This is a genomic window from Streptomyces sp. NPDC026673 (genome assembly GCF_040638135.1).
Taxonomy (GTDB): domain Bacteria; phylum Actinomycetota; class Actinomycetes; order Streptomycetales; family Streptomycetaceae; genus Actinacidiphila.
This window is the reverse complement of the sequence record NZ_JBEZXR010000066.1, coordinates 1-48,799: the sequence shown is the minus strand read 5'-3', so window position 1 is coordinate 48,799 and position 48,799 is coordinate 1. Positions and strand designations below refer to the sequence as shown.

Annotated in this window: 43 protein-coding genes; 15 read left to right on the top strand and 28 right to left on the bottom strand. The window is 72.7% G+C overall.

Features of this window, described 5'->3' with window-relative positions; all coding sequences use genetic code 11:
* Positions 1-544 precede the first annotated feature (544 nt).
* Positions 545-940, bottom strand: a complete 396-nt coding sequence (gene sodN / locus AB0F62_RS32855) for a superoxide dismutase, Ni (RefSeq protein ID WP_361807747.1) — start codon at positions 938-940, stop codon at positions 545-547.
* 139 nt (positions 941-1,079) lie between these two features.
* Here sodN and sodX point away from each other — a divergent pair, with 139 nt between their 5' ends.
* On the top strand, positions 1,080-1,514 hold the full coding sequence (sodX, locus tag AB0F62_RS32850) for a nickel-type superoxide dismutase maturation protease (protein WP_361807744.1): 435 nt from the start codon (positions 1,080-1,082) through the stop codon (positions 1,512-1,514).
* On the opposite strand, the gene AB0F62_RS32845 is transcribed toward sodX, so the two are convergent.
* Complete coding sequence (locus AB0F62_RS32845; RefSeq protein WP_361807741.1) at positions 1,418-2,047, bottom strand: CGNR zinc finger domain-containing protein; 630 nt, start codon at positions 2,045-2,047, stop codon at positions 1,418-1,420. The genes sodX and AB0F62_RS32845 overlap by 97 nt on opposite strands.
* 79 nt (positions 2,048-2,126) lie before the next feature.
* On the opposite strand from AB0F62_RS32845, the gene AB0F62_RS32840 reads away from it, so the two are divergent.
* The gene (locus AB0F62_RS32840; RefSeq protein WP_361807738.1) at positions 2,127-2,891 is read left to right on the top strand and encodes a class I SAM-dependent methyltransferase; all 765 of its coding nucleotides are present in this window, start codon (positions 2,127-2,129) and stop codon (positions 2,889-2,891) included.
* Positions 2,892-2,960: 69 nt separating this feature from the next.
* Here AB0F62_RS32840 and AB0F62_RS32835 read toward each other — a convergent pair whose 3' ends face one another.
* From AB0F62_RS32835 to AB0F62_RS32825, 3 genes are read right to left on the bottom strand one after another with little or no spacing between them, the layout of a single operon-like run.
* Complete coding sequence (locus tag AB0F62_RS32835; protein ID WP_361807735.1) at positions 2,961-3,749, bottom strand: amino acid ABC transporter ATP-binding protein; 789 nt, start codon at positions 3,747-3,749, stop codon at positions 2,961-2,963.
* A complete protein-coding gene (locus tag AB0F62_RS32830; protein WP_361807732.1) occupies positions 3,746-4,696 on the bottom strand; it encodes an amino acid ABC transporter permease in 951 nt (316 codons plus the stop codon). Before AB0F62_RS32830 ends, AB0F62_RS32835 begins: the two co-directional genes overlap by 4 nt.
* 26 nt (positions 4,697-4,722) lie before the next feature.
* Positions 4,723-5,664: an ABC transporter substrate-binding protein gene (locus AB0F62_RS32825; RefSeq protein ID WP_361807729.1), complete on the bottom strand. Its 942-nt coding sequence runs from the start codon at positions 5,662-5,664 to the stop codon at positions 4,723-4,725.
* Positions 5,665-6,163: 499 nt separating this feature from the next.
* Here AB0F62_RS32825 and AB0F62_RS32820 point away from each other — a divergent pair, with 499 nt between their 5' ends.
* Together AB0F62_RS32820 and AB0F62_RS32815 are read left to right on the top strand one after the other, a co-directional pair.
* Positions 6,164-7,402 (top strand): NADP-dependent malic enzyme, encoded by a 1,239-nt coding sequence (locus AB0F62_RS32820; RefSeq protein WP_361807726.1) that lies wholly within the window; start codon positions 6,164-6,166, stop codon positions 7,400-7,402.
* Positions 7,403-7,535: 133 nt separating this feature from the next.
* Positions 7,536-8,498 carry a zinc-binding dehydrogenase gene (locus AB0F62_RS32815; RefSeq protein ID WP_361807723.1) on the top strand — a complete coding sequence of 321 codons (963 nt, stop codon included), beginning with the start codon at positions 7,536-7,538 and terminating at the stop codon, positions 8,496-8,498.
* A 41-nt stretch (positions 8,499-8,539) separates the two neighbouring features.
* Here AB0F62_RS32815 and AB0F62_RS32810 read toward each other — a convergent pair whose 3' ends face one another.
* The 13 genes from AB0F62_RS32810 to AB0F62_RS32750 form a co-directional block, all read right to left on the bottom strand.
* Positions 8,540-8,818 (bottom strand): hypothetical protein, encoded by a 279-nt coding sequence (locus tag AB0F62_RS32810; RefSeq protein WP_361807720.1) that lies wholly within the window; start codon positions 8,816-8,818, stop codon positions 8,540-8,542.
* A gap of 690 nt (positions 8,819-9,508) precedes the next feature.
* Positions 9,509-10,411 (bottom strand): helix-turn-helix transcriptional regulator, encoded by a 903-nt coding sequence (locus AB0F62_RS32805; RefSeq protein ID WP_361807717.1) that lies wholly within the window; start codon positions 10,409-10,411, stop codon positions 9,509-9,511.
* A gap of 1 nt (position 10,412) precedes the next feature.
* A complete protein-coding gene (locus tag AB0F62_RS32800; protein ID WP_361807714.1) occupies positions 10,413-11,282 on the bottom strand; it encodes a DUF4097 family beta strand repeat-containing protein in 870 nt (289 codons plus the stop codon).
* 964 nt (positions 11,283-12,246) lie between these two features.
* On the bottom strand, positions 12,247-12,426 hold the full coding sequence (locus tag AB0F62_RS32795; RefSeq protein ID WP_361807711.1) for a DUF6104 family protein: 180 nt from the start codon (positions 12,424-12,426) through the stop codon (positions 12,247-12,249).
* A 161-nt stretch (positions 12,427-12,587) separates the two neighbouring features.
* The gene (locus AB0F62_RS32790) at positions 12,588-16,421 is read right to left on the bottom strand and encodes a multifunctional oxoglutarate decarboxylase/oxoglutarate dehydrogenase thiamine pyrophosphate-binding subunit/dihydrolipoyllysine-residue succinyltransferase subunit (RefSeq protein WP_361807708.1); all 3,834 of its coding nucleotides are present in this window, start codon (positions 16,419-16,421) and stop codon (positions 12,588-12,590) included.
* 204 nt (positions 16,422-16,625) lie between these two features.
* A complete protein-coding gene (locus tag AB0F62_RS32785) occupies positions 16,626-17,723 on the bottom strand; it encodes a HAMP domain-containing sensor histidine kinase (protein WP_361807705.1) in 1,098 nt (365 codons plus the stop codon).
* Positions 17,720-18,466 (bottom strand): response regulator transcription factor, encoded by a 747-nt coding sequence (locus AB0F62_RS32780; protein WP_361807702.1) that lies wholly within the window; start codon positions 18,464-18,466, stop codon positions 17,720-17,722. Before AB0F62_RS32780 ends, AB0F62_RS32785 begins: the two co-directional genes overlap by 4 nt.
* Positions 18,467-18,527: 61 nt before the next feature.
* On the bottom strand, positions 18,528-19,211 hold the full coding sequence (locus AB0F62_RS32775; RefSeq protein ID WP_361807699.1) for a spermidine synthase: 684 nt from the start codon (positions 19,209-19,211) through the stop codon (positions 18,528-18,530).
* A 43-nt stretch (positions 19,212-19,254) separates the two neighbouring features.
* Positions 19,255-19,866, bottom strand: coding sequence for a hypothetical protein (locus AB0F62_RS32770; protein WP_361807696.1), 612 nt, complete (start codon positions 19,864-19,866; stop codon positions 19,255-19,257).
* Between the two features lie 31 nt (positions 19,867-19,897).
* Complete coding sequence (locus AB0F62_RS32765) at positions 19,898-21,223, bottom strand: hypothetical protein (protein WP_361807693.1); 1,326 nt, start codon at positions 21,221-21,223, stop codon at positions 19,898-19,900.
* The gene (locus tag AB0F62_RS32760; protein ID WP_361807690.1) at positions 21,220-22,005 is read right to left on the bottom strand and encodes an ABC transporter ATP-binding protein; all 786 of its coding nucleotides are present in this window, start codon (positions 22,003-22,005) and stop codon (positions 21,220-21,222) included. The genes AB0F62_RS32765 and AB0F62_RS32760 overlap by 4 nt, the downstream gene beginning before the upstream one ends.
* Positions 22,002-22,931: a zf-HC2 domain-containing protein gene (locus AB0F62_RS32755; RefSeq protein ID WP_361807687.1), complete on the bottom strand. Its 930-nt coding sequence runs from the start codon at positions 22,929-22,931 to the stop codon at positions 22,002-22,004. Before AB0F62_RS32755 ends, AB0F62_RS32760 begins: the two co-directional genes overlap by 4 nt.
* Entirely contained in the window at positions 22,925-23,491 is a 567-nt protein-coding gene (locus tag AB0F62_RS32750; RefSeq protein ID WP_361807684.1) for an RNA polymerase sigma factor, read from the bottom strand. Before AB0F62_RS32750 ends, AB0F62_RS32755 begins: the two co-directional genes overlap by 7 nt.
* A 395-nt stretch (positions 23,492-23,886) precedes the next feature.
* On the opposite strand from AB0F62_RS32750, the gene lon reads away from it, so the two are divergent.
* The gene (lon, locus tag AB0F62_RS32745; RefSeq protein WP_361807681.1) at positions 23,887-26,355 is read left to right on the top strand and encodes an endopeptidase La; all 2,469 of its coding nucleotides are present in this window, start codon (positions 23,887-23,889) and stop codon (positions 26,353-26,355) included.
* Positions 26,356-26,696: 341 nt separating this feature from the next.
* Positions 26,697-27,125 (top strand): MarR family transcriptional regulator, encoded by a 429-nt coding sequence (locus tag AB0F62_RS32740; protein ID WP_361807750.1) that lies wholly within the window; start codon positions 26,697-26,699, stop codon positions 27,123-27,125.
* A 99-nt stretch (positions 27,126-27,224) separates the two neighbouring features.
* On the opposite strand, the gene AB0F62_RS32735 is transcribed toward AB0F62_RS32740, so the two are convergent.
* Complete coding sequence (locus AB0F62_RS32735; RefSeq protein ID WP_361807678.1) at positions 27,225-28,070, bottom strand: hypothetical protein; 846 nt, start codon at positions 28,068-28,070, stop codon at positions 27,225-27,227.
* A gap of 357 nt (positions 28,071-28,427) precedes the next feature.
* On the opposite strand from AB0F62_RS32735, the gene AB0F62_RS32730 reads away from it, so the two are divergent.
* The 6 genes from AB0F62_RS32730 (at position 28,428) to AB0F62_RS32705 (ending at position 35,601) form a co-directional block, all read left to right on the top strand.
* Positions 28,428-31,055 carry a nitrate- and nitrite sensing domain-containing protein gene (locus AB0F62_RS32730; RefSeq protein WP_361807675.1) on the top strand — a complete coding sequence of 876 codons (2,628 nt, stop codon included), beginning with the start codon at positions 28,428-28,430 and terminating at the stop codon, positions 31,053-31,055.
* Positions 31,055-31,573: a roadblock/LC7 domain-containing protein gene (locus tag AB0F62_RS32725; protein ID WP_361807672.1), complete on the top strand. Its 519-nt coding sequence runs from the start codon at positions 31,055-31,057 to the stop codon at positions 31,571-31,573. Before AB0F62_RS32730 ends, AB0F62_RS32725 begins: the two co-directional genes overlap by 1 nt.
* The gene (locus tag AB0F62_RS32720) at positions 31,573-31,998 is read left to right on the top strand and encodes a DUF742 domain-containing protein (RefSeq protein WP_361807669.1); all 426 of its coding nucleotides are present in this window, start codon (positions 31,573-31,575) and stop codon (positions 31,996-31,998) included. Before AB0F62_RS32725 ends, AB0F62_RS32720 begins: the two co-directional genes overlap by 1 nt.
* Position 31,999: 1 nt before the next feature.
* The gene (locus AB0F62_RS32715) at positions 32,000-32,602 is read left to right on the top strand and encodes an ATP/GTP-binding protein (RefSeq protein ID WP_361807666.1); all 603 of its coding nucleotides are present in this window, start codon (positions 32,000-32,002) and stop codon (positions 32,600-32,602) included.
* Between the two features lie 73 nt (positions 32,603-32,675).
* Positions 32,676-33,911 carry a styrene monooxygenase/indole monooxygenase family protein gene (locus tag AB0F62_RS32710; protein ID WP_361807663.1) on the top strand — a complete coding sequence of 412 codons (1,236 nt, stop codon included), beginning with the start codon at positions 32,676-32,678 and terminating at the stop codon, positions 33,909-33,911.
* Positions 33,912-34,167: 256 nt separating this feature from the next.
* Complete coding sequence (locus AB0F62_RS32705; protein WP_361807660.1) at positions 34,168-35,601, top strand: selenium-binding protein SBP56-related protein; 1,434 nt, start codon at positions 34,168-34,170, stop codon at positions 35,599-35,601.
* Positions 35,602-36,316: 715 nt separating this feature from the next.
* On the opposite strand, the gene AB0F62_RS32700 is transcribed toward AB0F62_RS32705, so the two are convergent.
* The 7 genes from AB0F62_RS32700 to AB0F62_RS32670 all read right to left on the bottom strand — a co-directional run bounded on the left by AB0F62_RS32700 (position 36,317) and on the right by AB0F62_RS32670 (position 43,122).
* Positions 36,317-37,321, bottom strand: a complete 1,005-nt coding sequence (locus tag AB0F62_RS32700) for a zinc-dependent alcohol dehydrogenase family protein (RefSeq protein WP_361807656.1) — start codon at positions 37,319-37,321, stop codon at positions 36,317-36,319.
* Between the two features lie 102 nt (positions 37,322-37,423).
* On the bottom strand, positions 37,424-38,008 hold the full coding sequence (locus AB0F62_RS32695) for a TetR/AcrR family transcriptional regulator (protein ID WP_361807653.1): 585 nt from the start codon (positions 38,006-38,008) through the stop codon (positions 37,424-37,426).
* A 131-nt stretch (positions 38,009-38,139) separates the two neighbouring features.
* The gene (locus tag AB0F62_RS32690; RefSeq protein WP_361807650.1) at positions 38,140-39,288 is read right to left on the bottom strand and encodes an NlpC/P60 family protein; all 1,149 of its coding nucleotides are present in this window, start codon (positions 39,286-39,288) and stop codon (positions 38,140-38,142) included.
* Positions 39,289-39,415: 127 nt separating this feature from the next.
* Positions 39,416-40,993: a glycosyl hydrolase family 18 protein gene (locus AB0F62_RS32685; RefSeq protein WP_361807647.1), complete on the bottom strand. Its 1,578-nt coding sequence runs from the start codon at positions 40,991-40,993 to the stop codon at positions 39,416-39,418.
* A gap of 142 nt (positions 40,994-41,135) precedes the next feature.
* Complete coding sequence (locus tag AB0F62_RS32680) at positions 41,136-41,402, bottom strand: hypothetical protein (RefSeq protein WP_361807644.1); 267 nt, start codon at positions 41,400-41,402, stop codon at positions 41,136-41,138.
* Between the two features lie 34 nt (positions 41,403-41,436).
* Entirely contained in the window at positions 41,437-42,189 is a 753-nt protein-coding gene (locus AB0F62_RS32675; protein WP_361807641.1) for a TetR/AcrR family transcriptional regulator, read from the bottom strand.
* Between the two features lie 30 nt (positions 42,190-42,219).
* Complete coding sequence (locus AB0F62_RS32670; RefSeq protein ID WP_361807638.1) at positions 42,220-43,122, bottom strand: diiron oxygenase; 903 nt, start codon at positions 43,120-43,122, stop codon at positions 42,220-42,222.
* Positions 43,123-43,174: 52 nt separating this feature from the next.
* Here AB0F62_RS32670 and AB0F62_RS32665 point away from each other — a divergent pair, with 52 nt between their 5' ends.
* The gene (locus AB0F62_RS32665) at positions 43,175-44,257 is read left to right on the top strand and encodes a ferritin-like domain-containing protein (protein WP_361807635.1); all 1,083 of its coding nucleotides are present in this window, start codon (positions 43,175-43,177) and stop codon (positions 44,255-44,257) included.
* A 12-nt stretch (positions 44,258-44,269) separates the two neighbouring features.
* On the opposite strand, the gene AB0F62_RS32660 is transcribed toward AB0F62_RS32665, so the two are convergent.
* Together AB0F62_RS32660 and AB0F62_RS32655 are read right to left on the bottom strand one after the other, a co-directional pair.
* Positions 44,270-45,733 carry a penicillin-binding transpeptidase domain-containing protein gene (locus AB0F62_RS32660; RefSeq protein ID WP_361807632.1) on the bottom strand — a complete coding sequence of 488 codons (1,464 nt, stop codon included), beginning with the start codon at positions 45,731-45,733 and terminating at the stop codon, positions 44,270-44,272.
* The gene (locus AB0F62_RS32655) at positions 45,730-47,208 is read right to left on the bottom strand and encodes an FtsW/RodA/SpoVE family cell cycle protein (RefSeq protein WP_361807629.1); all 1,479 of its coding nucleotides are present in this window, start codon (positions 47,206-47,208) and stop codon (positions 45,730-45,732) included. Before AB0F62_RS32655 ends, AB0F62_RS32660 begins: the two co-directional genes overlap by 4 nt.
* A gap of 142 nt (positions 47,209-47,350) precedes the next feature.
* On the opposite strand from AB0F62_RS32655, the gene AB0F62_RS32650 reads away from it, so the two are divergent.
* Both AB0F62_RS32650 and AB0F62_RS32645 read left to right on the top strand, forming a co-directional pair.
* The gene (locus AB0F62_RS32650) at positions 47,351-48,043 is read left to right on the top strand and encodes a pentapeptide repeat-containing protein (RefSeq protein WP_361807626.1); all 693 of its coding nucleotides are present in this window, start codon (positions 47,351-47,353) and stop codon (positions 48,041-48,043) included.
* Positions 48,044-48,100: 57 nt separating this feature from the next.
* Positions 48,101-48,688 carry a pyridoxamine 5'-phosphate oxidase family protein gene (locus tag AB0F62_RS32645; protein WP_361807623.1) on the top strand — a complete coding sequence of 196 codons (588 nt, stop codon included), beginning with the start codon at positions 48,101-48,103 and terminating at the stop codon, positions 48,686-48,688.
* Positions 48,689-48,799: the final 111 nt, after the last annotated feature.

The following is a 48,799-nucleotide window of genomic DNA, read 5'->3' as shown; positions in this document are numbered from 1 at the left end:
GACACCACCCCGCCGCGCCACCTCACCGTACGACCAGCCCCGCTGCTCCAGCCGGCGCTTGATCAGTTCCTGCAGTGCGTTCACCACGGGATGGACTCTCCTGCCGGCACGTCGGTTGACCCGTCCGAGTGAGATCGAGTCTACAACGGCCCCACCCGCCCGACCCGGACCCACACCTCCTCACCTGCACCTTCACGCCGTCCCCTGGACGCCGCTCCACCACGGGGGCGAGTCCATCAAAGACGGGGCTCCCCGCACAGGGGATTCGGCGGTTTGCCCCGGTCCTCCCGGAGCGCGCGCGTGGGTGCGCGCGGGAGCGCGAGTGACGGCTCGGGCGGACGCGCCGGTGCCCCGCGGAACCGCCCCCCGGGCCGTCACCTGCCTCCGGCCCGGGGGGTCCGCCCGCCCGGGGCGAAGACGAGGCCGGACCCGCTCGGCGCGTTTCCGCCGGTGGTCGTTGGCGCCGTGGGCACCAACGACCGCGCCCGGTCCGCGCGGACCCTCGTGGGGCCGCACGGACCGGGCGCGGATCGCCGACGACCGGTCAGGCCTTCTTCGTCTCCTGGAAGATGGCGTCGATCTGGTCGATCAGCTCGAGCAGCTTCTGGCCGGTGGCCGGGTCGGTCGAGGCCTTGGCGGCGCTGCCCGCCTTCAGGGCGTCGTTGAAGAGCTGGTGCAGCTGCGGGTACTTCTCGAAGTGCGGGGCCTTGAAGTAGTCGCTCCACAGCACCGACAGGTGGTGCTTGACGAGCTCCGCGCGCTGCTCCTTGATGACGATGGCGCGTGCACGGAAGTGCGGGTCCTCGTTGGCCTGGTACTTCTCCTGGACCGCCTTGACGGACTGCGCCTCGATGCGGGCCTGGGCCGGGTCGTAGACACCGCAGGGCAGGTCGCAGTGAGCGCTGACCTTGACCTTGGGCGCGAACAGGCGAGCGAGCATGACTGTCCTTCCTCGTGATCGTCTTTCCACCAGGGAGATTACTCCCCTGTCGAGTGGTTTTCTCGGGCGCCCCTTGGTGCTTAGGACAAAAGTCTGGTGTCAGGCTGGGCCTGGTGGAGCATGGAGGAGGAGGTTGAGCATGTGGGAGCCCGGGGTTGGGCAGAGGAGGAGAGTGCCGTACCAGGTGGTCGAGGTGACGGGTCCGTCGATGGTGCCGACACTGCGGCACGGCGACTGGCTGCTGGTGCAGTACGTCAGGAACGCCGAAGGCGTCCGTGAGGGTGACGTCGTGGTGCTGCGGCATCCGCTCCAGCAGGACCTGTTGATCGTGAAACGCGCCGTGGAGCGGCGCGAGGGCGGCTGGTGGGTGCTGGGCGACAACACCTTCGTGGAGAACGACAGCAGGGAGTTCGGCACCGTCCCGGACGAACTGCTGCTCGCCCGGGGGCTGGGGCGTTTCCGGCCGCCGCGCGAGGTTCAGCGGTCGGTGGCGGGTGTGGCGGGCTGGCTGGTGTCCTGCGTCAGGCCGCTGAGGGCGGACCGCTCGTTCTCCAGGCGTTTGCGGGCGCGGTAGGCCGCGACGTTGGCGCGGGTGGCGCAGCGGTCGGAGCAGTAGCGGCGCGACCGGTTGGTCGAGGTGTCGATGTAGGCGTTGCGGCACGTGGTGGCCTGGCAGATGCCGAGCCGGTCCACCCCGAGGTCGGTGAGCTGGAAGGCCAGGCCCATGCAGGCGGTCGCGGCGTAGGAGGCGGTCGCCGTGGCCGCGTGCTCCGCGAGGTGCATGTGCCAGTTCGGCCGGCCGGTGTCGTCCAGGTACTCGTGGCCGGAGACCTGCGGGCTGACCGGGAACTCCAGCAGCAGCGCGTTGAGCAGGTCGACCGCGCGCACCTCGTCGTTCTCGGAGGCGGCCTCGAAGACCCCCCGCAGCCGGGTGCGCACGGTGCGCAGCCGCTGGACGTCGGCGTCGCCGGCGCGGCCCGCCGCCTGGCTGGCCGGACCGAAGAGCTCGCGCACGGCGTCGACCGAGGTGAGGTGGTCGATGCCGCGCTCGGGCTCCTCGCTGTTCACCAGGCGCACGGCGTAATCCGAGTAATAGGCCAGTTCCACTTGTAGTCCTTACGCGTGCGCTCTAAGGTCGGTAATGACCGCTCTTGCTCTAAGGGTATTACGACTGGAGGGGAATCGTATGTCCGACACCACCGCGGCGGCGACCGACTGGCAGGCCTGGCAGGACAGCTGGGACCGGCAACAGGAGTGGTACCTGCCGGACCGCGAGGAGCGGTTCCGCGTCATGCTCGACCTCGTGGAGGCGCTGGCCGGCCCCGAGCCCCGGGTGCTCGACCTGGCCTGCGGCACCGGGAGCATCTCCGACCGGCTGCTGCGGCGCTTCCCGGGCGCCGTGTCGACCGGGGTGGACCTCGATCCGGCGCTGCTGACGATCGCGCGCGGCCATTTCGCCGGCGACCGCAGGATCGAGTTCGTCACCGCCGACCTGCGCGACCCGCTCTGGCCGCGGGCGCTGCCGTACGACTCGTACGACGCCGTACTCACCGCGACGGCCCTGCACTGGCTGAAGCCCGAGCCGCTCAAGGCCCTCTACGGGACGCTGGCGGGCCTGCTGCGGGACGGCGGGGTCTTCCTCAACGCCGACCACATGCCCGACGCCTCGACCCCCCGGCTCAACGCGGCCGTCCGCGAACGGGACCGCGCCCGCCGCGAGCGGCAGCGGGCGGAGGGCGTGCAGGACTGGGAGGAGTGGTGGGCGGCCGCCAAGGCGGATCCGGTGCTGGCCGGGCCCACCGAGGAGCGGTACGCGATCTACGGTTCGCACGCCGACGGGGACGAGCTGCCGCCCGCGTGGCACGCCGCGGCCCTGCGGGAGGCGGGCTTCGGCGAGGCGCGGGAGGTCTGGCGTTCGGTGTCGGATGCGATCGTCCTCGGGCTGAAGTGACCCGGACCCGGGTCCGGGGAAACGCGTGAGGGGCGGCGCCGTGCGGCGCCGCCCCTCACGCGTGGGTGGTCACAGGACCTTGGAGAGGAAGGCCTTGGTGCGGTCGTGCTGGGGGTTGGTGAGCACGTCGCGCGGGTGGCCGGTCTCGACGACGACACCGTCGTCCATGAAGACCAGGGCGTCGCCGACCTCGCGGGCGAAGCCCATCTCGTGGGTGACCACGATCATGGTCATGCCGTCCTCGGCCAGGCCCCGCATGACGTCCAGGACGTCGCCGACCAGCTCCGGGTCGAGGGCGGAGGTGGGCTCGTCGAAGAGCATCAGCTTCGGCTCCATGGCCAGCGCCCGGGCGATCGCCACCCGCTGCTGCTGACCGCCGGAGAGCTGGGCGGGGTAGTGCCCGGCCTTGTCGCGCAGCCCGACCCGGTCCAGCAGGGTCAGCGCCCGCTCGCGGGCGACCGCCTTGGACTCCTTCTTCACGCGCACCGGGGCCTCGATCACGTTCTCGATCGCGGTCATGTGCGGGAAGAGGTTGAAGCGCTGGAAGACCATGCCGATGTCCCGGCGCTTGGCGGCGACCTCGCGGTCCTTGAGCTCGTAGAGCTTGTCGCCCTTCTGCCGGTAGCCGACCAGCTCGCCGTCGACCGAGAGCCGGCCGCCGCTGATCTTCTCCAGGTGGTTGATGCACCGCAGGAAGGTGGACTTGCCCGAGCCGGACGGGCCGATCAGGCAGAACACCTCACGCGGGGCGACCTCCAGGTCGATGCCCTTGAGGATGTGGGCCAGGCCGAAGTGCTTGTGCACCGCCTCGGCCTTGACCATCGGGTGGGCGCCGGTGCCCTTGCTGAAGTCGGTCATCGTGCCACCTCCGGGCGGCGGAAGGTGCCCAGGTTGGCCTTGACCCGCTGCCACGGGGTGGGCGGCAGGTTGCGGGTCGTACCGCGGGCGTAGCGGCGCTCCAGGTAGTACTGGCCGACCGAGAACACCGAGGTGAGGATCAGGTACCAGACCGCGGCGAGGAAGAGCATCTCCACGGGGGCGCCGGTGGTGTTGCCGATGTCGGTGGTGGAGCGCAGCAATTCGGCGTACTGAGCGGCCTGCGCGGCCAGCGACGAGGTCTTCAGCATGTTGATGAACTCGTTGCCGGTCGGCGGGACGATGACGCGCATCGCCTGCGGCAGCACCACGCGGCGCAGGTTCTGGGTCTGCGTCATGCCCAGCGCGTGCGACGCCTCGGTCTGGCCCTCGTCGACGGACTGGATGCCCGCGCGCACGATCTCGGACATGTAGGCGGCCTCGTTCAGACCCAGGCCCAGCAGCGCGGCCATGAAGGGGGTCATGAACTGGTTCATCTCGTCTTTGTAGAAGCCGAGATTGATGACCGGGAAGATCAGCGCCAGGTTGAACCAGATGAGCAGCTGGACGTAGACCGGGGTGCCGCGGAAGAACCAGATGTACCCCCAGGCCACCGAGGAGGTCACCGGGTTCTTCGACAGCCGCATCACCGCGAGGACGATGCCCAGGCCCAGGCCCAGTGCCATCGAGACCACGGTGATGATGACCGTGTTCCGGAGGCCCTTGAGCACCGCGGAGTCGAACAGGAAGTCCGGGATCGCCCCGTAGTTCACATTCGCGTTCGCGAACGCGTTGACCAGCAGACCGAGCACGGCGAGCACCAGGATCGCCGAGATCCAGCGGCCGTAGTGCCGTACGGGGATCGCCTTGATGGCCTCGGGGCGGGAGGTCGCGCCGGGCGGGGTCCCGGCCGGGGTGCCGGCCGGGACCTTGTCATTCGCTTCGGACATGGAGGGAAGCCTCTTGCTGTCGTGACTCAGGAGCCGCCGTTGATCTTGGCCTCGGTGACGGCGCCGTCGGTGACGCCCCACTTCTCCAGCACCTTGGTGTAGGAGCCGTCCTTGATGATGGCGGTGAGCGCGGCCTGCAGCGCGTCGCGCAGCTCGGTGTTGGTCTTGGAGACCGCGATGCCGTACGGGCCGGCCTCGACCTGCTCGCCGGCGAGCTCGAAGTCGTTGCCGCCGCCGGAGGTCTTCGCGGCGTACGCGGCGACCGGGAAGTCGGAGACGTCGGCGACGACGCCGCCCGCCTTCAGGCGGGTCTGCGCCTCGGTGTCGGTGTCGAAGGCCTGGATCGACATCGGCTTGTCGCACTTCTGGGCCTTGAGCAGGTCCTGGGAAGTGGTGCCGCGCTGCACGGCGACCTTCTTGCCGCACAGGTCGGCGAGGGACTTGATGCCCTCCGGGTTGCCCTTCTTCACGATGACCGAGGAGCCCGCGGTGAAGTAGTCCACGAAGTCGACGCCCTCGCCGACCTTCTTGCCGGTGGAGGAGTCGACACCCTCCTGGCGGTCCTTGGTGTCGCTCATCGCCGACATCACCATGTCGTAGCGCTTGGCGCGCAGACCGGTCAGCAGGGTGTCGAAGGTGCCGTTGTTGAACTCGACCTTCACCCCGAGCTGCTTGGCCAGGGCGTCGGCCAGGTCGGGGTCGATGCCGACGTTCTTGCCGTCCTTGACGAACTCCACCGGCGGGTACGCGATGTCCGAACCGACCTTGAGCACGCCGGCCGACTGCACGGACTTCGGCAGCTTCTCGAAGAGGGGCGCCTTGGAGGCACCGCTCGACGCGGACGGGGAACCGCTCTTCTCCGTCTGGTCGCCGCAGCCGGTGAGGACGAGGGCGCCGGCGACCGCGATCGCTCCGACCGCGGCGAAGCGGCTCGTCACGGTCGAGCGACGGGTGGTACGTGCGGTCATTGCTGGTTCCTCCTGCGGGGATCCTGGGAGCAGCCGATACTTCCGGGTACACACGTTCGGGTATCGCGATTTCGTGTGATCTCCGCATCTTGCCATCCGGACATGACCTCATGGGGATCCGGATGTGTCAAAATCGGATAACGGGCGATCCCCTGGCCCTCCACCAGGCCGGTACACCAAGGCCGGACCGCGGCGGGGCCGCGCTGAGAAGTTGCGTGCATCACCTTCCCTGTCCCGCTATTCGGACGACTTGTCGCGTTGTGCGCAGAACTTCCCGATGTGCGACACCGTGGTGCGGCGGATAAGACTCGTCAGCGGAAACCCTCTTCCGGTAGAACGGACCCTTACCCCTCACCGGGGGCCCTCGGCGTGCGTGCGGCGCGCCTGGCGTCCGCGTCACCCGGGACCACTCAAGTCCGGGTCTGCGGAAGCCGAGCCCACCTATCCCCTGTTGTAGGGGGTAGTACCCTCAAAGACAATTCGGACAAAGGGGTCAAAAGTGGCAGCGGAGATCGTCAATCCTCGGACCGACGGCAGCGACGGCACCGAACACGGGGAGAGCGCGGACAGCGACGGCCCGGAAAGTCCCGTGGACCCGGTGTTCGCCCTCCACCGCGGCGGCAAGATGGAGGTGACCGCGACCGTCCCGGTGCGCAACGCCGACGATCTGTCGCTCGCCTACACGCCGGGCGTCGCCCGGGTGTGCACCGCGATCGCCGAGCAGCCGGAGCTGGTCCACGACTACACCTGGAAGTCCCAGGTCGTGGCCGTGGTCACGGACGGCACGGCGGTGCTGGGCCTCGGTGACATCGGCCCGGAGGCGTCCCTGCCGGTGATGGAGGGCAAGGCGATCCTCTTCAAGCAGTTCGGCGGCGTGGACGCGGTCCCGATCGCGCTCGCCACCACCGACGTGGACGAGATCGTCGACACCGTCGTGCGGCTCGCCCCCTCCTTCGGCGGGGTGAACCTGGAGGACATCTCCGCCCCCCGCTGCTTCGAGATCGAGCGCAAGCTGCAGGAGCGCCTCGACATCCCCGTCTTCCACGACGACCAGCACGGCACCGCCGTCGTCACCCTCGCCGCGCTGCGCAACGCGACCCGGCTGACCGGCCGCTCGCTGGGCGAGCTGCGCGCCGTCATCTCCGGGGCCGGCGCCGCCGGTGTGGCGATCGCCAAGATCCTCATCGAGGCCGGCATCGGGGATGTGGCCGTCGCCGACCGCAAGGGCGTGGTGCACGCGGGCCGCGAGGACCTGAACTCCGCCAAGCGGGAGCTGGCCTCGTTCACCAACAAGGCCGGGCTCACCGGAACGCTGGAGGAGGCGCTCGCGGGCGCGGACGTCTTCATCGGCGTCTCGGGCGGCACCGTGGCGGAGGAGGCCGTCGCCACCATGGCGAAGGGCTGCTTCATCTTCGCCATGGCCAACCCCACGCCGGAGATCCACCCCGACGTGGCGCACCGGTACGCGGCCGTCGTCGCCACCGGGCGCAGCGACTTCCCGAACCAGATCAACAACGTGCTCGCCTTCCCCGGCATCTTCTCGGGCGCGCTGCAGGTGCGGGCGTCGCGCATCACCGAGGGCATGAAGATCGCCGCCGCCGAGGCGCTGGCGGCCGTGGTCGACGGCGAGCTGTCCGCCGACTGCGTGATCCCCTCGCCGTTCGACGAGCGGGTGGCCCCCGCGGTCTCCGCCGCCGTGGCCGCCGCCGCCCGCGCCGAGGGCGTCGCCCGGCGCTGAGCCGCGGCGTACGTCCGCAGACCACGCCGCCGCGCGGCGCGGTGCCCGCCGGTCGGGGGCACCGCGCCGCGCGGCGCGTGTCACATCCCCGTGCGGTTCCGCCGGGGCACCGCGCGGCGCTAGCGTCAAGGTCATGTTCGCCGCCTACGCCGCCCGCATCGACCGCGACCAGCCGCTGAGCGGCCTCGAACTCGGGGAGCGCCCCGAGCCGGAGGCCAGGCCCGGCTGGAGCACCGTCACCGTCAAGGCCGCCTCCCTCAACCACCACGACCTGTGGTCGCTGCGCGGGGTGGGGCTCGGCGAGGAGAGCCTGCCGATGATCCTCGGCTGCGACGCCGCCGGGATCGACGAGCACGGCAACGAGGTCGTCGTCTTCCCCGTCGTCGGCCTGAGCGGGCACGGCGTGGGCCCGGACGAGCCGCGGAGCATCCTCACCGAGAAGTACCAGGGCACCTTCGCCGAGAAGGTCTCCGTACCCACCTGGAACCTGCTGCCCAAGCCGAAGGAGCTCTCCTTCGAGGAGGCCGCCTGCCTGCCCACGGCCTGGCTGACCGCCTACCGGATGCTCTTCACCAACGCGGGGGTGCGCCCCGGTGACTCCGTCCTCGTCCAGGGCGCCGGAGGCGGCGTCGCCACGGCCGCCATCGTCCTGGCCAAGGCCGCGGGCCTGCGGGTCTTCGCCACCAGCCGCGACGAGGCCAAACGCAAGCGCGCCGAGGACCTCGGCGCCGACGCGGCCTTCGAGCCGGGCGCCCGGCTGCCGCAGCGGGTGGACGCGGTCATCGAGACCGTCGGCGCCGCGACCTGGTCCCACTCCGTGAAGTCGCTCCGGCCGGGCGGCACGCTGGTGATCTCCGGCGCCACCTCCGGGCCCAACCCGAAGGCCGCCGAGCTCAACCGGATCTTCTTCCTGGAGCTCAAGGTCGTCGGCTCGACCATGGGCACCAAGGACGAGCTGGAGGACCTGCTGAGCTTCTGCGCGGTCACCGGGGTGCGGCCGGTCATCGACACCGTGCTGCCGCTGGACCGGGCCCGCGAGGGCTTCGAGAAGATGGCGGGCGGCGACCTGTTCGGGAAGGTCGTCCTGACGGTCTGAGGCCCGGCGCGCGGTCCGGGGCCCCTCAGCGGGCCCCGGACCTACGGTCGTTGGGCGCGGTGGTGGAGCACTGAATGCGCCAGCAGGCAGACCAGCACGGCGGCGCCCAGGACGTCCCCGACCATCACCGTGAAGCGGGTCATCAGACCGGCCATGACGGCGCCCGCGGCCGCGCACAGCTGCGCCGTGCCCCACAGGGCGGGGCGCACTATCCGCTCGGCCCGGAAGGCGAGCACCCGACCGGTGGTGAGGGCCACCACGCCCGAGCCGACGGTCCACAGCAGGGCGAGGCACGCCAGGGACCCCAACACGATCTTCACCGGCAGATCATGCACCCGCGTGCGCTCGCGGTGCCAGGGGCGGTGCCACCGGTTCCACGCCTCTCCACGGCCGACGGTGACGGTGCGTCGGGCAGACGCGGTGGGGGACGCACGCGCTCGGGGCGCCGGTCGGGAGCACGGGTTCGGGAGCACGGGTTCGGGGCACGGGTCCGGCCGTACCGCGACGCGGGCGCGCGAAGGCCGAGGTGAGCGGCGCGTTCCGCACTCCTGGGCGGTCGCCTCCTCGTACGCGGACTCCGGGGCGAGGAAGGGCGACGCGGGCCCCGCCGCGGCCTCCGGGACCCGCACCTCGGCGGTCTGCCGGAGCCCCCCGGCCTCCGTCTCCGGTGTGGCCGGGACCAGCGCCCCTCCCGGCCACGCGAACTCGTCAAGAACGGGCATGTCCCCTCCCGGGCCCGCGGCGCCGTGGCCGCAGGGCAGTCGACCGGCCGGGCCGCCGCCGGGCCGCGGCCGTGGCCCCCCGGCCGGTGTCCGCACGCCCGGCGGCGCCCGGCCGGAGCCGGTGCCGTCGCATCGGAGAGCCTGCCAGGGCGCGGGGGCCGCGGCATCGGGGAACTCCCTACGTCCCCCACCGAGACCAGGGTGTCCGGCCCCGCGCGCTCCGGAAGCCGGGCCCGGACCGGTCCGGTCCGGTCCGGGAGGACACCGTCCGCACCCGTGTCACGGGCTCTAGCCGCGGTCCCCGCCCTTGCCGCGCAGGACGACGCCGATGTGGGCCGCCGCCGTCGACAGGTGGCGGCGCACCTCGCGCAACTGCTCGGCGTCCACGCCGTTGTCGCGGGCGGCGTCGCGGACGTCGTCGCGGAAGCGGTCCAGGAGGCGCTCCAGGTCGCGGGGCGGGTCGTCGGTCACGGCGGCGTCCTCCGCGCCCCACTCGGGCGCCTCGGCGGGCTCGGGCTTCACATACGGCGGCCAGCCGGATGGACGGCCGAACTGGCCCAGCTCCCGGGTGAGTTCGGCCAGGCCCTCGCGGACACCGGTCTGCCAGTCGCCACGCAGGACGTGGTCCTGGACCTCCTCCTGGACGCGGCGCGCGATGCGCTGCACCTCGTCCCGGGCGGCGTCCTGCGCCTCCTTCGCGGCGCGCTTGGCGCTGCGGGCCTCCTCGCGAGCCTGCCGGATCTCCTCCTTGGAGCGGCGCATCTGCTCCTTCCAGTCCGCCGGGGAGGACTTCGGCTGGGTGCGCGCCGCCTGCTGCGCGGCCGCCCGGATCTCGCGCCGCAGGTCGCCCGCCGCGCCGCGGACGTCCTCGCGGATCTCGGCGGCGAGGGTGGAGACGGAGTCGCGGATCTCGTTCTCCAGGTCGGCGATCTCGTCGCTGCGGGAGGCGAGTTCGGCGCGGCCCGCGTCGGTGATGGAGTACACCTTGCGGCCGCCCTCGGTGGAGTGGGTGACCAGGCCCTCCTTCTCCAGCTTGGCCAGCCGCGGGTAGACGGTGCCCGCGGAGGGGGCGTACAGGCCGTGGAAGCGCTCCTCCAGCAGCCGGATCACCTCGTAGCCGTGGCGGGGGGCCTCGTCCAGCAGCTTGAGCAGGTAGAGGCGGAGCCGGCCGTGTGCGAAGACGGGGGCCATTTCAGACGTCCTTCCGGAACGGGTCCGCGTCGGCGGGGCCGTGCTCCTCCTGGGGCGGGCGGCGCAGCAGCGCGATCGCGCCCGACACCGTGGTGGCCTTCAGCCGGGCGCCGCCGGATCCCATCCGGCCGGAGATCCGCTTGGCCCCCCACTGCCCGCTGACCCGCAGCTCGTCGAAGGCGCAGGAGACGGCGCCGCTGGTGGTGTTGGCGTCGACCTCGGCGTCCCCGGGCTCGGGGATGCGGATCGCGATCTCACCGGAGACGGAGGTGAGGCGGACGTCGGCGCCGCTGCGCGGGTCCAGGTCGAGCACCATGTTGCCGCTGACCGAGTCGGCCTTGACGGCCGCCCCGCTGCCCTCGACCACGGTCAGGTCGCCCGAGACGGTGTTGACCCGCAGATCGCCGGAGACCGCCTGGGCCTCCACGTTCCCCGCGACCGTCTCGGCGCTCACGGGGCCGGCCTGGCCGACCAGCGTGATGTCGCCGTTGACCCCCCGTACGGCCGTGCGGTCCGAGATCCCCGAGATCACGGCGTTCGCCCCGACCACCCCGACCGACACATGGGTGCGCTGCGGCACGGCGAGGGAGACGACGGCGTGCCGCCGCCAGCCCTTGCGGTCGAGCCACTTGAGCAGGCCCTTCCAGGGCAGGTCCTCGTAGGTGACGGTCAGCGTCCCGCCCTCGTGGGACACGAGCAGCGGCGGGCCGTCGAGCTCGCTCACCTCCAGCCGGGCCGGGCCCTCGTCCACGCCGACGACGTTGACGGCGCCGTTGACGATCCGGACGTGCAGGGTGTCGACGGTCCCGTCGAAGACCATCTTGTGCGGCTCGGTGACCGTCCACTCCCGTGAGCCGGGTGTTCCGCTCATTTCGCCCCTCCTTGAGGTCACCCGGGCACGCCGGGACAACGCCGCTAACGCAACATATCGCGTCTCTCGAAGAACACGATATATCGCGTGGGTGGGAAGTCAAGGGACCGCCACGCGCGCCGGGACGGCGAATTCCCGCCCCGCGGCGCCTTGGTGCGACCGGTCGAGCGGCGTACGGGCAAGGCCCTCCGCACCCCCCGGCGGCGCCGCGCGCGCCGGAACCGGGGATGCGAGGTATCGCGTGATGTGCCCATGCCCGACCATGCCCGACCATTCCCGCCGCGCGGACCTCCGGGCGGCCGACACGGGGACCGCACTCATGCGCCTTCGCACCGCCACCGCGGCCGGCGCCCCGCTCGTCGCGGCCCTCGCCGGCACCGCGTGCGACACCGGCACCGCGGAACCCGCCGCCCGGGCGGGTCGTACGGCCCCGTCCGCGGCGGCCGTCCCCGGGCGCTCCGGCGCCGGACGCCTCGCCGCTGGGGGACGGAGAGGACCCCGGGACCGTGGTGGGCTCCTGTACGGCGAGGACGACCGCGGTGCGCTTCCTCGCCGCCGTCCACGCGACCGAGACCGAGCCGGCCGTCGCCACCGTCGAGGTCGCCGACACCTCCCGCGCCACCTGCACGCCGGACGACCGGGACAGGGCGACCCCCGTCGGGACCGGCGACTCCGCCGCGGACACCGGCGTGCCGCCGTTCCACCCGCACGCCTCGGTCCCGGCCGACGACCGCGACACCGACCTCGACTTCGAGGGCAAGGGCAAGGGCAAGGGCAAGCGCAAGCGCAAGGGCTCGGCCCGCGGGCGCTGCCCTGTCCGGGCCTCCCGGGTGAGGATCGCGCTCCCCGGCGACGCGGCCCGCACGGTCGGGGTCACCGAGGCCGACGGCAATCCGGATGTCGTCACCGTCCGTGGCCGGGACGTGAGGTTCGGGCCTTCCGCCCCTGGGTCCGGGGCGGGCGGCTACTCGTCCTCGTCGTCGTCCAGCCGGGCCAGCCAGGTCGCCAGCCGCTCCACCGGGATCTCGAACTCGGGGTTGAGGTCGACGAACTCCCGCAGCCGCTCGGCGAGCCACGCGAGGGTGACCTCCTCCTCGCCGCGCCGGTTCTCCAGCTCCTCGATGCCGCGGTCGGTGAAGTACAAGGGGTGCTCCGATGGGGTTGTCGGCGGGACTCTCCCGGCAAGGATATGCAGGTCGCGGACCCCGTCGCGGTGCCGGTACCGGGACGGGGCCGACGCGCGGGGCCCCGCACTCACGGAGTGCGGGGCCCCACGGGTCGTACCGGGTGAGCGGGGTCGGAGCCTCAGAGCTCGAAGACCTCGCGCACCAGCTGCTCCTGCTCCGCCTGGTGCCGCTTGGCGGAACCGACCGCCGGCGACGAGGAGGACGGACGCGACACACGACGCAGCCGGTCGGCGTTGTCCGGGGCCGCGCCGAGCACCAGATCGAGGTGGTCGATCAGGTTCAGGGCGATGAAGGGCCAGGCACCCTGGTTGGCCGGCTCGTCCTGGGCCCACACGTACTTCTGGGCCTTGGTGAACGGGGCCAGGGCGGCCTGGATCTCCAGACCCGGCAGCGGGTACAGGCGCTCGATGCGGATGAAGGCGGTGTCGTGCGCGCCGCGCTTCTCGCGCTCGGCGACGAGGTCGTAGTAGACCTTGCCGGAGCAGAAGACGACCTTGCGGACGTCCTCGGGCCTGACGGCGCTGTCGCCGATGACCGGCTGGAACTGACCGGAGGTGAACTCCTCGGTCTTCGAGGTCGCCGCCTTCAGACGCAGCATCGACTTCGGGGTGAAGACGATGAGCGGCTTGTGGTGCGGGTTGTGGACCTGCCACCGCAGGAGGTGGAAGTAGTTCGCCGGGGTGGTCGGGACCGCGACCGTCATGTTGTTCTGCGCGCACAGCTGCAGGAAGCGCTCGATGCGGGCGGAGGAGTGGTCCGGACCCTGGCCCTCGTAGCCGTGCGGCAGCAGCAGGGTGACGCCGGAGGTCTGGCCCCACTTCTGCTCGGCCGAGCTGATGAACTCGTCGACGACGGTCTGGGCGCCGTTGACGAAGTCGCCGAACTGGGCCTCCCAGGCCACCAGCGCGTCCGGGCGGGCCAGCGAGTAGCCGTACTCGAAGCCCATCGCCGCGTACTCGCTGAGCAGCGAGTCGTAGACGTTGTAGCGCGCCTGGTCCTCGGACAGGTACAGCAGCGGGGTGTAGTCCTCGCCGGTCTCCCGGTCGACCAGGACGGCGTGCCGCTGGCCGAAGGTGCCGCGGCGGGAGTCCTGGCCCGCCAGGCGGACCGGCGTGCCCTCCATCAGCAGCGAGCCGATGGCGAGGGTCTCGCCCATGGCCCAGTCGATGGTGTCGTCCTCGACCATGGCCGCGCGGCGCTGCAGCTGCGGCATCAGACGCGGGTGGACGGTGATCCGCTCCGGGATGTTGACCTGCGAGGCGGCGATCCGCTTCACGGTCTCCTGGCTGATCGCGGTGCCCACCGGGACGGGGAACTCCGGGCCGGCGGCCTGGCTCTCCTCCTCCTGCGCGGCGGCCGGCGCGGTCGCCTCGCGGACCTCGGTGAAGACCTTCTCCAGCTGGCCCTGGTAGTCCTGCAGGACCTGCTCGGCCTCTTCGAGGGTGATGTCGCCGCGACCGATGAGGGACTCGGTGTAGAGCTTGCGCACCGAGCGCTTCTTGTCGATCAGGTCGTACATCAGCGGCTGGGTGAAGGACGGGTTGTCGGCCTCGTTGTGACCGCGGCGGCGGTAGCAGATGAGGTCGATGACGACGTCCTTGTTGAACGCCTGGCGGAACTCGAAGGCGAGCCGCGCGACGCGGACCACGGCCTCCGGGTCGTCGCCGTTCACGTGGAAGATCGGCGCCTCGATCATGCGCGCGACGTCGGTGCTGTACATCGACGAGCGCGAGGACTCCGGGGCGGCGGTGAAGCCGACCTGGTTGTTGATCACCACGTGCACGGTGCCGCCGGTGCGGTAGCCGCGCAGCTGCGACATGTTGAGGGTCTCCGCCACGACGCCCTGGCCGGCGAAGGCCGCGTCGCCGTGGAGGACGACCGGCATGACGGTGAAGTCCGTGCCGCCCTTGCCGATGACGTCCTGCTTGGCGCGGGCGATGCCCTCGACGATCGGGTCGACCGCCTCCAGGTGCGAGGGGTTGGCGGCCAGCGAGACGGTGATCTGCTCGCCGTCCAGGCCGGTGAAGGTGCCCTGGGCGCCCAGGTGGTACTTCACGTCGCCGGAGCCGTGCATCGACTTCGGGTCGAGGTTGCCCTCGAACTCACGGAAGATCTGCGCGTACGACTTGCCGACGATGTTGGCCAGCACGTTCAGCCGGCCGCGGTGGGCCATGCCGATGACGACCTCGTCCAGACGCGACTCGGCGGCCGCGTCGATGACGGCGTCGAGCAGCGGGATGACGGACTCGCCGCCCTCCAGCGAGAAGCGCTTCTGGCCGACGTACTTGGTCTGCAGGAAGGTCTCGAAGGCCTCCGCGGCGTTGAGGCGGCGCAGGATGCGCAGCTGCTCGTCGCGCTCGGGCTTGGTGTGCGAGCGCTCGACGCGGTCCTGGATCCACTTGCGCTGCAGCGGGTCCTGGATGTGCATGAACTCGATGCCGACGGTGCGGCAGTACGAGTCACGCAGCACACCGAGGATGTCGCGCAGCTTCATCAGCGACTTGCCGGCGAAGCCGCCGACCGCGAAGTCGCGCTCCAGGTCCCACAGGGTGAGCCCGTGCTCGGTGATGTCCAGGTCCGGGTGCTTGCGCTGCTTGTACTCCAGCGGGTCGGTGTCGGCCATGACGTGGCCGCGGACCCGGTAGGAGTGGATCAGCTCGAAGACGCGGGCGGCCTTGGTGACGTCGTCGTCGTGGCTGGCGTCGATGTCCTTGAGCCAGCGGACCGGCTCGTAGGGGATGCGCAGCGCCTTGAAGATGTCGTCGAAGAAGTTGTTCTCGCCCAGCAGCAGCTGGTTCATGATGCGCAGGAACTCGCCCGACGCCGCACCCTGGATGACCCGGTGGTCGTAGGTGCTGGTCAGCGTCATGACCTTGGAGATGCCCAGCTTGTTCAGGGTGTCCTGCGAGGTGCCCTGGAACTCGGCGGGGTAGTCCATCGAGCCGACGCCGAGGATCACCGACTGCCCGGGCATCAGGCGCGGCACGGAGTGCACGGTGCCGATGCCGCCGGGGTTGGTGAGCGAGACGGTGACGCCGGAGAAGTCGTCCATCGTCAGCTTGCCGACGCGGGCGCGGCGGACGATGTCCTCGTAGGCCTGCCAGAACTCGAAGAAGTTCAGGGTCTCGGCCTTCTTGATGGCCGCGACGACCAGCTGGCGGTCGCCGTTGGGCTTGACCAGGTCGATGGCGAGGCCGAGGTTGACGTGGTCGGGCTTGACCAGCGTCGGCTTGCCGTCCTTCTCCGCGAACGACCAGTTCATCGACGGCATGATCTTCAGCGCCTGCACCATGGCGTAGCCGATGATGTGCGTGAAGGAGACCTTGCCGCCGCGGGCGCGCTTGAGGTGGTTGTTGATGACGATGCGGTTGTCGAACAGCAGCTTCACCGGGATGGCGCGCACGGACGTGGCCGTGGGCAGCTCCAGCGAGGCGTGCATGTTCTTCGCCACGGCCGCGGACGGGCCGCGCAGCGTCACGAACTCCGGGCCCTCGGCGGCGGTGGCCGGTGCGGCCTTGGCCGCGGGCGCCGGCTGCGCCGGGGTGGGCTTCACGGCGGCGGGCGCGGGGGCCGGAGCGGCCGGAGCCGGGGCCTGGACGGCCGGGGCCGGCGGGGCGGCGGGCGTCACGGGCGCGGCGGCCGGTGCGCTGCCCTGTGCGGGGGCAGCGGGTGCGGCCGGAGCGGCCGGCGGCGCTGCGGGGGCCGCCTGCGGCTGGCCCGAGGCGACTGCGGAACCCGTATCCGCTCCCGGCTTGTAATCGGCGAAGAAGTCCCACCAGGCTCGGTCCACCGAGTTCGGGTCCTGGAGGTACTGCTGGTAGATCTCATCGACAAGCCACTCGTTGGGCCCGAAGCCGGCAGCAGGGCCCTGGCCCTGCCCATCGGTTTCGGTCCCGGAGGTACCGCCCGACCGGAGGTCGGGGGAGCTCGAGCTATTGGGGTGTGGCGACACGGCGGCAACCGCCCTCTTCCGCTTCACAAGGTGATGGACAGCGGAAATAAAGGCTACGCCTACCTGAGCGTTTCCTGCAGGCCGGGTGGGCAGTCGTCGCCTAAGTCACATCGGAAAGGCGGTTTCGGTGCGGAGTTTGGCGGGAATGGGGCTCTGAATCGACTGGTCCGGTTGCCTCTGGCAACGTCCACCCTGGTCGTGGCGTCAAGCCGGCGCCGGGGAGGACCCCGGGAGGGTGACGCGGATCCGGCAGCCGCGGGGGGATTCGGCCACCTTGATGTCGCCGCCGTGGAGGTCGACCGCCCAGCGGGCGATCGCCAGACCCAGCCCCGTGCCCCCGTCGCCCGGTCCCGCGCTGCCGCGGTTGAAGCGCTCGAAGACCCGGGTGCGCTCGGCCTCGGGTATGCCGGGGCCCTCGTCCAGGACCTCCAGGTCGAGGCTGCCGGGGCCCGCTCCGCGCCGGGCGCTGATGGTGACCCGTCCGCTGGGCGGGCTGTGCTTGACGGCGTTGTCGACCAGGTTGGCGACCACCTGGTGCAGCCGCTCGGCGTCCGCGTACGCGGTGAGCTCCGGCGGCGAGACGTCCAGGTGGATGTGGACGTCCTTGCGCGCCCGGGCCCCCGGCCCGGAGCTGCCCTGCATGCCCAGGCTGGCGGTCTTGATCACGGCCGACAGGTAGGGCCACACCTCGAAGCGCTTGGCGTCCAGTGGCACGACGCCGTTGTCGAGCCGGGAGAGGTCCAGCAGGTGGGCGACGAGCAGGCTCAGCCGCTCGGCCTGCTGCAGCGCGGTGCGCATGGTCTCCGGATCCGCCTCGGAGACCCCGTCCACGACGTTCTCCAGGACGGCGCGCAACGCCGCGATCGGGGTGCGCAGTTCGTGTGAGACATTCGCCACCAGCTCCTTGCGGTGCCGGTCGACGGCCTCCAGGTCGGCGGCCATCCGGTTGAAGGTCTCGGCCAGCTCGCCGACCTCGTCGCGGCGCACCGCGGTGACCCGGCGGCTGTAGTCGCCGCGCGCCATGCCGGCGGCGACCGAGGTCATCTCGCGCAGGGGCGCGGTCAGGCCGTGCGCCACCAGCTGCGAGATCAGCAGCGAGGCGATGATCGAGAAGATCGTGATGATCCGGATCTCGGTCGCGGAGTGCATCGCCACGATGATCAGGCCGGTGGTGATCAGCACGGAGGCGAGCACCAGGTACTGCAGTGCCGCCTTGATCGACCGGAAGGGGTCGTACGGCCTCAGCGCGGCCCAGACACGTTCCCGCAGCTTCGGCGGGCGCGGCGCGCTGTAGGGGCTCACGGCGTGGGCGTCTCGAGCGCGTAGCCGACCCCGTGCACGGTGCGGATGCGTTCCGCGCCGATCTTCCGCCGCAGCGCCTTGACGTGGCTGTCGACGGTGCGGGTGCCGGAGGCGTCCGCCCAGTCCCAGACCTCGGCGAGCAGCTGCTCCCGGGAGAGCACCGCGCGCGGCTGCTGCGCCAGGCAGACCAGCAGGTCGAACTCGGTCGGGGTGAGGTGCACGTCGCTGCCGCGGACCCGGACCCGGCGCTGGGCGTTGTCGATCTCCAGGTCGCCGAGCTGCATGTTGGCGCCGCGCGGGTCGCGGGCGGCGATCGTGGCGCGCTCCACGCGGCGCAGCAGCACATGGACCCGGGCGACCAGCTCGCGCAGCGAGAACGGCTTGGTCATGTAGTCGTCCGCGCCCACGCCGAGCCCGACCAGCATGTCGGTCTCGTCGTCACGGGCGGTCAGCATCAGCACCGGCACCGGGCGCGAGGCCTGCACGCGGCGGCAGACCTCCAGGCCGTCGTACCCGGGGAGCATCACGTCGAGGACGAGCAGATCGGGCTGCCAGGAGGCGGCGGTCTCCACGGCGGCGGGGCCGTCGCCCGCGGTGCGGACCTGGAAGCCCTCGGCCCGCAGGCGCGCCGCGATGGCGTCCGCGATCGTGGCGTCGTCCTCCACCACCAGCACGCGGCGCTGCGCACCGGGAGTGGCCGCCACCGCCGCGGCGTCGACCGTCGTCTGCTGTGTGCTGTCCATGTGGGGTCCCCCATGGTCGTTTGCGTTGCGCAGCAGCGTACGGGGCGGGGCGACGCCGCGGCTATGCGGGATTGGTTGCCAGGTGCACGACATCCGGAACGCCCCGATTCACCGGGATCTCGATGGTCCGGACCTGCGTGAACTGCGCCGACCGCAGTGCGTCGTCGAACGCGGCGGAAGGCTGCGCAGACCATACCGCCAGTACGCCGCCGGGTTCGAGCCGCGCCTTGCAGGCCGCCAGGCCCCCGGGTCCGTAGAGCCCTCCGTTACCCTCGGTGACGGTCCAGTCCGGGCCGTTGTCGATGTCCAGGCACAGAGCGTCGTACGTCACGTCGGCATCCCGCACATACGCCACCAGATCGCCCTCGACGACGCTCACCCGCGGGTCCTCCAGCGCGTGCTCGGAGAACTCCGCCAGCGGGCCCGCGCGATGCCAGTCGATCACCGCCCGCTCCCGTTCGGCCACCGCGATGCGCGTCCACCGCGGCTCGCCGGCCGCCCGCGCGAGGGAGAAGCCGACCCCGAGCCCGCCGATCAGCACCGACAGGTCCGCCTTGTCCGCCGGGAGGGCGCCGAGCGCCCCGTCGACCAGCAGCCGCTCCGAACGGCCGTCGGAGGTGTCCATCAGGAAGGTGCCGTTGGCGATGATCTCGTAGCGTCCGCCGCTCCGCCGCAGGGCGATCTCCCCGAACGGCCCGTCACGACGGTCGAGTGTGACGGGCCGTTCCTCATCGTTCGCGTACATGGACCCAGCGTAATGAGGTGATCCTCAGGGCCGAACGGGATTTTTACCCGCGGCTGTCCGGGGCCGCTCCCCGGAAGGCCACCAGGGCGGCGCCGCCCGCGAAGAGGACGGCGGCGGTCGCCCAGGCCGCGGGCTGTGCGCCCGGCTGCATCGACCAGGCCCACACCGCGGCCGCCCCGCCCGGCGTACGGGGAGCCGCGAGATAGACGGCGCCGCCGTAGAGCACCGGCGGCAGCCAGCTCAGCCGGGCACCCAGGACGGCGGCGCCCGCGGCCGCGAGCCCGGTGAACCCGAGGACCCCCCGGACCAGCGTCGGGGCGCCGAAGTAGGCAGGGTCCCCGGGGACCGCGACGCCCAGCCAGAGCACCGCGGGACCGGTGAGGGCGAGCAGGTGCACGGCCCGCCACCGCCACCAGGGCAGCGGGGCGCCGCGGTCCACCTCACGGGAGTGGGTGCGCAGCGAGAGGCCGATGACGGCCGCCGCCAGGACCGGGGCGAGGACGACCACCGGGACGCGGGCGCCGGTGTCGAAGAACGGCCGGCCGACCAGCCAGTCCGCGCTCCACCGGGAGGCGGCGAAGAGGACGGCCAGCGCGGCGGCGGCGCCGGGCAGGCCACGCGAACGGACATAGAGCGACAGAAGGGAAGGGGTCATCGTCAGGCCTCCTCGACGGGTCCGGTGGGGGTCACGGCGCCGGGACCGCGCCGGTGTCGCAGGCCCGGACGCCGGCCAGGTAGCGGCCGAGCCAGGCGCGGCGGTCGTCGGGCGTCATGGCGCGCAACCGCTCCGCCGCCGCCCGTGCGACGCGGTTCTCGGCCCGGTTGGCGGGGAAGAGGGGACGCCCCAGGCGCAGCCACTCCTGGGCGGCGTACTCGTTGGCGTAGGCGCGCGTATCGGCCCCATCCCTCTCGCACGGCACCGTCGAGGAGACGGCGTACACGAAGTCCCGGTAGAGCATGCCGTCGTCGCCGAGGCGGCCTCGGAAGATTCCGCCGTACAGCTGGAACCGGACCTCCCCGGGCGGCGCCGTCTCCGGCGATCCGCCCTCGCGGTACCGGACGGGCGCCCCCGGGACGCCGTCCAGCCGGGCGTCGATGCGGTCCACCACCGCGCGCACCGCGGGCAGCGCCGAGCCGTGCACCGCGCGGACGCACACCGTGGGGGTGCCCTGGTCGCAGACGAGCGCGGACGCGGCGGGGTCGGGCCGCCACAGGTCGTCGCCGCTCCGGTACAGGACCGACGCGGCGGCGACGGCGACGACCAGCGGCAGGACGGTGAGCACCCGCCGCCGGGCGTGACCGGCCAGCAGCGCGGCGGCGGCCGGCCCGGCGTACCACACCGCCGCGACGGGGGCCGCCCACCAGACCACGGTGTCACCGCGGGGTCCGACATACGCGGGGCTGAGCACCGTGGCGCCCGACTCGGCGTAGGCACCGACGGCGAGCAGCAGATACCCGGCGACCGCGAGCAGCGGCGCCGTGAACCGCCAGGGCAGTGCCCGCCCCGCCGCGAAGCCGAGCGCGCCCATGGCCCCGAGCGCCACCGCGTCCGCGGCGGCCAGGTCCCAGGCGGGGTGCCCGTAGGACGCGTACGGCAGCAGCACCCCCAGGCATACGGCGGTCGCCGCCAGGTACCCCAGCACCGGCCAGACCATCGACGGCAGGGCCGCCGTCAGCGCCCTGCGCAGCGGAGACCGCGCGGCCGAGGCGAGCAGGTCGCCGGTGCCGCGCCGCCGCTCGCGACCGCCCTGCCAGCAGCCCGCGGCGAGGGTGAGCGGCCCGCCGAGGAGCAGGCCCGCCTCGCGCAGCAAGCCGTGGAGTACCGCCCAGCTGTCCCCCAGTGAGTACCGGTTGGCCAGTACGCCGACGAGGACGCTGCCGGCCACGGCGGCCCCCGTCAACGGCCCGTGGCCGCGCAGCAGCTCGGTGCGGCGGGCCCGGGGGGCACGCTGCGCACGAGGCGCGGCGGGAGGCGTCTGCGGAGGGGTGGTCAGGGTGTCCGTGGCGCTCATACGGCGGCCTCCCGGACGGCGGAGCCCGCGGAGCGGTGGCGGCGCAGCGCCGAGGTGTAGCCGCGTTCGATCGGGCTGTCCCCGGCCGCGTCGTCGTCCCCGGCCGAGGCCAGCTCGGCCGGGGTGCCGCGGAAGGCGATCCGGCCGCCGTCGAGCAGCGTCACGTCGGTGCAGGCGGTGGCCACGTCCTCGACGAGGTGGGTGGAGACCAGGACGGTCGCCGTGGCGCCCACTTCCCTGAGCAGGGCGCGGAACGCCACCCGCTGCTCCGGGTCGAGGCCGGCGGTCGGCTCGTCGAGCAGCAGCAGGTACGGGTCGTTGACGATGGCCTGGGCGATGCCGACCCGGCGCACCATGCCGCCGGACAGGGTCCTGAGCCTCGCGTCGGCGCGGTCGCCGAGGCCGACCCGCTCCAGCGCGCGATCGACGGCCGCCGGTACCGTGGCCGCGGGCATCTCCTTCAGCCAGGCCACGTACGCCACGAACTCGCGCACCGTGAAGCCCGGGTAGTGGCCGAACTCCTGCGGCAGGTAGCCGAGGCGCCGCCGGATCGCGGTGCGCCCGGGCTGGGTCGCCGGATCGTGGCCCAGCAGTTCCAGGCGGCCCGACTGGTGTCCGGCCACGGTGGCCAGCACCCGGATCAGCGAGGTCTTCCCGGCGCCGTTGGGGCCGAGCAGCCCGTGGACCCCGCGCCCGACGCGCAGGTCGAGGGCGTCCAGGGCGGTGGTCCTGCGGTGTCTCACGGTCAGACCGTCGACGGAGACCGTCGTTTCGGTGCTCATGTGCGCTCCAGGTGGTCGAAGGCGGTACGGCGAAGGGTCAGGAGAAGGGCGCAGGCGGCGGCGGCCGCGGCCCAGGCGGGCTGCGCGGAGGAGGAGAGCAGCAGGGGAGCGGAGGCGGGCGGGAGCCCGCAGAGGATGACCGCGCCCAGCCAGCCGCCGGTCACCAGGGCGGCGGCCCGGTGGCAGCCGGTCCAGCTGCCCAGCGCGAGCGTGGCCCCGGTGAGCACGAGGCCCGGCAGCAGCCACGCCACCGCCGCACCCGTGCCCGCCAGGAGGCCTCCTGCGGCGGTCAGCAGCGGCACGCACACCGCCAGCACGGCTCCGGTGCGCGTCAGCAGCAGCCGCAGCCCCCCGGAGGGCGTCGACGCGATCAGTTCGTGGGCCGGGTCGCCGTACCTCCCGTACGCGAGGGCCACGCCCACCGGCGGCAGCGCGGGGGAGAGCACCAGCAGCCAGGGGCGCCCCTGCGGCGCCCCGCCGAAACGCGTCAGCGCCACGGCCACCGCCAGTGTCAGCAGCACCGACCCCACCCAGGCGGGACGCAGGGTGCGCGCGGAGCGGACCGCGGCGAGCCAGGGACGGGCAACGGCCGTCCGAGGTCGGGCCTCCGCCGTCAGGGTTTCCGCCGTCAGGGCCTCGGCCGTCCGCGGCGCGGTGTGCGCGGCCGCGGTGAGCACGGCGTCCCGGACCTCGGAGAGGACCGTTCCGCCCGCGCCGGAGCGGACCAGCGCGGAGATCCGGGCGGAGCAGGCCGCGCAGGACTCCAGGTGCTTGTCCACCGACCAGGCGGCGGTGTCGGCGAGGGTGCCGCCGGCGTAGGCGGCGGCCGTGTCCTCGGGTACGTGCCAGGCGCCGCGGTTACGGCGCGGAGCCGAGCGCGGGGTCGACGGGGAACGCCGGGGGCGCCCCCGGGCAGGGGTCAGCATGCGGTTCCTCCCGCGGGGTCGAGGGCGGCGAGGGCGGCGCGCAATTCGCGGCGCGCCCGCGAGGCCCGGGTCTTGACGGTGCCCTCGGGTATCCCGAGCTGGCGTGCGGCCTCCCGTGTGGTGAGGCCGTCGATCACGGTCGCCCGCAGGACGGCCCGCAGTTCCGGGGAGATCCGGTCGAGCGCGGCGCCCACGTCGCCGTACTCCAGCCCGGCGAGGACGTGTTCCTCGGCGGAGGGGGCGGTGCCGGGCTCCTCCGCGGCCATCAGCTCGCGGGTGCCGGCCCGCACCGCGGCGCGGCGGGCGTCCGACAGCCGACGGGCGGCGATCACCCACAGCCAGCCGCCCGCGGCCCCGCCGCGGTGGGTGCCCGCCGAGCGCCAGGCCGCCATGAAGGTGTCCTGCAGCACCTCCCGGACGATCTCCGGGTCCGGGCAGCGCCGCGTGAGCCGTGCGTGCAGCCATCCGGAATGGCGGTCGTACAGATCTGCGAGGGCCTGCGTGTCGCCCCGGGCGATCGCGCGCATCAGCGCGTCGTCCCCGGGCGGCTCGTGGCTCATGGGCCGGAAGAGTCTCACGCCCCTCTATCGCCACCGCCGCCGCGATCGGTTCTCGGGAGGGATCACCGACACCTCCGACGCCCTCCGCACCGACCGGGCCGACCGCACCGACCGGGCCGACCGCTTCCGTTCGGACGCCGACCCGCGCTCCCACGCCACGGCTGTCCGCCGCCGAGGGAGGGGAGGGAGGCGGGCGACCGGCTCCGGCCGGGCGTCGTACACGTGCGCGGCCACCGCGTGGCCGTCGACCGCCCGAGGGCCGTCGATGCCCGGCCGGAGGCCCGGAGGGGCCCGCGCCGCGGCCGATCGCTCAGAGCGAACAGGCCGTGGGGAACACCAGGGGCATCAGATGCATTGAGTCTGCATAGCTCAACTTGATTGCTTAGGGAGAGATAATGGCTCAATCGTCTTCGTCGGCGTTCGCGCCGCTCACCCTGCCCGTGCTGCCCCTCGACGACTCGGTGGTCCTGCCCGGCATGGTCGTGCCGGTGGACCTGACCGACGCCGAGGCGCGGGCCGCGGTCGAGGCAGCCCAGGCCGCACAGCGGTCCGGCCGGCCCGGTCTCGGCAACAAGCCGCGGGTCCTGCTCGTTCCCCGGGTCGACGGGGACTACGTGGGCGTCGGCACACTGGGCACCGTCGAGCAGGTGGGACGCCTGTCGGACGGCGATCCCGGCGCCGTGATCCGTGCCGTGAGCCGCGTGCGCATCGGCGCCGGCACGACCGGCCCCGGCGCCGCCCTGTGGGTGGAGGGCACCGAGCTGTCCGAGCCCGCACCGGCGGAGGCTCCCGGCACCGTCGCGGAGCTCATGAAGGAGTACAAGGCGCTGGCCACCAGCTGGCTGCGCAAGCGCGGCGCCTGGCAGGTCGTGGACCGCGTCCAGCAGATCGAGGACGCCTCGCAGCTCGCGGACAACGCCGGCTACTCCGGCTTCCTCACCACCAGCCAGCGCATCGAGCTGCTGGAGACCCTGGACCCGGTCGCCCGGCTGAAGCTGGCCACGCAGTGGCTGCGCGACCACCTGGCCGAGCAGGACGTCGCGGAGACCATCCGCAAGGACGTCCAGGAGGGCATGGAGAAGCAGCAGCGCGAGTTCCTGCTGCGCCAGCAGCTGCAGGCCGTCCGCAAGGAGCTGGCCGAGCTGAACGGCGACCCGGAGGACGAGGCGGACGACTACCGTTCCCGCGTCGAGGCCGCCGACCTGCCCGAGAAGGTGCGCGAGGCCGCGCTGAAGGAGGTCGAGAAGCTGGAGCGGTCCAGCGACGCGTCCCCCGAGGGCAGCTGGATCCGCACCTGGCTGGACACCGTCCTGGAGCTGCCGTGGAACACCACGACCCAGGACGCCTACGACATCCCCGGCGCGCGGGCGGTGCTGGACGCCGACCACGCGGGCCTGGAGGACGTGAAGGAACGCATCACCGAGTACCTGGCCGTGCGCAAGCGCCGCACCGACCGCGGTCTCGGCGTCGTGGGCGGCCGCCGCGGCGGCGCGGTGCTGGCCCTGGTGGGCCCGCCCGGCGTCGGCAAGACCTCGCTCGGCGAGTCCGTGGCCCGCGCGATGGGGCGGAAGTTCGTGCGCGTCGCGCTCGGCGGCGTCCGCGACGAGGCGGAGATCCGCGGCCACCGGCGGACCTACGTCGGCGCGCTGCCCGGCCGCATCGTCCGCGCCGTCAAGGAGGCCGGGTCGATGAACCCGGTGGTCCTGCTGGACGAGATCGACAAGGTGGGCTCCGACTACCGCGGCGACCCGGCCGCGGCCCTGCTGGAGGTCCTGGACCCGGCCCAGAACCACACCTTCCGGGACCACTACCTGGAGGTCGAGCTGGACCTGAGCGACGTGGTGTTCCTCGCCACCGCCAACGTCCTGGAGGCCATCCCGGAGCCGCTGCTGGACCGCATGGAACTGGTGCGGCTGGACGGCTACACCGAGGACGAGAAGGTCGTCATCGCCCGTGACCACCTGCTGCCGCGCCAGCGCGAGCTGGCCGGGCTCGGCGAGGACGAGGTGACGGTCGACGACGCGGCCCTGCGCAAGCTGGCCGGGGAGTACACCCGCGAGGCGGGCGTGCGCACCCTGGAGCGGTCGATCGCCCGCATCCTGCGGAAGGTCGCCGCGAAGCACGAGCTCGGCGAGCGCGAGCTGCCGTACACCGTGACCCCGGAGGACCTGCGGGAGCTCATCGGGCGGCCGCACCACGTGCCGGAGTCCGCGCAGGACCCGCAGGAGCGGCGAACGGCGGTGCCGGGCGTGTCCACCGGGCTGGCGGTGACCGGCGCGGGCGGCGACGTCCTCTACATCGAGGCGTCGCTGGCCGACCCCGAGACCGGCGGCAGCGGACTGCAGCTCACGGGTCAGCTGGGCGACGTGATGAAGGAGTCCGCGCAGATCGCGCTCTCCTTCCTGCGCTCGCACGGCGCCGAACTGGAGCTGCCGGTCGGCGACCTGAAGGAGCGCGGCGTCCACATCCACGTCCCCGCGGGCGCGGTCCCGAAGGACGGCCCGAGCGCGGGTGTCACCATGACCACCGCGCTGGCCTCGCTCCTGTCGGGGCGGCGGGTCCGCACCGACGTGGCGATGACCGGCGAGGTGTCGCTGACCGGGCGCGTGCTGCCCATCGGCGGCGTCAAGCAGAAGCTGCTGGCCGCGCACCGCGCCGGGATCACCACCGTGGTGATCCCCAAGCGGAACGAGGCGGACCTGGACGACGTGCCGGCCGAGGTCCTGGAGAAGCTGGAGGTCCACGCGGTCTCGGACGTCCGGCACGTGCTGAAGCTGGCCCTGGAACCCGCCGTCACGGGCGCGGGCTCCGGCCTCGGGGCCGGCTCCACGCCCTCGGCGCAGGAGCCCCCGGTCGCGGCGTGAGTGAGGCCCCGACCGGGTGAAAGAAGAGAGCGGCCCCTCCCGGCGCCTGAGGAGGGGCCGCTCTCGTGTGCCCGTGGCCCCGCGCCGGGCCCGCGCGGTGCCGCCGTCCGCGGGCCCGGCGGGACACCGGCGGCAGGACACCGCCAGCCGGACAGCGGCGGCAGGACACCGGCGGCAGGACACCGGCGGGGTGAGGGCCCCTGATCACGTCGCCGGTCCACGCCTGCGAAATACTGGCCACGCTGCGCATACGGCGGCCCGAGACGAGAAGTACCCCACGACCGAAAGCGGGTGACGAGGTGGCCGGAAGCGCCGGCTCCCCCGGGGAGGCGGATCCCGTGATGGAGGCGCTCGAACGCGAGCTCACCGTCCTGTTGCGGCGTGCCCGCGCCTCGTCCGGCGAAATGGCCCGCGAGGTCCATCCGGACCTGGAGCCCGCCGCGTACGGGATCCTCGCCCGGCTCGCCGAGACGGGCCCCGAGCGGGCCACCGTGCTCGCCGGCTACTTCGGCGTCGGCAAGGCCACGATGAGCCGTCAGCTGCGCGCCCTGGAGGAGCTCGGGCTCATCCTCCGCGAGCCGGACCCCGCCGACGGCAGGGCCTTCCTGGTGCAGCTCACGACGGAGGGCGCGGAGCGCTTCTCCCGTGTCCGCGAGGCGCGCCGGGCGCGGTACGTCAGCCGCCTCAGCGGCTGGGACCGGGGCGAGTTGCGCGAACTGGCCCGACTGCTGGGCCAGTTGAACACCTCGCAGGAGACGGAGGGGGCGTAGCGCCGCCCGGCCGCCCCGCGACCGACCACGCGCGCCCGACCGCCCGCGACCGCCCGCCCGGCCCCGCGGCCGCGCGGCTTCCCGCGACCGGCGGCACCGTCACCACCGGGCGAACACCGCGGTCGCGTCGTCGCGCGGCTTGCCGCGGGGGAAGCGGGCGCCGTCCGGGTCCGCCGACTCCGCGGCGCGCACCCGGCGGAGGAGTTCCTCCGGGCCGGCCTTGCGCAGCAGGGTGAACGTGCCCTGCCAGTCCTCCTCGTGGAAGACCTCGACGAGGCGGGCGGCGCCGTCCGTCAGGGCCGCGACCGCGCGGACCCCCGAACGCGGCAGGGTCCCCGTGACGGCGCGTGCCGCGACCGCGGGGTCCGCCGCCGCGGTGAAGAAGCCGCCCTCGGCGTTGCGGAGGGCCTCCACCGCGCGCCCGTACTCCGAGGCGGCCTCGGCGCGGGCCGCCGTGCCGCGCGGGAGGGTGCGGACGGCCGCGCGCAGGGCGGGCACCGGATCGGGAAGCCGGCGGAGCCGGTCGTCGAGCACGGCGCCGACGTGGCCGGAGGTGTCCTCGATGAGCAACACCGAGTCGGAAAGCACGAGATGCTCCACGCTGTCCGCATTCCATCGGACCGCGACCACGGTGGCCTGGGGAGTGCGGCGGTGATAAAGGTCACAGGTGTCGCGATGCGCGGCCGCGGTGCGCCGGACGGCCTCGGCGAGGCAGTCCGCGAGGCTCGGCGCCGCGGGCGAAACGGACAGTTCGATCATGGATCCGCCCAGCTGGGAGACATACCAGGGGACGGTGTGGCGGCATCCGGTGGGACCGTCCGGCGGGGTCACGCCGTCCAGCAGGATCAGTGAACCGCCGCCGCCTGACGCGGGCATGGCCACAGCGGCGAAGTCCTCGTTGGGCCGCTCGGGGCTGCCGGGCTCGGTCGCCGTCTCGATGCGCATGCGGTCAGTGTGCAGCAGCGGCCCGTGGGGGCTGTTCGAAGCCGGCGGGCACTCCCCGGGGGTTACCGGCGAGTGAAGGAGCGCATCCTGCCAGGGCGGCGGCCCGGATGCCAGTTTTCCGTCGGGCCCGTCCGGGGACGCGCGCGTAACGATCCCGCCGCCGAGTTGAACGTCAACTTGTGCGTGCGATTCACTCGTTCGGGTGTCGGGGCGGGGGACGCACATCTGCATTCCGGGTCGGCCTGAGAAGGTCGGAACGATGCCGGGATGAGGCCAGACGTTGCCGTGCTCGGTGCTCGGCCGATGTGTCGTCATCTCGGGACCAGTGGATCAGGCGAGACGGGATAGCGAGCACCGGTGCGAACACGACGTAACCCGCGGACCAAGCGCGTACGGCAGCGACTGCTGGGCGCCCTGCTGATCTGCGCCGTCACGGTCCTGGCGGCCTCCGCGCCGGGCGTGGCCACGGCCGTGCGCGATCTGGCCGAGTCCCAGCGGCTGGTCGGCATGGCGCGACTCGAGGCCCAGGCGGTCTCGCTGTCCCACGCGCTGGCCGACGAACGCGACGGCATGGCGGTCTTCGTGGCCGGCGGCCGCTCCACCGAGGGCGGTACGGGCGTCTCGGAGAGCCAACGCGAGCGGGTCGACCGCCAGGTCGAGGAAGTGCTCGCGGAGGCCGCCGACGCCGACACCGACGACGCCCCGGCCTTCGCCGACGCGACCGCCGAGGTCGCCCGGCGGCTCGGCGAACTCCCCGCCGTCCGGCAGAAGGTGCTCTCCGGCCCCGGCTCCGCCGCGGCGGCCGTCGCGGCCTACGACCCGGCCATCCGCGCGCTGAACGGGGTCGCCGCAGCGGTCGCCCGCTCGCTGCCCGCCCGCGGCGCCTCCGCCGACACCACCGCGCTCCCGGCGCTCGCCCGCGCCGTCGACCAGGCCGCCGCCCAGCGCGGCCTCCTGGTCGGCGCGCTCACCGCGGGAGACGGGGGGCCCGGCCTGATCGGCGCCGCGCAGACGGCCGCCGTCAGCGAGCGGGCCGCGCTCACCGACTTCCGCGGCGGGGCCTCGCCGGCCGCCGTCGAGCAGTACGACCAGACGGTCACCGGTTCCGACGTCAGCGAGGCCGAGAAGCGCCTGAAGCGGCTGCTGAACGGCTCCGCGCTCTCCACCGCCGACCGCGCGCTCAAGCCGGGATCGGTACAGGCCGCCCTTTCCGCGCGGATCGACATGATGCGCGGCGTCGAGTCCTCGCTCGCGGCCGCCTCCGCCGACCGGCTCGCCGCGCTGCGCGACGACGACGTGACGGCCCTCGAACTCCACATCGCCCTCGCCGGGGTGTGCTTCCTGCTCGTCCTCGGCGTCAGCGTCTCCACGGCCCGCTCGATCACCCGCCCGGCCGCCGCCCTGGCCCGCTTCGCGCGCGGCGACGTCCCCGCCGACGAGCAGGTCAGGGTGGTCGGCGGCGACGAGTTCGCCGCGACGGCCCGGGCCGTGAACGCGCTCCGTGCCGAGATCGCCGGGCTGCGCGGGCGGGTCGCCGCGCAGGACGCCGAGCACACCAAGCTCCAGGGCGTACGCGACGCCCTCGCCGCGGAGCGCGATCTGCTGCACGGCAAGCAGGAGGCGCTCACCAGCCGCCTGGGCACGCTGCAGGGCAACGTCCACAGCACGTACGCCAATCTGACGCTGCGCACCCTCGGTCTGGTCGAGCGCCAGCTCACCCTGATCGAGCGGCTGGAGGACCTGGTCCACGACCCGGAAGAGCTCGCGCAGCTGTTCCGGCTCGACCACCTGGCCACCCGCATGCGCCGCAACAGCGAGAACCTGCTGCTCCTGGCCGGCGTCGAACACGGCCACACGCACGCCAAGCCCGTTCCGCTGGTCGACGTCGCGCGTGCCGCGGTCTCCGAGATCGACAAGTACGAGCGCGTCCGCATCCAGCAGCTTCCCGCCGGGCGGATCGCCGGCTTCGCCTCCGACGACCTGAGCCACCTGGTCGCCGAACTCCTGGAGAACGCCGCCGCCTTCTCGCCGCCGGAGAACGAGGTGCAGCTGTCCGGCTGGATGCTGGAGAGCGGCGAGCTGATGCTGTCGGTCGAGGACCAGGGCATCGGCATCCCCACGGCCCGGCTGGACGAGCTCAACGCGCTGCTGACGCAGGCCGATCCCGCGGAGCACGGCGCCGGCGAGGAGACCACCGGCATGGGGATGTACGTGGTCGCCCGGCTCGCCGCGCGGCACGGCATCCGCGTCCAGCTCCGCGACGCCAAGCGCGGCGGCACCACCGCCGTGGTGGTCGTGCCCACCGCGCTGACGGCACCGGCGGAGGACCCGGACGGCCCGCAGACCCCCGTGGAGGCTGCCGTCGCGGGCGAGCCGTGGCAGCCGCGCAAGGCGCTGCGGCGTCCGCGGCCCGAGAGTGCCGAGGAGCCCGAGGAGACGACGGCCCGGCAGGCCGGGGACGGCGAGCGGGCCGAACCGGCGACGGCCGCCGCGACCGAACCGGTCGCCGCAACGGCACCGGTCGCCGCGGAACCGGAGCGTGCCGCGGAGCCCGCGAGCACGCCCGTCGCCGAGGAACCGGCCGCCGCGCCCGCGTCCGGGAGCGAGGCCATCGAGCACGCCCGCGCGGACCAGCCCGTTCCGGAGCCCGCGGCGCCCGCGCCCGCTGAGGCGCCCGGGGCATCGGGGCTCACCGCCAAGGGCCTGCCGCAGCGCGTGCCCCGTTCCACGGGGCTGTCGGGGGAGCCGCAGCTTCGTGCAGAGGCCCGGCAAGCCGGCGGGGTGGACCCGGAGGAGCTGCGGCGCAGGCTCGGCGGCTTCGCCAGGGGTCTGCGTGACGGCCGGGCGGAGGCCGAGGCCGAGACGCAGGAGATCCGGCGCGGTCTGCCCGCGCCGCGGGGGGCGGCGGACGAGGCCGCAGCAGAAGGCAGTTCGGGGGGACACCAACAAGTCGAAGCCGAAGGCGTCGAGGAGGCACGCGGTTGATGTCGGCCGGTACGGACACCCAGAGTGAACGGGGCCTGAGCCACGAGGCACGTAACCTCCAGTGGCTGCTGAGCAATTTCGTGGAGGACGTGCCAGGCGTCCGCTCCGTGGCGGTCGTGTCCTCGGACGGACTGCTGCTGCTGACCTCCGAGCCCGAGGCCGACGAGGCCGACGGGACGGACGAGGAGGCGGCGGACGGCGCGGCCGGACGGCCCAAGGGCCCGGCGGGCACCTCGGCCGACCTGGCCACGGTGGTCTCCGGGATCGCGTCGCTGACCGAAGGCGCGGCGCGCCTGATGGACGGCGGCGGGGTGCGGCAGACGGGCGTGTCGATGGAGAACGGCAGTGTGTTCGTCATGACGATCGGCGACGGCTCACTGCTCGGGGTCCACGCGGACGCCGAGTGCGACATGAGCGTGGTGGCCTACCACATGGCCCTGTTCGTGGGCCGGGCCGGCCATGCGCTCACCCCCGCGCTCCGCACGGAGCTGCGCCAGGCGATCGAGGAGGGCCGCTGATGCGCCGTGAGGTGATCCCCGCGGCCCGGGCGGCCGCCGCGCTCCCGGTACGGGGTGCCGGGCGCAGAGCCGCCCGGGTGCGGCCCTACGCGCTGACCGGCGGCCGTACGTCCTTCGGCCATGTGCTGCTCGTGGAGACCTTCGTCGCGACGATCGACGCCTCCGCCGAGCGCCGGGAACTGACCGCGGGCAGCTGGGCCGAGCGCGTCATGCCGGAGATGCGGGCCATCGTGGAGCTGTGCCGCCGGATGCGCTCGGTGGCCGAGATCTCGGCGCTGCTGCGCATGCCGCTCGGCGTCGTCCGGGTCCTGCTCAGCGACCTGGCCGATCAGGGAAGGATCCGCGTGTACGGGACCGGGCACGGGCCCGGCACCCCGGATCGCGCACTGCTGGAGAGGGTGCTCGGTGGACTTCGCAGGCTCTGACATGTCGTCCCTCGCGGAAGAAGACGGCCTGCAGGAGTGGCAACTGGACGTGAGCCACGCCCCCACCTCGACCAAGATCGTGGTGGCGGGCGGCTTCGGCGTGGGCAAGACCACCTTCGTCGGCGCGGTCTCGGAGATCACCCCGCTCACCACCGAGGCGGTGATGACCCGGGCCAGTGAGGACATCGACGACCTCGGGTCCACCCCGGACAAGACCACCACCACGGTGGCGATGGACTTCGGGCGGATCACCCTCGACCGGGAGCTGGTGCTGTATCTGTTCGGCACGCCCGGCCAGCAGCGCTTCTGGTTCATGTGGGACGACCTGGTGCGCGGGGCGATCGGCGCGGTCGTCCTCGCCGACACCCGCAGGCTCGCCGACGCCTTCCCGGCACTGGACTACTTCGAGAGCAGCGGCCTGCCCTACGCGGTGGCGGTCAACCACTTCGAGGGCACCACCGCGTACGACGAGATCGACGTCCGCGAGGCGCTCGCCGTGCCGGACGAGATCCCGGTGGTGATATGCGACGCCCGCGACCGCGAGTCGGTGGTCCAGGTCCTGCTGGCCCTGGTCAAGCAGGCCCTCATAGCCCAGCCGGAGTAGCAGTCTTCCGGGGGAGTCGTGGGGACGCCCACCGGACGCACCCAAGCCGCACCGTACGAGAGAGCATGCCGACTTGCGCAAGATACTGATCGTGGGAGCCGGCCAGTCCGGGCTCCAACTGGCCCTGGGGCTGCAGTCCCGGGGATACGAGGTCACCGTCATGTCCAACCGCACGGCGGACGAGATACGCCAGGGGCGTGTCATGTCCACACAGTGCATGTTCGACACGGCGCTGGGGCACGAGCGTGACCTGGGCCTCGGTTTCTGGGAGGACCAGACCCCCCGGATCGAGGGCCTGGGCGTCTCCGTCGCGGCGCCCGACGGCTCCCGTCCCATCGACTGGGTGGGCCGGCTCGACGCCTATGCGCAGTCCGTCGACCAGCGGGTGAAGATGGCCGGCTGGCTCGAGACCTTCGTCGAGCGCGGCGGCAAGCTGGTCGTCCACGGGGTGACCGTCGGAGACCTGGACTACTTCTCCCGCGCCTACGACCTGGTGATGGTCGCGGCGGGCAAGGGCGAACTGGTCTCCATGTTCGGCCGGGACGCCGCGCGCTCCCCCTATGACAGCCCGCAGCGCTCGCTGGCCGTCGCCTACGTGCACGGTCTCGGACCGCGTCCGGAACACCCGGACTTCCACGCGGTGCGGCTCAACATGGTGCCCGGAGCCGGCGAACTGATCGTCATCCCGGCGCTGACCACCTCCGGCCCCTGCGACATCCTCTTCTGGGAGGGTGTGCCGGGCGGTCCGCTCGATGTCTTCGACGGCGTCAAGGACCCGCAGGAGCACCTGCGCATCACGCTTGACCTGATGAAGCGTCACCTTCCCTGGGAGTACGACCGCGCCCGCGACGTGGAGCTGACCGACGTGGGAGGCACGCTCTCGGGCCGCTTCGCCCCGGTCGTCCGGCACCCCGTCGCCGAGCTCCCCTCCGGCGGCCTGGTGCTGGGCGTCGCCGACGTCGTCGTGGCCAACGACCCGATCACCGGACAGGGCTCCAACAGCGCCTCCAAGTGCGCGGCCGCCTACCTCGACGCCATCGTCGAGCAGGGCGACAAGCCCTTCGACCGGGACTGGATGGAGTCCGCCTTCGCCCGCTTCTGGGCCACCGCCGAGCCGGTGACGAAGTGGACCAACGCTCTGCTCGGCCCGCCGCCGGAGCACATCCTGGGGCTGATCGGGGCCGCCGGGCAGCTGCCGGCGGTCGCGAACCGCTTCGCCAACGGCTTCGACGACCCGTCGGACTACGAGTCGTACTTCTACGACCCGGAGGCCACCGCCGCCTACCTGGCCTCGGTCGCCGGGGCCTGAGGGGCCGCCGCCCGCGGACGGCCGCCGTCGCCGGTCATCGGCGGCCGCCCGCATACCCACACGGGACACCCGGCGCCCGGCCCCGGCGGCCGGGGTGCCGGTCGTCACGCCCCCGCCTTGGCAGTGCTCCGGGGCTGTGAAACGCTCGTCTTACGGGACATCTGTCCGGCGTCCGCACACAGATCCCGTACGGTCGAGCCCGGCCGTCCGCCGCGAGGCCGCTGGTCCAGGCTCCCGTACGGGAGAGGGAACAGCCATGACGACGACCGAGCACGACCGCGACGGCCATCTGGACCCCACCCTGTACCGCACCCCGGCGGACGCCGTCGCCGCGCCCCCGGAGAAGCTCGCCTATGTGGTCGGTTTCGACCCGGCCGGACGGCGCCCGGACGCGCTGTTCACCGTCGTCACCGATCCGGGGTCCCCGGCGTACGGGCAGGTCGCCGCCCACGTCGAGATGCCCGGCCGCGGCGACGAACTGCACCACTTCGGCTGGAACGCCTGCTCGAGCGCGCTGGCGCATGCCGGTCACCACCACCCCTCGCGGCGCTACCTCATCGTCCCGGGACTGCGCTCCTCCCGGCTGCACGTCTTCGACACCGGCCCCGATCCCGCCCGCCCGCGCCTGGTGAAGGTGATCGAGCCCGGGGAACTGGCGGCCAAGGCCGGATATTCGCGTCCGCACACCCTCCACTGCGGCCCCGACGGGGTGTTTCTGTCCTGCCTGGGCGGCGCGGACGGCGCGGATGGCGCGGACGGGCCCGGCGGCGTCGCGCTGCTGGACCACGAGAGCTTCGATGTGCTGCGCGCCTGGGAGAGCGACCGCGGACCGCAGCGGCTCGCCTACGACGTCTGGTGGCATCTGCGCCGGAACATCGCCGTGACCAGCGAGTGGGGCAGCCCCTCGATGATCGAGGACGGGCTCGTCCCCGAACTGCTGCTGGACCGCCGCTACGGGCACGCACTGCACTTCTGGGAGCTGGACTCCGGCCAGCATCTGCAGCGCGTCGACCTGGGCGACGAGCACCAGATGGCGCTGGAACTGCGCCCCTCACACGACCCCGAGGCGACCTGGGGGTTCACGAACACCGTGGTCAACGTGGAGGACCTGTCGGCGTCGGTCTGGCTGTGGGAGAGGGAGGGCGAGGACTTCACGGTCCGCGAGGTGATCACCGTCCCCGCCGAGCCCGCGCGGACGGAGGATCTGCCCCCGGCGCTCCAGCCGTTCGGTGCCGTGCCCCCTCTGATCACCGACATCGACCTGTCGGTGGACGACCGGTGGCTGTACGTGTCCGCCTGGGGAACCGGCGATCTGCTCCAGTACGACGTGAGCGACCCGTCCCGTCCGAGGCGGACCGCGTCCGTGCGCCTCGGCGGCATCGCCGCCCGGCAGCCGCACCCGGCCGAGCCGGACGTCCCGCTGACGGGCGGGGCGCAGATGGTCGAGCTCAGCCGCGACGGACGGCGTGTGTACCTGACGAACTCCCTGTACGCCGCCTGGGACGCGCAGTTCTATCCCGCGGGCATCGACCCGTGGATGATCGGCCTCGACGCCGATACCTCGCAGGGCGGGCTAACCGTCGACAGCCGCTTCTTCCCGCACGGCCAGGACTTCCTGGGCCTGCGGGTGCACCAGACACGCCTGCAGGGCGGCGACGCGTCCTCGGACTCGTACTGCTTCCGCCACTGACCGGGTGGTGCGGGGTGGCGGTGCCGGTGGGTGGTCGGCTTTCCCGCCGTCTCGCTCCCTTCGGTCGCAAGGAGGCCGGCTGCGGAGGGAGGGTGGGGGCGGCTCTCGTCGGGCGTGTGCGGGTGGGTTTGCGGCGGGGGTTCAGGCGCCGGAGCGGGTTTCCTCTTCGGTGCTGTCTGTCTCGTCGCCGTCCGCGGGTAGAGATGGCTGGTTGCCACGCCCACCGTCCGTGGGTGGCGCGCCCGCCGTGACCTGCGTCTGCGGGTGATTTCCCGGCGGGCACCGGGCTCGGCGGGTGGCTTTGCGAGATCGGGCTCTGTTTCGCCGACATAGTCGGTGAAAGCGGGCCCGGTCTTCCCTGGCTCAAGGATCGGGCTCTGTTCCGCCGACTATGTCGGCGAAAGCGAGCCCGATGTCCCGCCCGCCCCTCGACAGCACCCCGAATCAGCCGCAGACGCCGGTTACGGCTGGCGCGCCCACCACCGGGAGTAGGCGTGGAAGCGGTCATCTATACGCGCGGACGGCAACGAGACCCGCGCCACTGGAAAGGCACCCCGCTCCGGCGCCTGAACCCCCGCCGACCACCGGCCCGCACACCGCCGCGAAGCCCCAGGCCCCTCCCTCCCCGTCCGCAGCCCGCATCTTTGCGACCGAAGGGAGCCAGACGGCGGGACAGCCGAACCACCCACGCACCCGGCGGCGTCGCCCGGCGCCGTCAGCCGGTGACGTCCACGACGACCTTGCCCTCGGCGGATCCCCGCTCGACCGCCTCGTGCGCGGCGGCGGCCGTGGCGAGGGTGAAGCGGCGCGGGTCGACCCGCGGCCGGAGCGTCCCGGCCTCGGCGAGGGCGGCGGCCTCGCGCAGGATCTCGCCGTGGTGCTCGCGCCCGCGGCCGGTGAGCATCGGCAGCAGGGTGAAGACCCCGGAGTAGGTGGCCCCGCGGAAGGACAGGGGCGCGATGCTGTGGGTGCCCCAGCCGAGCGCGCTCACCACATGCCCGGTGTGGACGCGGACGGCGGTGAAGGAGGCGTCGAGCGTCTCCCCGCCGACGGTGTCGAAGACGATGTCGAAGCCCTCGCCGCCGGTGTGCTCGGCGACGTACTCCTCGACCGGGGTCGTCGTGTGGTCGATCGGCGTCGCGCCCAGCGAGGCGATCGCCTCCAGGCTCCGCGGGGAGCCGGTGGCGAAGACCTCGGCGCCCCGGGTACGGGCCAGTTGGACGGCCACGTGGCCGATGCCGCCGGCGCCGCCGTGGACGAGTACCTTCTGCCCCTCGCGCACCCCCGCCCGGTCCACCAGGCCCTCCCACGCGGTGATCAGGACCAGGGGAAGGGCCGCTGCCTGACGCATCGTCAGGGCGTGGGGCTTGTGGGCCAGCAGCCGTGCGTCCACCGCCGCGTACTCGGCGAGGGAGCCCTGCAGGTCGCCGACGCCGCCGGTCATCCCGTAGACCTCGTCTCCGGGGGCGAACCCGGTGACGTCCGCGCCGACCTCCTCGACCACGCCGGCCAGGTCCAGGCCGAGTACCGCGGGCAGCACCGTGCGGGCGTGCGCGGCCTTTCCCGCGCGGATCTTGGTGTCCAGGGGGTTCACGCCGGCGGCGGCGATCCGGACCAGCACCTGGCCGGGGCCGGGCGACGGCGTCACGATCTCGCTCAGGGTCAGCGGGTCGCCGAACCGTTCCAGCATCGCGGCTCGCATCGTGGGACGGGGGGTCATGGGGACATCCTTTCGAACAGACAGGTCTGTTTGATTCGGGGCGGAGAACAGCCTCGCCCCTCCACTGCGCAGCGTGTGGACGAGGGCGGGCGGGGGGAGGGGTCAGGCGGCGGGCGGGCAGGCCCGCTCGACCGCGGCGCGCGCCGCGGCCTTGGCGGCGGCGGGCATCGCCGGGTTCTGCTCCAGCTTGCCCGCGGCCAGGGTGCCGTCGACGAGCAGCGTCAGCTGCAGCGCCAGCTCGTCGGGGTCCGCGGCGCCGGCCGCCGCGGCCAGCCCGCGCACCCATGTGCGCACGGTCCGCTTGTGCTCGACGGTCACCTCGTGCGGCTGGCTGCCCGGCTCGCTCTCGGCGGCGGCGTTGATGAAGGGGCAGCCGTGGAAACCGTGCCGCTCGTACGAGGCGGCGACCGCGTCGAAGAGCCCCACCAACTGCTCGCGGGGATCGTCACCCGCGGCGAGGGCGGCGGCGCGCAGCTTGCCCCGCCAGGAGTCGTCGACCCGGCGCAGATACGCGGCGGCCAGTTCGTCCTTGGAGGGGAAGTGCACATAGAGCGTGGACTTGGCCACGCCCGACTCCGCGATGATCCGGTCGACGCCCACGCCGCGCAGGCCGTGCGCGGAGAACAGCGCCTCGGCCGTCGTCAGTATGCGCTCGCGCGCCGGAGGGCGCTTCACCGTCGCGGGCATGCCGCTCACCTCGATCCTCACCGGGGCCCGGTGGCCCCGCGCACCAAAACTAACAGACAGGTCTGTCCGATGCGGGTGAGGTCCCGGTCACACCGGAGCGGTGCCCCGTCCCGCGGGGCACCGCCGTGCGGTCAGGAGCGCGGAGCCCCGCCCAGCGGGGTCGGAGCGGTGGCGCCCTTGGGGGCGACCGGCGAGGTGTAGCGCTTCATCGACGGGGCCCCGGAGTCGGGGCGCACGGCGCCGAGGATCGGGTTGGCGGCGATCGGGGAGATCTTGACGACGCCGCCCGGGCGCGGGGCCTGGATGACCCTGCCGTTGCCGATGTAGATCGCCACGTGGGTGGCGCCGGGGAAGTAGACCACCAGGTCGCCGGGGCGCAGCAGGTTCAGCGGGACGTGCGGGAGCTGCTTCCACTGCTCCTGGCTGGTGCGCGGGATGACCGTCCCCCCGTGCTCCCAGGCCCGCGAGGTGAGCCCCGAGCAGTCGTACGCCTTCGGGCCCTCGGCGCCCCAGACGTACGGCTTGCCGAGCTGGGCGTAGGCGAAGCTCAGCGCCCTGTTGCCGGCCAGGGACGGCGCGAGCGTCAGGGAGCCGAGCTTGCCCGAGCGGAGGAAGGCCGCCTGGGCCTGGTCGATGCCCTGCTCCTCCAGCCGCTGGAGGTCCTCGATCTGGGTGCCGGTCAGCCCGGCGAGGATCCGCTCGACATCGGACAGTTGCCGCTCGATCTCCTCCTTGGCCTCGCGCTGCTTCTTCTCCAGCTGTTCCGAACCGTCCAGCGCGTGCTGCTGGGCCCGGTTGAGCGCGGAGATCCGCTTCTCGCCGTTCTCCAGCTGGGCGACGAGTTCGGCCTGGCTGCCCGCGGCGCGGTCGAGCATGTGGCCCTGGGCGAAGGCGTCCTGCGGATCGCTGCTGAGCAGCAGGTTGAGATACGGGGAGACGCCGCCCGACTTGTACTGCTCCCGCGCCAGCTGCCCGGCCAGCGCGCGGGCGTCGCTGAGCGCGGTGCGCTCCTCGGCGAGCTGCCGGTCGAGGCGGTCGGCCTTGCTCTGGTTCTCCTCGAGCTCGACCTTGGCCTGGTCGTAGGTCTCGGTGGCCTGCTCGGCCTTGAGGTAGAGGTCCTGCAGCCGCTCCAGCAGCACCACGAGCGTCTGCTCGTTCGGCACCGGATCGTCGGGGGCGGCATAGGCATGGGCGGGCATTCCCAGGGCCGCAGCGGCCAGCAGCGTCCCGCAGACGAGTGCCCTGCGCACCCAACCCCCGGGCCGGCGTGCTGCTGACATACCGTCACCTCCGCTTGTCCGACTGCACACCTGCGGGTAGATCCTTACATGATCGGGTCGGCTGCGACAGAGGGACCGGCCGGAACGTGCGGCTCCACCGGCTGTGGAGCCACCCGTTCGTCCGTCGTCACCCGAAATAGGTGTCGAAATTCCGCTGGAATTCCCAGTTGCCGTACTTGTCCCAGTTCACCGACCAGGTCATCAGCCCGCGCAGCGACGGCCAGGTGCCGTGGGTGGTGTAGCCGCCGCAGTTGACCTTCCTGGTAAGGCAGTCGAGCGCCTTGTTCACCTCGGCCGGGGTGGTCCAGCCGTTGCCCGCGTTGCTGCTGGCCGGCAGGCCGATGGCCACCTGGGACGGGGAGAGTGCCGGGAACACCCGGGAGGTGTTGCCCGCGACCGGGAAGCCGGTGAGGAGCATGTCGGTCATGGCGATGTGGAAGTCGGCGCCGCCCATCTGGTGGTACTGGTTGTCCAGCCCCATGATCGGCCCGGAGTTGTAGTCCTGGACGTGGAGGAGCGTCAGGTCGTTCCGCAGCGCGTGGATCACCGGGAGGTACGCCCCCGCCCGCGGGTCCTGGGCGCCGTTGGGCCCGGGGCCGTAGAACTGGTAGCCGAGCTGGACGAAGAAGGTCTCGGGGGCCATGGTCAGCACGAATCCGCTGCCGTACCTGGCCTTGAGGGTCTTGAGCGCGGAGATCAGGTTGACCACGACCGGTGTGGTCGGGTTCCTGAAGTCGGTGTCCCCGGCGTTCAGTGAGAGGGAGTGGCCCTCGAAGTCGATGTCGAGGCCGTCCAGTCCCCAGGTGTCGATGATCCTGCTCACCGAGGTGACGAAGGCGTCGCGGGCGGCGGCGGTGGTGAGCTGGACCTGCCCGTTCTGGCCGCCGATGGAGATCAGCACCTTCTTGCCCTGAGCCTGCTTGGCCTTGATGGCCGCCTTGAACTCCGCGTCGGACTCGACGTTCGGGCACTCGGCGACCGGGCAGCGGGCGAAGCGGATGTCCCCCGAGGTGGTGGAGGTGGGTTCGCCGAAGGCGAGGTCGATGTAGTCCCAGCTCGCCGGGACGTCGGCCATGCGGACGTACCCCGAGCCGTTGGCGAAGCTGGAGTGCAGATAGCCGACCAGGGCGTGCGACGAGGGAGTCGGGGTCGGGGTGGGCGTCGGTGTCGGTGTCGGGGTGGGCGTTGGTGTGGGCGTGGGGGTCGGGGTCGGCGTGGGGCCGCCGGGCCCGTTGAGCGAGAGGTCGTCGGCGTAGTACGTGGGCTGCGCGTACCAGCCGTGGACGTAGACGGTCGCGCTGGTCTGGTTCGCGCCCGTCGTGAAGTTCACGCTCAGCTGCTGGTAGCCGCCGCCGGTGCCCGGGGTCCAGGTGCTCGCGCCGCCGTCCACGCCGATGTAGACATAGCTCCCCTTGACCTGGGCCGAGTAGGTGTACGTCGTGTTCGGGGCGACGCCGACCGTCTGCTTGCACTGGGCGGTCCCGGAGCCGCCGGGAGTGCCGGCGAGCGCGTAGCCGCCGCTCCTGGCCTGCCCGGTGACCGCCTGTGTGGTGCCGGAGTCGCAGCTCCAGCCGGACAGGTCGCCCGACTCGAAGCCTCCGTTGGCCAGGAACTCACCGGCGTGCGCCGTGGGGGCGAGGGCGACCAGCCCGCCGAGGACGGCGGTGCAGGCGAGGGTCGCCGTCGCGGCGACGAGGTGTCTCATGGGGGCCGCTCCTTCGGGGGGAAGAAGAAGTGCGCATGACAACTCGCAGCAAACAGGTCTGGACCAATCCTGTCAATGGTCCGGACCATCTCCGCGACCGGTCGCCCGGATCCCCCGTCCGGCGGTGCGGCCCCCGGGGCGCTCAGGTCCGCCGCTTCGACCAGGGCCAGCGCGGCTTCTCCGGCCGGTTCCCCTCCGGGTCGTAGACGAAGACCCACCGGGTGCGGCGCTGCGCGCGCGGCCCCGGACTGGGCTCGCGATGATAGACGTGCACGACCGGGGGCGCGCCGTCCTCCTGCGGCACCGGCACCTCGTACACCTTCGGGGGCTGTCCGGTGATGCCGGTCAGCACCCCCAGTACGCGGCCGTCCAGCGGCCCTCCGACAAATTCCGTGTCCTCATGCCTCACGGGCACAGAGTAGGCCCTCCGGAGGGGGCCACGTTCAGGAAACGGCAGGTGGGAGCAGATGTGCGACTGCCTGGGCCAGCGGGGCCACCCGGCGGGCCAGGTCCCCGGCGGGGCTGCCCGCGGTCTCCCGCTCCAGGGCGGCCAGGGCGACCTCCGCCGTCTCCTGGTCGGTGGTGGAGCTGGCCAGCAGCAGCGCGACGAAGTGGTCCACCAGCCACCGCCGCAGCTCCTCGGCCGGGGGCCGCTTGCCCTCGTCCAGCCAGGTCAGCGACACGGCCTCCACACTGGCGATCCAGGAGCGCACCATCATCGCGAGCCGCGGACCGGGCCGCGGGGCGCCCAGGTGCATCAGGATCTGCTCGGCCGCGCTGCGCCTGACCCCGTCCACGATGGCGTCGGTCCGGCTGGTCTCGGCGACGCTGCCGCCGCGCAGCAGCGCGGAGTACGCCGCGTCGTGCTCGTCCACGAACGCGAGGTAGCGGTCCAGCGCGTTGGACAGGCGCTGGGTCATCTCGCCCTCGGCCGGCTCCACGAAGCAGGCCCGCAGCTCCTCGGCGGCGTTGCGCATGGCGGCCTCGTACAGCTGCTGCTTCCCGCCCGGGAAGTAGCGGTAGACCAGGGGGCGGGAGACCCCGGCGGCCGCGGCGACGTCGTCGACCGAGACGTCCTCGGGCCGCCGGTGCCCGAAGAGGTCCACGGCGGCGGCGAGAAGCTGGGTGCGGCGCTGCTCGACGCTCAGCCGGCGATAGGCGGGAGCGGCGGGCGCCGGCGTCGAACGGCCGTTCATGAACGCCAGCGTATCCGGCCGCGCGCCCTCCTACCCGAGAAGCCCCGAGGTGCGCCACATGCGCCGTACGCCCGGACCCTCGAACATGCCGATCTCGTCCAGGAAGTCCATGAGCTTCCGGGCCGCCTGCCGCATCACGTCGCGGCGGTGCGGACTGGTGCGGGCCAGTTCGGCGGCGTACCTCGGGTCGAGGCCCACGGAGGCGTACACCCGCGGGCTGATCAGCGACCGGGCGATCACGCGGGCCGCCTCGGCGGAGGAGACCCGGGTGAAGGCGATCTCCCAGCGCGGCGCCGAACTCATCTGGCGGCGCAGCTCCTCGCGGGCGTAGCGGATGTGCCGGGCCTCCTCGACCACGTGGATGCGGGTCACACCCCGGGTCAGCGGCTGCACCCGCTCGTCCGGGAAGGTCAGCCGCTGCATCCAGTCCAGGATCTCCTCGGCGAGCAGGGTGCCGGTGAAGGAGCCGGGCGTGGTGGAGACCGTCTTGAGCACCCGGCCCAGGTTGTGGTCCGCCCGGGACGGCCGGTACACCGGCGTGCCGAGCCGGGTCACCAGCCGCGCGAACATCTTCGAGTGGCGGCACTCGTCCGCGATCTCGGTCAGCGCGTAGCGGACGTGACCGCTGGTCGGGTCCAGGTCGTAGGAGTGCCGCAGCAGCAGCTGCATCAGGATGATCTCGAACCAGATGCCGATCGAGGCCAGCGACGCCGACTCGTGCCGGCTCAGCTCGATCCGCTGCTCCTGCGACATGTGCTTCCACAGCGGGGTGTCGTACAGCGAGCACAACTCGGGCGGCCAGAACCACTTGCCGTCCTCGAAGGGCGCGTCCCAGTCGAGCTCGGTGTCCGGGTCGAAGGAGTGTTTCGCGGAGGCGTCGAGCAGCCGCTCCGCCACTTTTTCACGCGTTGCAAGAGGGGTGCCAGCGGTCATGGTCTTATGAGACTGTGTGTCAGCAAGCCCGTCAAGAGTCGAGGAGGCGCCAATGCCGTCGCAGGACAACTTGTGGGAGATCCCGGCTTCCGGAGCGGCCCGCTTCTCCTGGGAGTACGACGGCGGGCGCGACCGGCTGCTCGCCCTCTACCAGAAGGGCAAGGACAAGCAGTGGGACGCGGTGACCCGCATCGACTGGGACATCGAGGTGGACCCGTACGACCCGCTCGGCGTGCCGGACCAGAACATGACCATCTGGGGCACCCCCTACTGGGACAAGATGTCCGAGCGGAACAAGCGCGACCTGCGCCGCGCCTACGCGTCCTGGCAGTTCAGCCAGTTCCTCCACGGTGAGCAGGGCGCGATGGTCTGCGCCGCGCGCATCGTGGAGTCGGTGCCCGACCTCGACGCGAAGTTCTACTCCGCGACCCAGACCATGGACGAGGCACGGCACGCCGAGATCTACTCGCGCTTCCTGCGCGAGAAGGTCGGCATGGTCTACCCGATCAACGACTCGCTGCAGGCCCTGCTCGGCGACACCCTCCGCGACTCCCGCTGGGACATGCCCTACCTCGGCATGCAGGTGCTCATCGAGGGACTGGCGCTGGCCGCCTTCGGGATGCTCCGCGACACCACCGACAAGCCGCTGCCCAAGCAGATCCTCGCCTACGTCATGCAGGACGAGGCCCGGCACGTCGCCTTCGGGCGGATGGCGCTGCGCGACCACTACAAGCAGCTGTCCGACGCCGAACTGCGCGAGCGCGAGGAGTTCGTCATCGAGGGCTGCTACCTCATGCGCGACCGGCTGCGCGGCGCCGAGGTGCTGGAGGACTTCGGCATCCCGCGGCAGGAGGCCGAGGAGCTCAGCGAGCGCTCGGAGTATCTGCAGTTGTTCCGCAAACTGCTGTTCAGCCGCATCGTGCCGTGCGTGAAGGACATCGGGCTGTGGGGCGAGCGGCTGCAGCGCGCCTACGTCGACATGGGCGTCTTCGAGATGGGCGACTCCAACCTCGACCTGCTCATGGCGCAGGACGAGGAGATCGCCGAGCGGCTCGACGCGGAGCGCTTCGCCAAGGAGGAGGCCGAACGGGCCGCTGAGGTCGCCGAGGCCATCGCGCTCGGCGGCCGGGACTGAACCCGCCGCGGTTCAGCGCCGCAGCACCGCGCGCATCACGGCGCGGGCGACCGGGGCCGCCTTCCCGCCACCGCTGATGTCGGCGCGGTCGGCGGCGGCGTCCTCCACGACGACGGCCACGGCGACCCGGGCCGGGGCCCCTCGGCTCTCCTTCGCCCAGGAGATGAACCAGGCGAAGGGGGACTCGCGGTTGTCCTCGCCGTGCTGCGCCGTGCCCGTCTTCCCGCCCACCAGCACGCCGGGGATGGCGGCGTTGCGGCCGGTGCCGTGCCGCACCACGGCGACCATCATGTCCTGCATCGCGAACGCCACGACCGAGTCCATCACCTGCCCGTACGCCCGGTCCCCGGTGATCGCCATCGGACGGCCCGCGCTGTCGGTCGTCCGGTCGACCAGATGCGGGTACATCAGCGTGCCGTCGTTGGCCACGGCCGCGGCGACCATCGCCATCTGCAGCGGCGTGGCCCGTGTGTCGTACTGCCCGATGGACGACAGCGCCAGCTGCGCGGCGTCCATGCGGCGGTCGAAGACGCTGACCGCGGGGTGCGACGGGACGCCGACGGAGGGGTCGTTGAAGCCGAAGGCCTCCGCCGTCTCGCGCATCGCCCGCAGCCCGACGTCGTCGCCGAGCTTGCCGAAGACGGTGTTGCAGGAGATCGCGTACGCGTACAGCAGCGGCGCGTCCTCGCAGTCCGCGGACGCCGACTCGTTGCCCAGCACCGTCGCCGAGCCCGGCAGGGGATAGGGGTTCGGGGAGTCGGTGGGCTTCTTGATGTCGGTGACCACACCGGCGGTCAGCGCCGCGACCGCGGTCACCGTCTTGAAGGTGGAACCGGGCGGATACGTCTGGCGCAGCGCCCGGTTGAGCATCGGCTGGTCCCCGGCGGAGACGAGCCGGCGCCAGGCGCCGAGCGCCTCGGGCCCGGTGCCGGCGATCGCCCCGGGATCGTATGAGGGCGTGCTGACGAGCGCCAGGATGCGGCCGGTCAGCGGGTCGAGGGCGGCGACCGCGCCCTTCTTGCCGGCCATCGCCTTGTACGCGGCCTTCTGGGCGGCCGCGTCGATGGTGGTGCGGACGTCACCGGGCGGCGGCGGCCGCCTGGTGACCGCGTTCCACAGGGGGAGCGCGGACAGGTCGGGGGAGGCGCCGGAGAGGATGTCGTCCTCGGCCGCCTCCAGCAGCGCCGTGCCGTAGGTCTGGGAGGCGAAGCCGGTCACCGGGGCGTACAGCGGGCCGTCGGTGTAGGTGCGGACCCAGTCCAGCTGGCCGCCGGTGGACCGGGAGCCGGTCACGGCCCGGCCGCCGACGAGGATGTCGCCGCGCGGCTGGGCGTAACGGGCGATCGGCACCCGCCGGTTGGCGGGGTTGTCGTCGTACACGGGGGCCCGCACCACCTGCACCCGGATGGCGTTCACCAGCAGGGCCACGAACAGCAGCAGGCACAGCGCGGCGGCCCGCCGGGCGTGCGGGGTCATCCCGCGCCCGTCCCGCGATGTGTTCCGCCGTCCATTCCGCCGTCCATTCCGCCGTCCATTCCGCGGTCTGTTCCGCGGTCTGTTCCGCGGTCTGTTCCGCGGTCTGTTCCGCCGCCGTCCGGGCCGGGCGGCGGGCGACGGGCCGTGTCGCTGAGCAGGATCAGCAGCGCGACGATCATCCAGTTGGTGACGACCGAGGAACCGCCCTGCGCCAGGAAGGGCATCGCCATCCCGGTCAGCGGGATCAGACCGGTCACCCCGCCGGCGATCACGAAGACCTGCAGCGCGACGATCGACGCCAGCCCGATGGCCAGCAGCCGGCCGAAGGGTTCGCGGATCGACAGCCCCGCCCGGTAGCCCCGGGCCACCAGCAGCCCGTAGAGCAGGAACAGGGCGGTCAGCCCGGTCAGGCCCAGCTCCTCGCCCGCCGTCGCCAGGATGAAGTCGGACTTGGCCGCGAAACCGATCAGGATCGAGTGCCCTTCGCCCAGGCCGGTGCCCAGCAGCCCCCCGGCGGAGAACGCGAACAGCGACTGCGCCAGCTGGCCCGGCCCCTGACCCGCCTCGATGCTGGCGAACGGACGCAGCCAGTCCGCCACCCGGGAGTGCACATGCGGTTCGAACGAGCCGACGAGGAAGGCCCCGGCCGCCGACAGCAGCAGCCCGATCGCGATCCAGCCGGTGCGGCCGGAGGCGACGTAGAGCAGGATCACGAAGAGCCCGAAGAACAGCAGCGAGGTCCCCAGATCGCGCTCCACGAGCAGCACGCCGAGGCTGATCGCCCAGATCGCCAGCACCGGGCCGAGCACCCGGCCGGTCGGCAACTGCAGTCGCCGGAACCGCCAGATCCGCCGTCCGGTGTACGCGAGCGCGCTGCGGTTGTCCGCGAGGTACGCCGCGAAGAAGACCGCCAGCAGCACCTTCGCGAACTCGCCCGGCTGGAGGGAGAGGTCCGCGACGCGGATCCAGATCCGGGCACCGTTCACGGCGGGGAAGAGGATCGGCGCGATCATCAGGACCAGGGCCGCCACGACGCTCAGGTACGCGTACCGGGCGAGGGTGCGGTGGTCGCGCAGGAACAGGACCACCGCGATGAACAGGGCCACCCCCAGCCCGGACCAGACCAGTTGGGCCGGCGCGGCGGCCTCCGGGGTCTCCAGGTCGAGGCGGTGGATCAGAACCAGGCCGAGGCCGTTGAGCAGCACCCCGATCGGCAGCAGCAGGGGGTCCGCGTACGGGGCGCGCAAGCGCACCGACAGATGGGCGACCAGCGCCAGGCCGCCGAGCGCCGCCCCGTGACCGGCCGCCCCCGGCGGCACGGCGCCGTCGCGGGCCAGCCCCACCGCGCAGTAGCCGTAGACCGGGATCAGCACCGCGCCGACGAGCAGCGCCAGCTCGACCCCCCGGCGCCGGGGCGGCCGGACGCCGGGTACGACGGCGGTCGGCGGTGAGGCCTCGGGGGCGGACGCGGTCATGGGACGCAACGTAGCAAGATGTGACGGACTAATCGCTCATATCCATACAGACCGGGCCGCCGCCCGCATCGGTCCGGCGACAGATCTGCGGCGGCTGCGGACGGCCCGGCGCCTGTCGGAGGGGCCCGCTAGCGTGGCCGGCATGACACTCGAGGCACCGCAGTCCCTGTCCGAGCTGCCGTACGCGGAGGCGCTGGAGCCGTTCGACGCGTCCTCGCTGGCCGTCGAGGAGCGCTACGACACCGTCCACTTCGACGGCCTCACCCTCGGCGGGCAGGACGCCGGCGGGGCCGTCTTCCTCGAGTGCGCCGTCACCGACACCGCCTTCGAGGGCGGCAGCCTGCGCCGTGCGCGATTCAACGAGATGTGGCTGCAGGGCGACCGCTTCGTCGGCACCTCGATGGCCGAGACCAACTGGATGGACGCCACCGCCGACGCGTGCGTGCTCGCCGGGGTCGAGGCCTTCGGGGCGGTGCTGCGCCGCGTGGTCTTCCGGCGCTGCAAGTTCGACTCCGTCAACCTGCGCGCCGCCCGGCTGCACGAGGTCGTCTTCGAGGACTGCGTCCTGCGCGACGTCGACCTCGGCGGCGCCCGGCTCAAGGACGTCTCCTTCCCCGGCACCGCCCTGGAACGCCTCCGCCTCGGCCGCGCCGAACTCGACGGAGCCGATCTGCGCGGCGCCACCCTCCTCGACCTCGCCGACGGCCATGACTCCCTACGCGGCGCCGTCATCGGCAGCGCCCAACTGCTCGACCTCGCCCCCGCGCTGGCCGCCGCACTGGGCATCGTCGTACGGGACGGGGAGGGCGGCGGCCCACGGCGTTCGCGGCGCTGAGGGCCCGCGGCCGAAAAGGCGCGGCGGAAGCCGGGCCGCCGCCGGAGAATCACAGGCATGGGAAAGACGTACGAACGCATCGACGGGCGCCTGCGCGCCTTCATCGAGGAGCAGAAGGTCTTCTTCACCGCCACCGCCCCCCTGTCCGGCGACGGGCACGTCAATGTGTCGCCCAAGGGCCTCGACGGTTCCTTCGCCCTCCTCGACGACCGCACCTTCGCCTACGCCGACCTCGGCGGCAGCGGTGCCGAGACCATCGCCCACCTGCGGGAGAACGGCCGCATCACCCTGATGTGGTGCGCCTTCACCGGGCCGCCCACCATCGTCCGGGTGCACGGGCGCGGCGAGCCCGTCTTCCGCGACGACCCGCGCTGGGACGCGCTCATCCCGTACTTCTCCGACGACATCCGCAAGCGCACCGACATCCGTGCCGTCATCGTCGTCACCGCCGAACGCATCAGCGACAGCTGCGGATTCGCCGTCCCCACCATGGACTTCCGGGAAGAGCGGCCGCTGCACACCCAGCGCTTCTCCCGTGAGACCGAGGAGTCCTTCGGCGAGTACTGCCAGGGCAAGCCGCACGTCGCGTCCAGCCTCGACGGCCTGCCCGCACTGCCGCTCCCGCTGCCGCCCCGGACGTCCTGAGCGGATCCACGCGAAGGGGCGGCGTGCGCCGGCGGGGTGCCGGTGTACGCCGCCCTCGGGCGGGACGGGGCGCGGGCGGCGGGCCCGCGGTGTCGGGGCGGCTACTTCGGG

Bases quoted from the DNA above. Each gene is read 5' to 3' on its own strand.
- AB0F62_RS32780 (WP_361807702.1), bottom strand. From the start codon at position 18,466: ATGGACAGCACACAGCAGACGACGGTCGACGCCGCGGCGGTGGCGGCC.
- AB0F62_RS32725 (WP_361807672.1), top strand. From the start codon at position 31,055: ATGTCGGCCGGTACGGACACCCAGAGTGAACGGGGCCTGAGCCACGAG.
- AB0F62_RS32800 (WP_361807714.1), bottom strand. From the start codon at position 11,282: ATGAGCGGAACACCCGGCTCACGGGAGTGGACGGTCACCGAGCCGCAC.
- AB0F62_RS32720 (WP_361807669.1), top strand. From the start codon at position 31,573: ATGCGCCGTGAGGTGATCCCCGCGGCCCGGGCGGCCGCCGCGCTCCCG.
- AB0F62_RS32660 (WP_361807632.1), bottom strand. From the start codon at position 45,733: ATGACCCCGCACGCCCGGCGGGCCGCCGCGCTGTGCCTGCTGCTGTTC.
- AB0F62_RS32675 (WP_361807641.1), bottom strand. From the start codon at position 42,189: ATGAACGGCCGTTCGACGCCGGCGCCCGCCGCTCCCGCCTATCGCCGG.
- AB0F62_RS32765 (WP_361807693.1), bottom strand. From the start codon at position 21,223: ATGAGCGCCACGGACACCCTGACCACCCCTCCGCAGACGCCTCCCGCC.
- AB0F62_RS32705 (WP_361807660.1), top strand. From the start codon at position 34,168: ATGACGACGACCGAGCACGACCGCGACGGCCATCTGGACCCCACCCTG.
- AB0F62_RS32815 (WP_361807723.1), top strand. From the start codon at position 7,536: ATGTTCGCCGCCTACGCCGCCCGCATCGACCGCGACCAGCCGCTGAGC.
- AB0F62_RS32760 (WP_361807690.1), bottom strand. From the start codon at position 22,005: ATGAGCACCGAAACGACGGTCTCCGTCGACGGTCTGACCGTGAGACAC.
- AB0F62_RS32755 (WP_361807687.1), bottom strand. From the start codon at position 22,931: ATGCTGACCCCTGCCCGGGGGCGCCCCCGGCGTTCCCCGTCGACCCCG.
- AB0F62_RS32805 (WP_361807717.1), bottom strand. From the start codon at position 10,411: ATGGCCCCCGTCTTCGCACACGGCCGGCTCCGCCTCTACCTGCTCAAG.
- AB0F62_RS32735 (WP_361807678.1), bottom strand. From the start codon at position 28,070: ATGCGCATCGAGACGGCGACCGAGCCCGGCAGCCCCGAGCGGCCCAAC.
- AB0F62_RS32685 (WP_361807647.1), bottom strand. From the start codon at position 40,993: ATGAGACACCTCGTCGCCGCGACGGCGACCCTCGCCTGCACCGCCGTC.
- sodX (WP_361807744.1), top strand. From the start codon at position 1,080: ATGTGGGAGCCCGGGGTTGGGCAGAGGAGGAGAGTGCCGTACCAGGTG.
- lon (WP_361807681.1), top strand. From the start codon at position 23,887: ATGGCTCAATCGTCTTCGTCGGCGTTCGCGCCGCTCACCCTGCCCGTG.
- AB0F62_RS32740 (WP_361807750.1), top strand. From the start codon at position 26,697: ATGGAGGCGCTCGAACGCGAGCTCACCGTCCTGTTGCGGCGTGCCCGC.
- AB0F62_RS32645 (WP_361807623.1), top strand. From the start codon at position 48,101: ATGGGAAAGACGTACGAACGCATCGACGGGCGCCTGCGCGCCTTCATC.
- AB0F62_RS32650 (WP_361807626.1), top strand. From the start codon at position 47,351: ATGACACTCGAGGCACCGCAGTCCCTGTCCGAGCTGCCGTACGCGGAG.
- AB0F62_RS32825 (WP_361807729.1), bottom strand. From the start codon at position 5,664: ATGACCGCACGTACCACCCGTCGCTCGACCGTGACGAGCCGCTTCGCC.
- sodN (WP_361807747.1), bottom strand. From the start codon at position 940: ATGCTCGCTCGCCTGTTCGCGCCCAAGGTCAAGGTCAGCGCTCACTGC.
- AB0F62_RS32770 (WP_361807696.1), bottom strand. From the start codon at position 19,866: ATGACCCCTTCCCTTCTGTCGCTCTATGTCCGTTCGCGTGGCCTGCCC.
- AB0F62_RS32840 (WP_361807738.1), top strand. From the start codon at position 2,127: ATGTCCGACACCACCGCGGCGGCGACCGACTGGCAGGCCTGGCAGGAC.
- AB0F62_RS32670 (WP_361807638.1), bottom strand. From the start codon at position 43,122: ATGACCGCTGGCACCCCTCTTGCAACGCGTGAAAAAGTGGCGGAGCGG.
- AB0F62_RS32835 (WP_361807735.1), bottom strand. From the start codon at position 3,749: ATGACCGACTTCAGCAAGGGCACCGGCGCCCACCCGATGGTCAAGGCC.
- AB0F62_RS32700 (WP_361807656.1), bottom strand. From the start codon at position 37,321: ATGACCCCCCGTCCCACGATGCGAGCCGCGATGCTGGAACGGTTCGGC.
- AB0F62_RS32655 (WP_361807629.1), bottom strand. From the start codon at position 47,208: ATGACCGCGTCCGCCCCCGAGGCCTCACCGCCGACCGCCGTCGTACCC.
- AB0F62_RS32775 (WP_361807699.1), bottom strand. From the start codon at position 19,211: ATGTACGCGAACGATGAGGAACGGCCCGTCACACTCGACCGTCGTGAC.
- AB0F62_RS32695 (WP_361807653.1), bottom strand. From the start codon at position 38,008: ATGCCCGCGACGGTGAAGCGCCCTCCGGCGCGCGAGCGCATACTGACG.
- AB0F62_RS32715 (WP_361807666.1), top strand. From the start codon at position 32,000: ATGTCGTCCCTCGCGGAAGAAGACGGCCTGCAGGAGTGGCAACTGGAC.
- AB0F62_RS32830 (WP_361807732.1), bottom strand. From the start codon at position 4,696: ATGTCCGAAGCGAATGACAAGGTCCCGGCCGGCACCCCGGCCGGGACC.
- AB0F62_RS32690 (WP_361807650.1), bottom strand. From the start codon at position 39,288: ATGTCAGCAGCACGCCGGCCCGGGGGTTGGGTGCGCAGGGCACTCGTC.
- AB0F62_RS32665 (WP_361807635.1), top strand. From the start codon at position 43,175: ATGCCGTCGCAGGACAACTTGTGGGAGATCCCGGCTTCCGGAGCGGCC.
- AB0F62_RS32750 (WP_361807684.1), bottom strand. From the start codon at position 23,491: ATGAGCCACGAGCCGCCCGGGGACGACGCGCTGATGCGCGCGATCGCC.